Raw genomic sequence first — 57671 nt, 5'->3', positions numbered from 1 at the left:
GCTATTACCTGAATCAAGCACAGATGCGACGAGTATGGTGGCATCGGCCATGACTATCATTAATACCTTAAACAAAAAGGATTAGGTATGCTCGACTATCTGGCTCAAGGTTTTATTATCTTGGGGATTATTCTTATCACGGTTGAGGTTTTGGTATTAGGGCTCTCAACCTTTGTCTTGCTCTTTGCCGGTGTTGCTATGATTTTATCAGGTAGCTTAATGGTATTTGAGTTGATAGAAACGAGCTGGATCTGGGCGTTCTCATCTACTACCGCTTTTACTTTTTTGCTTTCTATTTTATTTTGGAAACCGCTTAAGGCGATGCAAGATAAAGTGGAAGTGAGTGAAAGTAAGACAGAGTTTAGTGATAAAGAGTTTGTATTAGAGCAAGATGTTGATATTAAGGGTGAGAGCCAATATCAATATTCGGGGATCATGTGGCAACTGAAAAGCCAAAATGAGATTAGCAAAGGCACCTTAGTAAAAGTAGACAAAATTGAGGTGGGTGTACTTTGGGTGAGTGAGGTGAAATAAAACGGCTCATTTAAGCTTCTCTAATAATGCTTAGTTAGAGAAGCTTATGAGATAGGGTCTAGTTTTTAAATAGAGTTCTATCTTGTGCTTCTTGACTAGTCGTCATACTCATTATCAGTAATAGGGCCGCGATGTTTTATCTGCAAGCCTTTCACAAATTGTCTTAAGATCTGATCTTTACAAGGGCGGAAATGTTGGTGAGTTGGCTTTCTAAAAAAAGCGCTCAACTCATGTTTACTCAATTTAAAATTGGCTAATGCCATCAATTCCATCACATCATCAGACGTCAGGCTAAAAGCAATTTTTAGCTTGGTAAATACCATGTTGTTATTCAATTTGCTTTCAACGGGTGGTTTAGGACCATCTCTTTGACCTCGTTTAAATACGATCAAACCGTTCAGAAAATAAGCTAATAACTTGTCATTACAGGCTTTAAAGTCTTTATCCGCATAATGCTTTAGCAGGCTACTCACTTCAGCACGATCTACCGTATGTTCAGCAAGTGCAAAAATTTTCATCATGCTGTTATCGTTAAGGTCAAGGATGTAGCGGATACGGCGAATTACGTCGTTATTTGTCATGAGGTTGTCTACTAAATAGTGATTAAAAGTGAGTGTTAATTATACGGGTATCTGTTCTATTGTCCTATTTTATCTTTGGTTCTCAAAATAGGACTTGAGGGTGTCAAAGTTCGTGTTTCTGCTTGCGGTTTAGATATTGCTCAAACCCTCTTATTAATAGTGAGAGTGTGATGGTAAGACAAAGATAAACAAAGGCCACCACGTTATAGGTTTCAAAGAACTGAAAGCTGGATGAACTATAAACTTTGCCTAGTTGAGTAATGTCTTGTACCCCCAATGCAGAAACGAGGGCTGAGTCCTTGATCATAGCGACAAAGTCATTACCTAAAGGTGGCAGGATTTTGCGAAATGCTTGAGGGAAGATAATAAAACGAAAACGTTGCCAGCCACTTAACCCTAGGGCCTTTGCCGCTTCAATTTGGCCTTTATCGACTTCTTGGATACCTGCACGAAAGACTTCAGCAATAAAGGCGCTATAGCTGATACATAAGGCTAAAATTGCGCGCCAAACCATATTAAAGTCACGTGTTCTGGCTTTATCGACCCATTGCCATTCAATCGGCTTTTGCATTAGCCAATTATAAAAGTCGACTAGTTCTGGGGCACCGACAAAGGCGATATAAAAAAGCAGTACGAGAACAGGTACACCACGAATCACTTCTACATAAAAACGCGCCACTTCTCTGATCAATCGATAACGTGAGAATCCTGCTAAGGCCATAATCAACCCGATAATACAGGCGATTAGAAAAGCGATTAGGGTGACAGTGACGGTTGTAGCGATACCTTGGCTTAGGGTGTTAAAGATTTTTTGGTAACCCGTATCGGCTGCAATATTCCAAGTCAGTAAGATGCCACTGACAATGATTGCAAGTAACCACCAAGGTAGACGGCTGAATGAGTATTTAGAGGTCATATAGAGAGATTTTATTGGCTAAATGAAGAGGCCTTAAACCTAAATAAGTAACGCCCCAATTTCTAAATGTATTTAGATAATGGGGCGTCAGTGAGGTTTTTTTAATTACTTATTCTTGTAATCAAAAAACCATTTTTTATTTAAAGCGTCTAATGTGCCATCGGCTTTCATGCTAGCAAGGGCGGCATTGATAGGGCCTTTTAACTCAGAGCCAGGTGTTAGAATAAAACCAAACTCTTCCGTCCCTAGTGGGCCGCCAATCACTTTAAACGTGCCTGGGTTAGCGCCCATATAACCTTGTGCTGACGTGGAATCCATTAAAACAGAATCAACATCACCTGTTTTTAGGGCTTGTACAGAAGGGCCAAAATTATCAAAAAGGACAATGCGAGGGTTAGCTTCGTTGCCATCTAATACATTGTATACCGCAACATAGAAGTTCGTTGTGCCTGGTTGCGCGCCAAATAAGAAATCATCATTTTTAGCAAACTCTTCTGCATTATTGAATCTGTCTTCATCAGCACGCACTAACATGTATTGTTGGGAGACTAGGTAAGCATCAGTAAAGTCTATTTGCTGCTCACGTTCTTCATTGATAGTGATGCCATCCATTCCCACATCAAACTGACCTTGTTTAACGGCTTGTATCATGGTGTCCCAGCTACTTAGCTGCCAATCTACTTTTGCATTTAAGCGCTGCGCAATTTCATTAAAAGCATCATATTCCCAGCCTATGCCCTTACCTGTTTCTGGGTCAGCAAAGTTAAGCGGCGTGTAGGCATTTTCAGTGACAGCCACTATGGTTTGACCATTCAAATCAGGCAAATCATTTGCCATCAAGACAGTCGGTACACAGGCGAGAGTAAGTGCTAAAAGACGTTTAAATGGCATAGTGATCATAATCTTCCTATCGACATTGTAAGAGGGTTCAATTTCGGTGAGGAATAATACGCTGAAACGCAAGATTCTGCACTTTTTACTGATAAAAATGTTGCAGACGTTTGTGAGAGAGATTAGTTAGAAAATGTAAGAAGGAGCATGCTTAGGAACATGCTCCAGAAATAGGTTAAATAGCTAAATTTGCATAAACCTTATGGCCTTCTTTAACTTTCCAGCTTCCAAACCCTTCTAAAGTTTGAACTTCAGCTTTCAGAGCCGCTAATTCTTCTACCGATAGAATATCAAAAGAGTGGCTTTGGTAACTTCTTTGTCCATCAGGTGCTGTTTCTCTTGTCAGTACAATGATAATCGGCAGAATAGTGATTTCTCCTGCTTTAGTATCAAAAGGAATTTGTTGATCTTTATCAAGTTGGTAAGAGCTTCCTGTACCTACCGCTTTAGTGCGGCCGCCGCTTACAGGATAGGATTTAACCCCAGTAATAACATATTCACCAGCTGGTAAGTCTTTTGTTACTGCAAAAGTATCATTAGCCTTTCTAGCATTAATTTTAACTAACAGGTCTTCATCATTATTTAGAATGTAAGCATAACCCCAAGCACCTTTTGATTTTGTTGCATTATCTGCAGCATAAGGAGCTAGCACTAAAGTAGAGTCAGAAGAGGTTGGGTTAGGTAAAATGGTTTTACAACCTGCAAGTGTTAATGCAATAACAGCCGTTAATGCAAGAGTTAAAAGCGATTTCATAAAAGGTATATCCTATACATTTAGTTGACATTATTTTGACTAGAGGACATTGCTAGAGAAAAGCGTGTAAGTCAAGGTAATTGTTATTAACTCATTAACCTGAAAGTAATTTAATTCTTTTTTAAGATGAGATAGCAAAAATAGGCGCCGCCTATGCCGCCAGAAAGAATGCCGATGGGCAACTCTTGTGGGGCGGTGAGGTTTCTGGCTAATAAATCCATGTAGAGTAAGAAGGTTGCTCCAGCTAAAAAGCTTAATGGAATCAATACACGGTTATTGCCGCCAATCCAGTGGCGTAAAATATGCGGTATAACGAGCCCGATAAAGCCAATTGATCCGGTTAAAGAGACGATGACACTAGTAAGTAAGCCTGTGCATAACAAGAAAATGATTTGGTAACGCTTTACTGGAATCCCTAGCGTATGGGCGCTTTGGCTGCCCATCATTAAGGTGTTAAGAACAGGGGCCTGCCAAATTAGCCAGAGGCAGGTGCATAACACTGTTATAGCAGGTAAGAAAAGGTTGCTCCATTGGGCACGGCCAAGGCCGCCTAACATCCAGAATAGAATAGAGTTAGCCGTACTTTGATCGCCTAAATAGATTAGAAAATTAGTGGCAGCCATGAGTAAAAATGAAATGGCGACACCGGCTAGAATGATTTTATCTGGGGACTGATTGGTCTTTTTACTTAGCAGAGCAAAGAGGAAGATAAGAGATAATAAACTGCCTAAGAAGCTTGCTATGGTGAGAGAATAAAGCCCTGCAAATAAACCTATGTGAGCAATGACAGCAACAGCCCCTAACGATGCCCCAGAAGAAGCCCCTAGCAAAAATGGGTCTGCTAAGGGGTTGCGAGTAACAGCCTGCAATACGGCACCCGCGACCGCTAAACCACCGCCAGCCAGTATGGCTAGTATGCTTCTAGGTAGTCTTAGTTGCCAAATAATACTGGTATGTATTGGGCTGACAGCAGAGGCAAGTTCAGGGTCTATTGGAATCTGAAGTAAGTGATACAGTTTGATTTTAAAAATATTCACAATATCAGTGAAGGTGATATTAGACACCCCTTCGCTGATATTGAAAAAAAGCCCAAGTAATAACACCCCTAGGAGTATTAAAGTAAGTAATTGCTTACTTTTTATAGCTTGCAGGTGAGGTTCTTGGGGCTGTATTAAGCTCAAATCAACTTACTCTTTGAACATGTGTTGAGAAAGCTTTTTAATGGCACCAATGTTTAATGGCCCAGGTGTGATTTCCCCATATTCAAGCGGTATAAAGCGCTCATTTTTAACCGCACTTAGTTGAGACAGTAATGGATGGTTTTGTAAGAAGTTCCAAGACTGCTTCCAACCTCCTTTGTCATAATCAACCAAAATTAAAAAGTCAGGATTAGTGTCCATAATGGCTTCAATACTCACCTTGCCCCAACTGGTATCTAGATGATCCATTACATTGATGCCACCTGCTGCACGGATTAAAGCCGTTGGCATGCCGAATCGACCTGAGGTAAAAACTTTATCTTCCCCTGAATCATACAAGAAGACTTTTACAGGTGACTTACCCTTGACTGATGCTTGAATGCCTTGGATCTCATCTTGCCAAGTGTTAATCAGTTTTTCTGCTTTTTCTTGTACACCAAAAACAGCACCTAAACGAATCATGTCATCGTATAACAGTGCCATTTTTGCATCTTCACCTTGTTTGTCTAAATGAACGCAAGACTCACTTAACTCTAAGGTTTTGATATTAAAGCGCTCAAGCCCTTGTGGTGTCACATCCTCGCCAATACGCATGCCATAATTCCAACCGGCAAAAAAAAGATCGGGGTTAGCCGATAAGATATTTTCTAGACTTGGATTCTTGCTGGCAAGTTCTGGAATACCTTGGCGGTCTTTATCAAAGCTAGGAGAGGTTTTATACCACCCCGTAATGCCTGTTAGGCCCACGATTTGATCTTGAAGGTCGAGTGCAAAGGCCATTTGTGACATGTTTTGATCATGAATAACGGCTCTTGTCGGTGCTTGTTCAAAGGTAATGCTTCTATCACAGCTGGTGACTGTGACAGGAAAGTTACTTGCGTTTACGTGAAAACTTGCTCCAAGACCTAGTGCGCCGAATGTTAGTGCTCCGAGTGTTAGAAAAGAGTGTTTAATTTGTTTTAAAGACGTCATGTTTTTCTCAAATTATGATCTTAGCCAGTGGCTAATAACTTGTTAATGGCTCTGTGTGAATGCTTAAACAGTCATGTTGATTGGTATAGGTTGTGGCTTTTACTTTAAAAACCTGTTCAAACAATGACTGGGTGAGTATGTCTTTAGCTGGACCTTGTTGTATTACCTTGCCTTGGCTCATTACGAGTAACTTGTCACAAAACCTTGCTGCTAATTGAATGTCGTGCAAGCTAATGATTAAGGTGATAGGTAAGGACTTAAGTAAATACATAAGCTCTATTTGATGCTGTATATCTAAATGATTGGCGGGCTCATCTAACACTAAAATCTGGGTATTTTGAGCAAGGGCGCGAGCGATTAAGACACGTTTCTTCTCACCACCTGAAAGAGTGTGAAAAACCTGATGTCTAAGCGAAGCCAATTTTAGTTTATCTATGGCGTAGTTTATCCATTTCTGAGCCTCATCATCGTGTCCCCAAAGCCAATGTCGATAGGGGGTTCGACCTGACTCAATCACTTCTTCAACTGATAAGTAAATATCATTAGGCATTTCTTGCATCACAGCGCTAATCAATTGTGCACGAGACTTTTCTTTAAAAGAAGTAAGCGCTTTTCCTTGGATACTGATTTGCCCGGTTGCATTAGAGTTAAGCCCAAGAAGGCAATGGATAAGTGAGGATTTACCCGCACCATTAGGGCCCACTATGCCTAGGGTTTGCTGCTTGGCAAGGTCAAAGCTGACATTAGATAAAAGGGTTTTACCATTATCTAAGGTCAAACTAATTTGCTCTGCTTGAATAAAGGACATAATCGTTTCACTAAGGTGAGTAAGGTGTAGGCAAAGCAAGTGGCAATGCCTACAAGTGGCTAGTCATTCATCAGGTATCTAAAAGACACTTAGTGACTAGTTTGCTTGATAAAGACGCTTATAAACCAAGCCAGTACCTTGCAAGCCGTTAATGGTTTTTGCCGTGGCTAGAATAGCGAGATCCACAAGCGGCTCAAGTAAAACAACCGTGAGATAAGCACCTGAGAAAGCGCCAACAGAGGCTAGGCTTTCGGCACTAAACCCTTGGCCGTAAAATGCCCAAAAAGCGACCCAAGCGACAATGCCTCCTTGATAAGTGAGAGACAGTTTGAATGCTTGGGAGTATTTGATATCCACATAAGCCGTATTGTCACTGATAATTTTGCGAGCAATCACAGACATAGCAAAGAGAGGTAAAAGTAATGTGGTCACATTCATACCAAATTGAGGAAGGTCGAATGGGGCAAAGAAGATACCTTGTGCTAATAAACCACCAATGAGACCAATGGCTGCGGCGGCTGGGCCTAGAATCAGAAATAGGGTTGAACCTAAAATCAAATGAACTTCTGAAACACCGACTGGATGGTGCGGGAAGACTTGGAAAAAGACGAAAACAGACAAAATGGCTAGCATGCTTCTGAATATAAGTGTGCTTAAGCCACTTTCTTTAATACTTTGATAAGCTGATTTAGCGACTAGGCCAAAGGACACTGTGGCGGTTGCGTAGCTAAGCAGAAGCTTGGCTCCTGTTACTATCTCTGGTTCGATATGCACTTTGCATCTCCAATTATTATGATCATACACACCCGTATGACGTTAAAAGGGTGGCGATAACCGCCTTGAGTACGTATAGGCCGGTCTCCGGACTTTATAAGATAAGTTCATTCCTTCCCAATTTAGATTAAATAGAAGCCATTTAATCTAGCTAGTGAAATTGAACAGTGCTACTTGCTCTTATATACCGTTGCGGGGGCAGTACGGGCTTTACTTCTTCCTGAAGTGCACCTGTTTCCCGTTTAACTTTGGTTTAAATCAGATAATGACAGCTCATTTTTAGATTCAAACTTAAAGCACCTAACGCGATAAACTCGTTTATTAGTTTAATTAGGCGAGAGAGTAACCATTTGCAATGGCCATCGCAACTTATCTAACTAGATAAATATTCACCTTAAAGAGAATATTACTTTATTCATTGTGTTAGATTTATATGACTTGAATTTTACTAATAAGTGCAATCAATCAACCCGCACTAGAATAAAAACAGACAGGCTATTCTTTTTTCGGGCAGGAAAAAGCTAGAGAAGGTGGAGTATTATGGCAGATAATAATTTAATCATTTTTGATACAACTTTGCGTGATGGTGAACAAAGCCCTGGCGCATCTATGACACAAGAAGAAAAGCTACGTATTGCGAAAACATTAGAAAAAATGCGAGTGGATGTAATAGAAGCAGGTTTTGCGATTGCAAGCCCTGGAGATTTCGCCTCTGTAAAGGCAATCGCAGATAATGTAAAAGATTCAACTATTTGCTCTTTGTCTCGTGCGCTAGATAAAGATATTGATCGCGCCGCTGAAGCGTTAAAAAATGCAAACTCAGGGCGAATTCATACCTTTATTGCAACTTCTCCCATTCATATGCAGTACAAGTTAAAAATGCAGCCAGAAGATGTGATTGCACAAGCGGTACATGCGGTAAAACGTGCACGCAATTTAGTCGCTGATGTTGAATTTTCGTGTGAAGATGCAGGGCGTTCTGAGCTTCCTTTTTTATGTCAGATAATTGAAGCGGCCATTGATGCGGGTGCATCCACCATTAATATTCCCGATACGGTTGGTTATGCCTTACCTCATGAGTTTGGCGATAAAATAAAATACCTACTTAATCATATCCCTAATGCAGATAAAGCCATCTTTTCTGTGCATTGCCATAATGATTTGGGCTTGGCTGTGGCGAACTCAATTGCGGCGGTTGCCAATGGGGCGCGCCAAGTTGAATGTACTATTAATGGTTTAGGTGAGAGAGCAGGTAACGCGTCACTTGAAGAAGTGGTTATGGCTCTTAAAACGCGTCATGATTTGCTAGAACTTGAGACTAATATTGATACAAGTTTTATCGTGCCAGCATCTCGCTTAGTCTCCAGTGTGACAGGCTTTCCGGTGCAACCAAACAAAGCCATTGTTGGCGCTAATGCGTTTGCCCATGAGTCAGGTATTCACCAAGACGGTATTTTAAAACATAGGGAAACCTATGAAATTATGCGCGCTGAAGATGTGGGTTGGAAAAATAACAAACTCATTATGGGTAAGCACTCTGGTCGTAATGCCTTTAAATCCAAGATGGAAGAGCTGGATATCACCTTTGAATCAGACGAGTCATTAAATACAGCCTTTGCTCGCTTTAAAGAGTTAGCAGATAAAAAGCATGATATTTATGATGAGGATTTAACCGCGCTTATGTCAGCGGAGCGAAGTTTTAGTGATAACGAAGATCACTTTAAGTTCGTGTCTATGACCTCTTCTTCTCAGACTGGCTCTTTACCCAAAGCGAGTATCGTTATGAATGTTGATGGGGTAGAGCATAGTGTTGAGTCAACCGGCGATGGCCAGGTTGATGCTCTCTTTAAGAGTATTGAGTCCTTGGCGCATTCTCATGCAAAACTGAGCTTGTATTCGGTGAATGCTGTTACCCAAGGGATAGAAGCGCAAGGGGAAGTGACCGTTCGATTAGAGCGTGATGGTCGCATTGTAAACGGTATGAGCGCCGATACGGATGTGATTGCAGCCTCCGCCAAAGCCTATATTAATGCCTTGAATCTGCTTTGGAATGAAGTAGATAAGGCCCATCCTCAACCGCACCATTTATGATAGACTTGCCTCTGTTTAGTGTTAAAGCACTTTAAACAGAGGCTTTTACTTCTTTATGTGGAATACGATTGAATGAAATCAGTTACAAACTTATCGTCAGAGCAAGCTTATTGCTTAGATCAGATGGGGATTTCGCGGTGGCAAACACCCGTAACTGAACAAACTTTTGTGGTTCATCGTCCGCTTAATCCTTGGCAAATCCCTAATCTCAAGGTTAACCCAGAAGAGACTCGTCAAAGAGAGAGCTTCTCTCAAGAAGTAGACCTTGCTCCTAGTTATGATGATGGTTTTGCGCCTGCTCAAGCAAAAGCCAAAGTTGATTCTGCCAGCCAGAATAAAACAGTTGCAGGCTTAAAGCAGGAGCTAGAAGCGGAAGCAGGTGTCATCGTTGAAGATTTACAGCCGATAGAAGAGCTATCTGTCGCCATAGAGCCAGCACCTATCATGGTGGAAGGCTTACCTCAGCAATTGCATTGTTTTAGTCTGCTCATCGAAAATAAGCTTTTGATTCTTTCTGATGTGCCTATGGGCTTTCATGATCACGCTGAGATTGAAAAGCTAGCGATGAAAATGGCACAGGCATTACTCAAGCATCCAGTAAATGAGTGGCAATCTACTAGCTTTAACTGGCCAGGTCAGTTGAGGAATCCTTTTTTTGCGGATAGAAGTGATTGGTTATTAGGGGCACTTGAAAGCCACATACAAGTGCGTTTAGGCGATAATCCTATCGATAAAGATGCCCCCGCTTGGATTGTGCTAGCAGGACAAAATATTCAGCAAGTGTTTGCTGAGATTTCTACTCAGCCTTTATTTGCTCATACTAAACAAGCCAATATTGCCAGCTTACCTCAGTTATATCGTATCCCAGAGTTAAAAGCAGACGCTTGGAAAAGCCTGCAAAGTTTACTCGTCTAGTTAATAAAAAGTTCTCACCTGCGAATGACTTGCTTAAGTATTTGAATCCTCAAATCTTTTCATTCTTTTTTAACTCGTAAATCAAGATATATCCAACAGATTACTTAAGTTATTCCTAATTTTTATATTGACAGTGTAAATTTTATATATACGATGTAAATATTCATCGCAAATAAACGATGTAAATGTGGTGAATAGACCTTGGCCTATTTTTGCTGTCACTGGGTTGCTACTAGGGTTGGCGCTTATGTCAATTGTGAGTAAGCCAATTCCTTATGATAACTCTAATGAAATGTACTTCTTACCCAATGACCCAAGTCTGTTGGCGTTCAATGAGTTAACGGATCTGTTTGGCGATTCGGAATACCTTTCCATTGGGGTAGAGGCGAGAGATCAGGACAAAGATGTCTTTAGTCAGGATACGATTCATTTAATCGATTCATTAACTCAAATGCTTGAAGAGCATGAAGTCGTTACTCAGGTAAGAAGTTTATCTAAATACCAATATACCCATAATGATGAGGGTATTTTGGCAACCGATGATCTATTTGAAGAGCCAGATGCGGTAACTCAGGCAGACTTGTTAAATGCCAGAGACATTATGGCGGGTGAGACCTTAGCGCTAAATACCTTGATAACCGAGGACTTTCAGCAAGCGAGGGTGTTAGCGCGCACCGAATATCGCGCTGGGGATAATTCCCATAAGGTAAAGATTGTTACTGATCTTATTCATTTTATTGAATCGCAAAATTTTGCTGAGCAAGGTTATCAGTTACGTTTAGCGGGAAACCCAGTGATAGGTGAGCGATTTGAAACCTTAACCAGAGAAGACATGGCTTGGATAAACCCAACCATGGCTTTGGTTATGTTGGTTATCCTTTTTATCACCTTCCGCTCTGTGACAGGCACATTAATTCCTTGGCTGGTTATTGGTTTTTCCATTGTCAGTATCACCGGCATACAAGCCTATTTTGCTTGGCCTTTTACGGCGGTTAACTCTGCCTTGGTTCCGACATTAATTATTATCGGGATGGGGGTGAGCGTTCATGTTTTGGTGGAGTTTTATCATTTTCGATCTAAAGGACTTGTGCCTAAAGAGGCGGCTTATGAAGCCATAGTTCACTTGTTTCAGCCGGTTTTATTTACCGCTTTAACCACCTCGATTGGTTTCGCTGCCTTGGCCATTACTGAGCTTTTACCTGTCAAACAATATGCCTATTTAGCGGCGATGGGGCCACTAACCATTTTCCTAGTGGCAATGACGACTTTACCTGCCTTATTAAGTTTTATCCCTTGGTTACCTAAAAGAACCCAGACGGCTTTTGAAAACGATCTAGTCGGGCGAATCACCCAAAGTATTCCAGAATTTACCTATCGTCGACGTCTACCTATCGTACTGTTTGGCGCACTTGCCTTACTCTTTAGTTTGTTCTTTGTTAGCAAGATCACAGTGGACTCCAACTTTATTACTTACTTTAAGAAGGACAGTTGGATTACCCAAGATATGCACTATTTCGATGAGCATTTTAAAGGGATTTCTAATCTAGAAATCATGATTGATTCAGGCATAGAAGATGGCGTAAAAGACCCTGCTTTTTTACGCCGAGTGGAATCATTACAAGAGTATTTAGAAGGCTTGCCAGTCGCGGGGGATGCCAACTCATTATTGGACTTTTTAAAACAGATTCGCCAAGCCGTTTCTGAAGATGATCCGGCGTTTTTTATTCTGCCGGACTCTGCACAAATGACGGCTCAACTTCTATTGCTCTATGAAAACTCTGGGCCAGATGAAGATTTATCTGATTTAAAAGACTTTGACCAAAGGCATCTAAGGTTAACCGTGCCAGTTATCAATATGTCAGCTAGTCAGATGACGCTTTTATTAACCCAAATCAATACGGAATTAGAAGCTGAATATCCAGACCTTAGGGTAGAAATCACGGGTCCTATGGTGATGTACAATGTGCAGGACAGATACATTAATGAAGGCATGTTTAACTCATTTAGCATAGCGCTAATTTTAATCGGCTTAAGTTTCTTTGTTCTCTTCCGCTCAGTTAAATATGGTTTGATTGCCCTTGTTCCTAGTGTGGTGCCGATTTTAATGGCGGGTGGTGTTGTCACCTTGATGGGAATCTCATTAGACCTTGGCACCATGATAGTGGGCGCTATGACCATGGGCATTGCAGTCGATGATGCCATTCATGTGGTGAGCCGTTATTTACTTGCACGCTCCCAAGGTGCGAATGTGAATCAAGCGATAGGGCGTGCTATGAATGAATCGGGTCGTGCCGTTGTCTTTACTTCTCTCATCTTAGTGATTGGCTTTAGTGTCATGTTGCTAGGTTCCTTCATCCCTTACATCAATACGGGTTTATTTTCCGCCATCATTATGGGGCTTGCTTTGGTGGGGGATCTTATCGTCTTACCTGCTTTGCTTTACATGATTGACGGTAAAAAAGATGCCCCTCTTTCTGCACAAACGTCAAACGCCGCCAGCTCAAACTCAATGGTTAAATAGGAGTAAATGAATATGACTTTCTTGAACAACAAAACGGCTCAGACAAGATCTCTTGTTAAATACTTAAGCATTGGACTCGTTGTGGCGGGGCTTATTAGTTCACCCGTTTTTGCTGCTGAGTTAACGGCGGCTCAGATTATGCAAAAAGTAGATGATAGGGATACAGGTGAAACTCTTGTGTCCGAAAGCGCTTTGATTTTGATTGATAAGAAAAAGCGTCAAAGGATAAGGCAACTTAAGCTTTTTTCCAAAGAGTACGATCAGGTGGATAAGAGCGTGTCTTTTTTTATGTCACCAGCCGATGTGAAAGATACCGCTTACATGTCGTTTGATTGGGATGATGATGCTAAAGAAGATGACTCTTGGCTTTATTTACCCGCTTTACAAAAGACCAATCGAATTGCTGCCAGCGATAAGTCGGGAGCCTTTATGGGCAGTGACTTTTCCTATGCAGATATTGACGGAGTGGATGTGGAAGATTTTACCTATCGCTTAGTAAAGGAAAGCGAAGAGGTAAATGGTCATGATTGCTGGGTGATTGAATCAATACCTAAGAGTAAAGCCATTATTAAAGAGACGGGTTATCTCAAATCGACCTCTTGGATACGCAAAGATATCTATATGCAGGTTAAGGCCATTATTAATGTTAAAAAAGGCAAGCGAGTTAAATATTTTCAAGCCAAAGATATAGAACAAATCCAAGGTATCTGGACCGCAAAAACCTTGCAAATGGTGACGACTAAGCGCAATAAACTCGAGCACTCTAGTGTATTAAAAATTAATTCCGTGGATTATCAAACCAAGGTTGATGACAAGATGTTTGAGAATACTCGCTTACAGCGAGGTTTATAAATGAAGAGGCTCCCATTAAACAAACAGGTCAGTAGGCATGCACTGACCTGTTTAACTTGCTTGATATTTTGCTCATCAAATCTTGTTTATGCCAATGATGATTTTTTTGCAGACATAGACGTTGAGTATGAGGATGAAGAGGCTTCCCTGACGGATGATTATCAGATTACAGGGCATTTTAAACAGGGCTTAAGCTATGGAGTACAAGACCCAACGACTTCGGGTTTTGATCGTGATAGTAAAGGCGTAGAAGAATTAGACTCTAGTCTTTATCTGGCGCTGGAAAAAGAGGTGTCTGATGAGGTTTTGCTAAAAGCCTCTTTTGACCTCTCCCTTGATTGGGCTAACTGGCAAGCGGGAGAGCTTAGTTATAATACTGATGATACTGGTTTTGTTTGGCGTGATTTATATCTAGATTGGGCCGAAGATGATTTATGGATAAGGGCGGGTAATCAGATTCTCGCTTGGGGTGAGTCGGATGTTTTGGCTATCACGGATGTGGTGAATCCAAGGGATTTGTCTCAGATAGGGCAGGCCGATTTGGAGGATATTCGATTACAGACGCCTGTTTTATTTGCCTCTCATCCCTGGTTGGGTATGCAGGCTGAACTTGCTCTTGTTTATGATGCGGATGCGAATGAAATCGCTGCATCAGGCGAAGCGTTTGACCCTTACATTAATTATACCAATGAGGGGTTAACGGTAAGTGAAAAAGACCCTGATCAATCCCTAGCATTCGTAGGGCGTTTATATAAAAGTTTTAATGGCGGAGACTTTGCTTTTACCTTGGCTGATGTGAATTGGGATGATGTCAGTGGCACAGCTTTTATTAATACGAATGAGTTAGTGTTTCAGTCTTCTAGAGTAAAGGTGTTGGGGGTATCTGGTAGTTGGGTAAAAGGGGATTATTTATTTAAATATGATCTTGCTCAGCATTGGGATAAAGCCTTATTGCCAGATAATGTGACTTCGGCCCCTTGGCAAGAATATGATCAAACTTTAGCTGCCTTGATTCTTGAGTACTCAGGGATTGATGAATGGGTGCTTACTTTTGAATTAGATTCAAATTATACCCATAGTTACTCAGATTCAATTGCCTCTAAAGAGCACACAACTGGCTACTTTGCGAGGGCAATGTGGACCACACTCAATGACCAGCTGACGAGTCAATTTAGTGTGTTAAACCTGTTGGGAGGCGAGGGCCAGATATATCGAATAAGTGCAGATTATGATATTCAAGATGGCATGAGTATTGGTTCAGAATATGTGGTTTATCGTGCCGATTCTGAGTCAGATGACTTATATGCTTATCGTGCGCAAGATGTGGTAAAATTGCGTTATTCATATCATTTTTAACTCAATTTAAGACATTACCCGCAGAAGGTAAGCAAGGAATACTGTGAACAAAAGAGTCGCCTATCATCATGGAAATTTGAAAGAGACCCTAGTGGTTGAAATGTTGTCCTTATTAGAAGAGCAAACATTGGAAGAAATTTCATTACGCAAGCTGGCTAAACATGTGGGTGTGACACCGACGGCTGTGTATAACCACTTTGCTGATAAGCACGCCTTGCTTGCCGCGGTGACGGTTGAGTGTCTAAAACATTTTGCTCGCTATTTAGAAGAGGGTTATGAAGAAGAGGCTAAACCTATAGATCAGTTGATTAGTTTAGGTAAGTCTTATTACTCTTTTGCTTGTGAATTTCCCCATATGGCAGGTGTCTTATTTGACTGTGTTATTCCGCCAGAATATGTGGGTGTTGAATTGATTGAAGCTGGGATGTTGGCAGAAGCAACGACCCGCAAAGTGATCTGTGATTTATTGCTTGAAAGAGGTATTCCTCTTTCTAAAGAAAGTGAAGCCCTAGGTACCTTTATGGCTTGGAGCTTAAGTCATGGTGTGACGGCGCTATCTACCAAGAAGATGAACCAATCCGCTTGTATCACTGAACGCTGGCCTATGGTGTTCTCGATGGAAAGTCAGGAATCGATTGATTATGTGTTTGATAATATGGGCTACATCTTGGTTGAAGGCTTAGTCGCTTGCTTGAAAAAAGACGCGCAATAGTGCCTCAGAATAGTAGCGTGGAATATGTTTATCGGCTAGCCACTAGAGATGATCTTGCGGATATTGTCCTACTTGATCAAATAGCGAACCCTCACCCTTGGGGGGAACGTTTAGTGACTCAGAGCTTCGACCAACCTCAAAAGCGCATTAATATTCTGGTATTGAATCAGGATCAAACGCTTTGTGGCTGGCTCACTGCCTCAAGGCTATTTGACGAATCAGAGCTCGAGCTCATTATGGTTGCGCCTCAAGCCAGACGACAAGGCTTAGCGCAAGGCTTGATACAAGCTTGGTTGGCGAGCATAAAGCCAATACCTGTCCATCTTTGTATGTTAGAAGTCAGAGAGTCCAATCAAGCCGCCTTAGCCCTATATCAAAAAATCGGCTTTGATCAAGTGGGCTTGCGTAAAAATTATTACGTCACAAAGAGCGGTAAAGAAGCCGCCATTCTAATGAATTTAAATTTAAGAAAGGATTAACTCATGCCAAGTGTATTAGTGCCCATTGCGAATGGTAGTGAAGATATCGAAGCCATTACCATTATTGACGTATTACGTCGTGGCGGTGTGGAAGTGGTTGTTGCCAGTGTGCATGACAGTCTACAAATAACCGCAGCAAGAGGCAGTAAGATAGAAGCCGATGTGCTTCTATCTGAATTGGAAACTTATGTCTTTGAAGATGGTAGTCACTATAGTGTCGGTGAAGCGTTAGATGAAAATGTCATGTTTGATGCCATTGCTTTACCTGGCGGTATACCGGGTGCTGAACATTTAAGAGATTCTGAGTTGCTGGTGGATATTTTAGAAAAGCATGATATCCATGATGCGATTTTAGCGGCTATTTGTGCGGCGCCTGCTTTAGTGCTGGGAACCCATGGTTTTGTGATGGATAAACAAGCCACCTGTTATCCTGGGTTTGAAGACGGCTTAACTGGCGCTCAGTATGTGGCAGATCAACCTGTGGTGATGGATGAGAACATTATGACTAGTCAAGGGCCAGCTACCGCTATGGTATTTTCATTGAGCTTATTAGCAAACCTGATTGGTTATGAAAAGACACAAGAGGTGGCGGCAGGACTTTTGTGTTAATCCATACTAATTGAAGGGGGATTTCTGGGTATTTGCCCTGTTCATTATTAAAACAATGGGGCTTATACTAATCTTGACCTTAAGGTCAATAGAATCTTAAAAAAAGAACTTAAATAACTGGCATTAAATCGGTTATTTGCTAGACGCTTGAGCCAGATAAGAGTAAAATTGTTCAGATTTTTGGGCAGTTTCTCATTGCGGAATTGTCCAATGAAACCGCTATTCAAAAAAGCGAGATGCACCTTATGGAGCGTCTCGCTTTTTTGCAACCAGACAGGCATAAAACGGGAGGCTCCTTTGGCAACATCAGCGATTCTAGCTCTAGAAGACGGCACTATATTTAAAGGCGTGTCGATCGGGGCAGATGGCTCCTCAACTGGCGAGGTGGTATTCAATACCTCTATGACCGGTTATCAAGAAATTCTTACAGATCCTTCCTACGCTCGACAAATCGTTACTTTAACTTATCCTCATATCGGTAATACCGGTGTGACTGAAGAAGATGAAGAATCAGATAGCATCTGGTGTAACGGCTTGATCATTCGTGACTTGCCACTTGTTGCAAGCAGCTGGCGTAAACAAGAAACTTTGGATGCTTACCTTACACGTAAAAACGTCGTGGGTATTGCTGATATAGATACACGTAAGCTAACGCGTATTTTGCGAGAAAAAGGTGCTCAAGCTGGCTGCATTATGGCGGGCGATGACGTTTTATCTGAAGAAGTTCAGGCTAAAGCCTTAGCTGCAGCACGTGCTTTCCCTGGACTTAAAGGCATGGATCTCGCCAAAGAAGTCACGGTTAAAGAAGAATGTGAATGGACAGAATCAACTTGGGACCTAGTAAAAGGTCATACAACACCAAGTGAATTTGACTTCCATGTGGTTGCTTATGATTTCGGTGTGAAGCGCAATATCTTGCGTATGTTGGTTGAGCGCGGTTGTAAAGTGACCGTGGTTCCTGCACAAACACCTGCCGCTGCTGTTTTAGCCATGAATCCTGATGGTGTATTCCTATCTAATGGACCTGGTGATCCAGAGCCATGTGATTATGCGATCACAGCAATAAAAGAAATTTTAACCACAGATATTCCTGTATTTGGTATTTGCCTAGGCCATCAGCTGTTGGCATTAGCAAGTGGTGCTAAAACTAAGAAAATGAAGTTTGGTCACCATGGTGCTAACCACCCAGTGCAAGACATTAAAGCGGGCACTGTGATGATTACCAGTCAAAACCACGGTTTCGCGGTTGATGAAGATAGCCTTCCTAGTAATCTAGAAGCGACACATAAATCATTGTTTGACGGTTCTTTGCAAGGTATCGCAAGAACAGATAAGCGTGCATTCAGCTTCCAAGGCCACCCAGAAGCTAGCCCTGGTCCACATGATGTTGCACCTTTGTTCGATCAATTCATTGACTCTATCAAAGCCTCTAAAGCCTAAGCAGGAAACAAATTATTATGCCAAAACGTACTGATATCAAAAGCGTTTTAATCTTAGGTGCTGGTCCGATCATCATCGGTCAGGCCTGTGAGTTTGACTATTCTGGTGCGCAAGCGTGTAAAGCGCTACGTGAAGAAGGTCTACGCGTTATTCTGGTTAACTCTAACCCAGCGACCATCATGACTGATCCAGCCATGGCTGACTCAACTTACATTGAGCCAATCGAATGGAAAACCGTTGCGAAAATTATCGAAAAAGAACGCCCAGATGCCGTATTGCCTACTATGGGTGGTCAAACTGCATTGAACTGTGCCCTTGATCTTGAGCGTCACGGTGTATTAGCTGAATTCGATGTGGAAATGATTGGTGCAACGGCTGATGCGATCGACAAAGCGGAAGACAGAAACCGCTTTGACCAAGCGATGAAAGCCATTGGTCTTGAATGTCCTCGTGCCGGCATTGCGCACAATATGGAAGAAGCATACGGCGTTCAGCGTGAAGTTGGCTTCCCTTGTATTATCCGTCCTTCTTTCACCATGGGTGGTACCGGTGGTGGTATCGCTTATAACACAGAAGAGTTTGAAGAAATCTGTACGCGTGGTTTGGATCTATCGCCAACCAACGAATTGCTAATCGATGAATCTTTGATCGGTTGGAAAGAATATGAGATGGAAGTGGTACGTGACAAAAAAGACAATTGTATTATTGTTTGTGCCATTGAAAACTTTGATGCCATGGGGGTTCACACTGGTGACTCTATCACGGTCGCACCTGCACAGACGCTGACTGATAAAGAATATCAAATCATGCGTAATGCCTCTTTGGCAGTATTGCGTGAGATTGGTGTTGAAACTGGTGGCTCTAACGTTCAGTTTGGTATGGACCCTAAAACAGGTCGTCTAGTTGTTATCGAGATGAACCCTCGTGTCTCTCGCTCTTCAGCACTAGCGTCTAAAGCGACCGGTTTCCCGATCGCAAAAATCGCCGCTAAATTGGCGATTGGCTATACCTTAGATGAGTTGCAAAACGACATCACAGGTGGTCGTACACCAGCAAGTTTCGAGCCTGCGATTGACTATGTTGTAACTAAGATTCCTCGTTTTACTTTCGAGAAGTTTCCAACAGCGAATGATCGTCTGACCACACAGATGAAATCTGTGGGTGAAGTAATGGCAATTGGCCGTACTTTCCAAGAGTCAGTACAAAAAGCATTGCGTGGCCTAGAAGTGGGCGCGGATGGTTTTAATCCTCAGCTAAACTTTGCCGAAGAAAACAGCAAAGACAAACTCATTCACGAACTTAAGTCGCCAGGTGCGGATCGTATTTGGTACATAGGTGATGCATTCCGTATGGGAATGTCTGTGGACGAATTGTACGAACTAACCGGTGTCGACCATTGGTTCCTAGTTCAAATCGAAGATCTCATCAAAGAAGAAACAGGTTTAGCGAAAGCAGGCTTAGCGGATCTTGATTACGATTACATCCGTCGTCTAAAACGCAAAGGTTTCTCTGATGCACGTTTAGCGCAATTAATGGATGTGACAGAAAAGTCTTTGCGTGAGCGCCGTTACCTGATGAATGTACACCCAGTGTATAAGCGTGTTGATACTTGTGCGGCTGAATTCGCAACAGATACAGCTTACCTTTACTCTACTTATGAAGATGAGTGTGAAGCTGAGCCAAGTAACAAAGATAAAGTGGTTATCTTAGGTGGTGGTCCAAACCGTATCGGTCAAGGTATCGAGTTTGATTACTGCTGTGTACATGCTGCGCTAGCATTACGTGATAACGGTTTTGAAACTATCATGGTTAACTGTAACCCTGAGACAGTCTCAACTGACTACGACACGTCTGATCGTTTGTACTTTGAGCCGGTAACGCTTGAAGATGTATTAGAAATCGTTCGTAAAGAAAAACCAAAAGGCGTTATCGTTCAGTTCGGTGGCCAAACACCACTTAAAATTGCCCGTGCTTTAGAAGCTGAAGGTGTGCCAATTATTGGTACCTCACCAGAAGCGATTGACCGTGCAGAAGATAGAGAACGTTTCCAAAGCATGATCCAGCGTCTAGGTTACAAACAGCCTAACAACGCAACCGTTCGTAGTACGGATCAAGCGCTTATCAAAGCCGCTGAAATTGGCTTCCCTCTGGTTGTACGTCCATCTTATGTACTCGGTGGCCGTGCGATGGAGATTGTTTATAACGAGTCAGAATTAACCCGTTATATGACAACAGCGGTAAAAGTATCTAACGATAGCCCAGTACTGTTAGACCACTTCTTGAATGCAGCGATCGAGATAGACATTGATTGTATCTCTGATGGTAAGCAAGTTGTGATTGGCGGCATTATGCAGCACATCGAACAAGCGGGTGTTCACTCTGGTGATTCAGCTTGCGCCTTGCCTCCTCACTCATTAACGCAAGCTCAGCAAGACGATATTCGTGAGATGATTGCGAAAATGGCCCTAGAGTTGGGTGTTATCGGTTTGATGAATACTCAGCTAGCGATTCAAGATGGTGAGATTTATGTGATTGAGGTTAACCCTCGTGCATCACGTACTGTACCTTTTGTTTCTAAGTGCATTGGCCGCTCTTTAGCTCAAGTTGCTGCTTTGGTTATGTCTGGTAAGACATTGGCTGAGCTTGAGTTTACTAAAGAAATTATCCCTTCTTATGTGAGCGTGAAAGAAGCTGTCTTCCCATTCAATAAGTTCCAAGGTGTTGATCCAATTCTTGGGCCTGAGATGAAGTCAACGGGTGAAGTCATGGGTGTGGGTGATACCTTCGCTGAAGCCTTTGGTAAAGCGGTTCTTGGTGGCGGTACTGTATTGCCAACAGGTGGAACAGCCTTTGTCAGTGTGCGTGATATGGATAAGCCTAAGCTAGTTTCTGTAGCACAACGCTTGATTGAAAATGGCTTCGAGCTGGTCGCTACAAGCGGTACTGCTAGCTTCTTAACCGAACAAGGTGTTGTTGTTCGTAAGATTAACAAGGTAAACGAAGGTCGCCCTCATATCGTTGATATGCTGAAAAACGGCGAAATCGATTACATTGTTAATACGACTGAAGGTACTCAAGCAATTGCCGATTCTTCCGTGATTCGACGTACAGCATTACAGCGTAAGGTTTGTTACACTACAACATTAACGGGCGCTGAAGCGACTAGCTATGCGCTGGGCTGGAATGAAGAAACGAAAGTTCGTAGATTACAAGATTTGCACCAGGGGAAATAATGAGAAAAGTACCAATGACGGTAGAAGGCGAAGCACGTTTACGTGAAGAGCTGGGTCACCTTAAATCTGTGGAGCGTCCACGTATCATCAATGATATTGCGATTGCACGTGAACATGGCGACTTGAAAGAGAACGCTGAATACCATGCCGCTCGTGAAGAACAAGGGTTTGCAGAAGGTCGTATTAAAGAGATTGAAGGTAAACTTTCAGACTCTCAGGTGATTGATGTTAAAGCCATTGCACACACTGGCAAGGTTATTTTTGGTAGTACAATTACCTTGTTTAATGTGGACACAGAAGAAACGGTGACTTATCGCATTGTGGGTGATGACGAAGCTGAAGTGAAAGATAAAAAAATCTCTTATGCTTCGCCAATTGCTAAAGCACTCATTGGTAAAAATGAAGGTGACGAAGTTGCCATCAAGATTCCAAGTGGTGAGGTCGTTTATGAAATAGAGAGTGTTGAACACCTTTAATTAACACTTTATAAACGCTTTAAAAAAACCAGCCTTAGATAGGCTGGTTTTTTTTGTGCTGAAATAAAGGCTTGATGTGTTATTTGTTAACATTTTTTAAAATGCGATGGAATGGCTTATCTAATTCGAACTCCTGACTATACTGTATTTGTAGTTCGGGTTAGATTAATCTTAGTTTGCAAGGCAAGGTCTTAAAAGGTGTTATTGACACTGCTTTATAGATGATTCAACGATTTAAAATACTTGATTAAGCGTGATGGCGACTGTATGGATAAAAGTATATTAGTGGTAGATGATGAACCTCAAATTTTAAATGCATTGAAACGTGCGCTCCGTAAACAAGACTACTCTGTTTTTTATGCTAATAATGGAGAAGAGGCAATAGAGATTCTAAAGCAACAAGAGGTTGCTTTAATCATGTCTGATTATATGATGCCTGGGCTCTCAGGCACCGAGCTTTTGACTGAAGCTGAGAAAATTCAGCCTAATACGATTCGCATCATCCTAAGTGGGCATTCAGATTTTCAAACAGTGCTGCAATCAATAAAGCATGGAGTGGTGCATAAATTTTTAGCGAAACCTTGGGTTAATGAGGTGCTCATAGAGCAAATAAATAAAGCATTAGAGTCAGGTGCTTACCCTGAAGAAAATGGTGATACCCCTGCAGCTTCTCTAATCAGCAAAGAGGAGAAGGCGGTACAAGATGATAATCAAGATGGTAATCAGGTCTATGAAATTCAAATTTCTGAAGATAATGAAATTATAGAAATATCCGAAGAGCTAGCGGGTTTTCTTGGTTATGACGCTGAAGAGTTAAGTGATGAAGGCTTGTCTATGTTATTTGCTGATCACTCCTATGAGCAACATTTAGGCTATGTTGAAGAGCTTAATGAAAATGCTGATTCGTGGGAGCTTCCTGTGAAAAAGCGAATAGCACAAACAAAAGATCTGCATTTTTTGCCTGTTGAGTTAAGTGTTTGCTACTCAAATGATAAGAATGTGTGTTTGATAAAATTTGTTGATGATCCAGTAAAGGGTAAGGGATTAGATTCGATTTTGAATAGTATTCATGGCCCTTATATCTTGATAGATAAAGCAGGCACAATTAAGCGCTTTAATCAGAAGTTGGTTGACCTTTATGGTGACTTTGAGTTTCCGGAGATGTGTGAGCCTTTGCAAGACTTTATAACGGGTTGTGTTGATAAGGGCGCTTTCCCAAGTGCGTTAGAGGATAAAGCGGACTGGTATGATAAGTTCAGCCAGTTTAATGAAGAAAACAGTGAGCATATGATAAAAGAAAATACTTGGATTAAGATTAAAGCAACCCATGCTCCAAAAGGTGCCAGAATATTGCTGCACTTCGATATTAGTCAAAAAAAGCAACAAGCCCTAAGTTAATAACTTATTTGAAATACCCTCGGCCTAGTGTGATTTTTTACGCTGGGCTTTTTATTTTTTAAGCGACATCATAGCTTGAAGTTGCAGACGTTCTTATCAGGTTTTAAAGTGATAAGCTAAGTATTTAGAATATATTGAAATGAGAAAAGGCCTCTAAGTGAATCTTAAGAGGCCTTTTTAATGGGGAGACTAATGGTAAATTGAGAGCCTTTGTCTGGCTCGCTGGCTATGTTTATATCGCCATTGTGGTCTTTTACTATCTTGTAGCTAATATAGAGGCCTAGCCCTGTTCCTTGCCCTACTGTTTTGGTGGTGAAGAAGGGGTCGAAAATCTTCTGATAGTTCTCTTTTTTAATGCCATAGCCAGTATCTGTTATTTGAATGAGGACATTGCCAGCTTGTTCTTTTGTTCCAATGGTGAGTAATTTGGTTGGTGTGTCTTCCATTGCATGAATGGCATTTTGTAATAGGTTTAAAAAGACTTGGTTGAGTTCGCCAAGATTGCACCAAACAAGCTCTTTGCAATTAAAATCGAGCTTAATGTCACAGAGAGAATTTTTAACCTGATGATTAATAATCTTCAAGGTGCTTTCTAAGCTGGCATTGATATCAACATAATCCCAGTCTTCATCATGAATACGGGAGAAGTGTTGCAAGTTTTGGACAATATTGGTCACTCTAATAAGGCCATCTTGCGTATCTTCAAAAAGTGTTTTGAAATCCTCTGAGATGTATTCTAAATCCTGTTCTTCAATAAGCTCTTTTAGTGCTGATTTTTGTTCATCTGATATGTCCGAACTATTGAGCAAGGGTTCTATTGCTTGATAAAGGCTGAACATAGCTTTCCAATAGCTGTCCAACATATCTAGATTGCTGTTCACAAAAGCAAGAGGGTTGTTGATTTCATGTGCAACCCCAGCTGATAAGAGGCCTATAGAGGCCAATTTTTCATTTTTTACAAGCGCACTTTGTTGGGTGACTAATTCCGTGTGATTCTTTTTTAACTCTTCATGGGCGTTAGAAAGCTGTTGGCTACTTAAATAAAGCTCGCGAGATTTATTTTCTAATAGCTGTTCAGCTTCCAAACGGGCCATTTTTTCGCGCTTGAATGCTCTTTTATAGGCATCTTCACTCATAAGTATTCAATCTCAAGATCGCAATGATCGGCACCTTTATGCATGCAGGTTTTGTGCTCGACATTGATTTTTTTACCAAAATGCACTGCCGCACCTCTAATAAGACCCTCTGCTAATGGGCATAACTTTCGAGGAGATCGGTAGCGCATAGTCATCTTCCCTGAGTCGTGGTCGAAACATTCTATGGTGGGTAAATTGGGGTCAACATATAGCTTGCCGACTTCAACGTGAATAATTGAGTCGATACTCTTGAGGAAGCCATCTAGCTCAGTCATGTTCTCCATCAACACTTTGTGCCTTTGGACCAGTCCATCAAACATGAATTCGCCAAATGCTTGAACAACAACGCCTGTGGGTTGCTCTAGCTTCTCGCAAATAATTTCTACAAACTTAAATAAGGTTTCATCGGCATAACTCTGCCCAGCGATGAAAATGCCTTCTGTTTGTTTGGCTTCATCTAGTATGTCATTCCAAACTTCCATACCGTAATTAGTTTCAACCATTTCTTCTAAGATATTAAAAACGACGCCTTTCATAGGATTATCCTTTTTCTTTAAAGATAGAGCTAAAATGCGGTTTTTGAGATAAGAATTATTGTGAAAAAATGTATTAGTATGTTGATCTTGATATGAAAAGACTGAGGGGCGCAGCGAATAAGTTATCCCGTCTCAGTGCATGAATAAGGTATTTAGATTGATGGCGAGACGCCCTGTGTCTTGGCTAAGCCCTTTTTGTGTTTTTCTTGATAAGGTGTATCTAAAGGAAGGAAGAGGAGGCGTTTGACGCCTCCTCTTATCAAGGTGCTAGTTCTGTTTTAGCTTAAAAGCTTTAATTAGTGCCTGGGTAGAGCTATCTAGCGTTTTGTTGTCTGCATCAGATACAAGGCGATTATAGATGTCAGTTCCAAGTACCTTGCCTAACTCAACACCCCATTGGTCAAAGGAGTTGATTCCCCAAATTGTGCCCTGAACAAAGGTTTTTTGTTCATACAGAGCAATCAAAGCGCCGACCGTTTTTGGCGTCATCTTATCGGTTAATAAGGTGTTGCTTGGGCGATTGCCTTGAATCACTTTGTGCGGTGCTATCTTGGCTATATCCGCATCACTATAACCAGACTCTTTTAACTCCTGCTCTGCTTGGCTAAGGCTTTTTCCTAGCATAAGGGCTTGGGATTGGCTTAAGCAATTGGCAAAGAGCTGTGCATGATGATCAGCCACTGGGTTGTGTGTTGTCAGAGGTGCAATGAAATCAACAGGGATAAGGCGTGTGCCTTGATGCAATAATTGATGATAAGCGTGTTGGCCGTTTGTGCCTGCGCCACCCCAAATAATTGGCCCTGTATTGATGTCTACTTGCTCGCCATTCAAGAAATTAGCTTTACCATTACTTTCCATATCTAGTTGCTGAATATGTGCAGGTAGCGCTCTTAGGTAGTGGTCATATGGAATCAGCGCATGGGATTGTGCATCATAAAAGTTGCTATACCAAACCCCGAGTAAGCCCATAAGAACGGGTAAGTTTTGTTCGTAAGGTGCGCTTTTAAAATGCTCGTCCATTTCATTGGCACCTTCAAGCAATTGCTCAAAGTTGTCTATGCCCACCGCGATAGCAATAGGTAAGCCGATTGCAGACCAAAGAGAGTAGCGACCGCCAACCCAATCCCACATAGGGAAGATATTTTCTTCTGCGATGCCAAAGGCAACGGCTTTTTCAACGTTAGAGCTGACTGCGGCAAAGTGGCGATGTACGTCAGTTTCTGGTCCACCGTTTTCTAAAAACCATGCTCTCGCTGCATTGGCATTGTAAAGCGTCTCTAAAGTGCCAAATGACTTAGATGAAATGAGAAATAGCGTTGTTGCTGGGTTTAGCTTGGCCAATTTTCCTGTGATATCCGAGCCATCAATGTTGGCAACAAAATGTACTTTCAGACCTGTGTTTGCATAAGGCGTTAATGCTTCGGTGACCACTTTAGGGCCCAAGTAAGAGCCACCAATACCGATAGAAACCACATCGGTAATCGCTTGGTCACTAAAGCCGCGCCATTGCTTAGAGGTGAGTTGGGCAACAAAATCTTTCATTTGGGCCAAAGTGGCGCGTACTTCATCAAGCACATTTGTGCCGTCTACAATAAGGCTTTTTTGATTGTGACTTGCGCGTAGAGCAGTATGAAGGACTGAGCGGTTTTCAGTATTATTGATTTTTGCACCGTTAAAAAGAGCGTCTGTTGCTTCTTTTAAACCCGCCTCTTGGGCTAGTTTTGTTAGCAGTGAAAGTGTTTCTTGGGTGGCTCTGTTTTTAGAAAAATCCAAGGTCCAGCCAGCGCCTTTAGCGCAATACTCTTTTGCCCTATTTGGATTTTCTTGAAACAAGTTTGACATATTAAGCTCTGTCAAACTCGCTTTATGATTTTTTAGTGCTTGCCATGCTGGCAAATGAACCGGTGACCCCATGCTAATCTCCTACTTTATAAGTGGATAAGCTATACCCAGTTATCCAGTGTTAATTTAATTTTGAAAACGCTATCAAGATTAAATATCAGCTAGATGACAAAAGTATTAGTTATCTAAGTCGATTTGAATATTGTCGATCAGGCGTGCGCTGCCTAAATAGGCGGCAACTAAGATGACCAACTTGCTTTCTTCCTCTGAGGGTGTCAATAAGTTCGCTCGTGAGCGGATTTCAAAATAGTCGCGCTTGAATCCTGCTTCTTCGAGCTTTTGCTGTGCTTGTTCACGAATATCTTCGACGGATATTTTGTTTTGTTTGAGAGCATCGGCTGCCCACAAAGCGGTTTGATACAAGACAGGTGCAATACGTCTTTCTTCTGTGGAAAGATAGCCATTGCGAGAGCTTAGTGCGAGACCATCATCGGCGCGGGCAATATCTTCGCCAATGATGCGTACGCTTGAGCTTAAATCACGCGTCATGTTTTCGATGACCATGAGTTGTTGAAAGTCTTTAGTGCCAAAAATAGCACAATCAGGGTGAACCATATTGAATAATTTAGTGACCACAGTTGCAACACCAACAAAGTGTCCAGGGCGGCTAGCACCACATAAAATATCGGAAATACCTGAAACTTCTATTTGGGTTTGGCTGCGGCGACCATCAGGGTACATTTCTAATGCATCGGGTGCGAAGAGAAAGTCACAGCCATTTGCCTCTAATAAAGCTTGGTCTTCTGTTAATGTTTTTGGGTATCTTTCTAAATCTTCGTTAGCAGAAAACTGCATAGGGTTAACAAAGATAGAAGATACCACCACATCTGCTTCTTTAGTCGCACGGCGAATTAGGCTCATATGGCCGTCATGCAAATTCCCCATAGTTGGCACAAAGGCAATTTTTTTATCGGCTAATCTAATGCTTTTTAATGCGATTCTAAGTTCGGCAACTGTGTGTATGGTTTTCATTATTCGAAGCTGTGCTCTTGGGCTGGAAAGGATTGGTCTTTGACTTCATCGACAAAGGCTTCAAAAGCCATTTGTATGGAGCGTTCACCAGTTAAAAAGTTTTTCACAAATCGAGGACGACGACCTAGATTGATGCCTAGCATGTCATGAAGTACTAATACTTGTCCGTCTGTATGTGGGCCTGCGCCAATACCAATGGTCGGTACATTTACTGAGTCAGTAATATCTTTTGCTAGTGCGGTAGGAATGCATTCATACAATAGAACATCTGCACCGGCTTCCACTAGCTCGATAGACTCTTGCTTGATTGTTTCTGCTGCGCTTTCGCCTCGGCCTTGAACCTTGTATCCGCCAAATTTATGAACTGATTGTGGCGTAAGGCCTAAATGAGCGCATACAGGGATGCCGCGTTGAGATAGAAGACGAACCGTGTCACATAGCCAACTTCCGCCTTCTAGTTTTACCATACTGGCACCAGCTTGCATCAGGCGAGCGGCATTATCCAGGGCCTGTTCTGGTTTACTGTAACTCATGAATGGCATGTCGCTTAGGATAAAGGCATTCGTATTGCCTCGTTTTACCGCCGCAATGTGATAGCACATATCATCCATAGTCACAGGTAGGGTGCTATCTTGTCCTTGTATCACCATACCAAGAGAATCACCCACTAGAATTGTTTCAACACCAGCTTCGTTCATCACGTGGGTGAAGGTGGCATCATAAGAGGTTAGGCAGCTAAACTTCTCGCCTGATTCTTTCATCTCCTGTAAACGGCTAAGTGTTACAGGGCGAGCGAGTGATTTTTTTGAGGTATCAGAATACATAAATGTTCTTCCTAATTAACATTTTATAGCAAGACGAGGTCTGAAGTATCGAGAGTGGATAAGTGCTGCATGACAGTGCTGCCATTCTCTAATATCAAGTCAGGCGCTAAATCTGCCATAGGTTTAATAACAAAGCCTCGTTCCAGCATAAAGCGATGAGGCACGATGAGTCTTTCCATGTCTATCTTTTCGTTATTGTATCTTAATAAATCCAGGTCTAGTGTCCTTGGTCCCCAGTGGCGCTCTCTTACTCTACGTTGGTTTTGCTCGATAGATTGAAGTAGATCCAAAAGGGGAATAGGCGCAAGGCTGGTTTTAATCTTGGCAACAGCATTAATAAAATCGGGTTGATCTTGAGGTCCAACAGGTTTGCTGCCATAAAAGCTTGATACAGCAAGCTCACTAATGTCTGAGTGCTGTTCGAGTTGAATAAGGGCTTGTTTGAGTTGTGCTAGCGGTGTTTCTAAGTTGCTACCTAAGCCAATAAATGCCTCATTCATTATCTGAGCCTATTTCTTTACGCGGCTTAGCGTTGTCCGTTTTGCTTTTTGAGCGACGTTTAGGGCGGCGTTTTCTCGGGCCTTTTTCATCAAACTTATTATCAGCTAGATTGATGAGGTCACGACGTTGCTTTTCGCTGGCATCTTGAAATGCTTGCCACCATTCACCTAAATTACCGCTTTCAAATCCACTTTCTTCTCGTATCAGTAAAAAATCAAAAGCGGCTCTAAAGCGTGCATGTTGCTCTAATATATAAGCGCGTTTGCCAAAGCGTTTTGACAGTCTAAATTGTAGATCCCATATTTCTCTCATAGGGGTTGAGAAACGGCGTGGAATTGAAGTTGCTGAAACTTGATTGTCTAGCACTAAAGAAGCGGCCTGATGAAGGGCTGGTGTTGCTGGCAATCCTTGAGCCATAAATTCTTCATGGCGATAAAGTACTTTTGGCCAAAGTAAAAAAGCGTATAAGAAATAAGGTGCAGTGGTTTTCCCTTCAGCAATACGTTTATCCGTATTGATTAACCCCTGAAGGATGAGAGCTTCTGGGTTGATGTCCGCTCTTTGCCAGTTACTTCTTAATAGTTCGTCTGTTTCTGGGAAAAGATAGCGAAACAGTCCATATTCACGTAAAAGTTTATAGGTGGTGACACCATTACCGCTGCCAAGCAGCTTTAATACTTCTTCGAAAAGGCGGGCAGGTGGGATATGGTCCAGAAGGTGGGCCATTTCTTTGATCGGCGCAGCCGTCTCAGCTTCAATATCAAAATCAAGTTTGGCTGCAAAGCGTATGGCTCTTAGCATACGTACAGGGTCTTCTTGATATCTTAATTTAGCGTCACCAATAATGCGCACTTTTTTAGCTGCAATATCTTCTAGCCCACCGCAATAATCATGGATACTAAAATCGCTGATATCATAATAAAGTGCGTTGAAGGTGAAATCGCGTCGTTCAGCATCTTGCTCAATATCACCAAAAATATTGTCTCTTAAAATCATGCCGTGTGCTGAGCGAGCAGAGTCTGAATGTTTATCGTCTTTTTTGCTGTCTTCGCTTTGCTGCGCAGTTGCTCTAAAGGTGGATACTTCTATGATTTCTCTACCAAAAGTAACATGCACTAAGCGAAAACGTCTGCCAATCAAACGAGAGTTTGAGAATAGATTGTGTACTTCTTCTGGTGTGGCATTGGTCACAACATCAAAGTCTTTAGGTGCTAAGTCTATTAGGTGGTCTCGAATGCAGCCGCCCACAAGAAATGCATCAAAACCTGCCTTGTTAAGTCGATAAAGGACTTTGACAGCATTAGGGCTAAGATTCTTTCGTGACAGAGTGTGATCTGAACGAGCGATGATTAAAGGATATTCTTGCGCACTTTTAGGGGTGAAAAGGTCAGTTGCTTTTCGAACCAGAGACTTAAAACTTGTCAGCATTAGAGTACAAATTATTCAATTAAAGAAAGTGAGTATTCTACACGGGAAAACGAAATTTTTACACAGGCTTGCTAGAGGGGATTTGTTAAAACAAAATAATTGCTTTGGATACATGAAGATACTAATTCCGAAAACAAAGTTGGTGCTGCTGCTGCAGTTCTACTCAAGTTTTATTTTTATTGTTGCAATGTTTTCATCGCCCGAAGGCTGTCATATCAAAAAAAATCAATTATCCAAAGCAATTTTTCTTTCCCTGACCTCAGGTTTTATTTTTATTTTGAGAGGTCAGAGTGTTCCAAGATTTTATTTTTATTTTAGGAACTTACACTCGATGATTAACTTATTATTATTATGGGTCAATCTTATTATCGTTGTGATCACTATAAGGCATTAGTTGTGCCAATTATTGTATCTTGTTGAAAAATATACATATTTATTTTAAAAGGGCAAAAAAGTGAAGTTTTAAAGTATTTTTAATGTTCCTTTTGGTATCACTTGTTACCTTAGGTGTTACTTTTTTTCTGTATGCCTAGCTTTTGCCTTCTTTCCCATAGACTTTTGCGAGAAATGCCGAGATTCGACGCAAGTTGGGTCTCTGTCATCTTATTTTGATGAAAAAGTACGAAGCTTTTTAAATAGTCATCCAGTGTGCTGCCTGCAGGTGTAAATGTCACATTTTGATCCAATGTTTTGTCTGATGTACCTGATTCTGTCCTTGGTTTTAAAGGGTCTGATGGTGTTTTGTGAATTTTAAGTGCGACAGGGTCTAATTCGTCATCGCTTAAAATGACAGCTCTTTCGATTGCGTTTTCTAATTCTCGTACATTGCCTGGCCAGTGGTGTGCAATGATAGCTTGATCGAACTCCTTGCTATAAATGAAGTTCTCTTTGTTGTGTTTTTTGCACACTTTTCCAACCAGGGATTGGCTAATTAAACTAATGTCTTTGCCCCTATCGCGAAGTGGTGGCAAAAGTACTTCCATCACGTAAAGGCGATAGTATAAATCTTCCCTGAAGAGGCCATCTGCTACCATTTGTCTTAGGTCTCTATGGGTGGCAGTAACGAGTCTTATGTTCACCTTGGATGATTGGGTAGCACCCACTCGTCTTATTTCGCCTTCTTGGAGTACTCGCAGTAAACGTGCTTGGGCTTCAATAGGCAGTTCGCCTATTTCATCAAGAAATAATGTGCCATTGTCCGCTGCAGCTATTAGGCCATCTCTGGTTGATGCTGCGCCAGTAAATGCGCCTTTTTCATGGCCAAACAATTCTGATTCAATCAGACTTTCAGGGATGGCGGCGCAGTTTACGCTCACCATGGCTTCGGAGTTGCGCTCGCTTAAATCATGAATCGCCTTGGCGACTAATTCCTTACCTGTGCCTGATTCGCCTCGAACTAAAACCGTAACGTCTGTGCAGGCTATTTTTTCTAGGTCTCGGAAGAGCTGTTTCATGGGCGCGCTATTGCCTATGAGACGACCAAATGGATCTGCGTGAGAGGTGTGTTTAGTTTTTGCTTTATTTGCTGGCGTTTCCTTGGTTATTTTGCTGGTTTGTTGAGTAAATTTGTTGATGGTCTCGAGCACCTTGTCTATCAAGGTTTCTGGGTCTGTTGGTAAAGGAAGGTAGTAATGGGCGCCAGCCGCCATTAATTCTACCGCTCTTGTTAAGCTAGGTTTGTCGTCAAGCGCAATAGTTGGGCATGAGTTTAGACTAAGTATCTTGGAGTACGAATCACTGTTCAGACAATCCTGTGTAATGAGGGCGGCGTCAAAACTAGAAACCTGATAATAACTATCTGCTTGTTCAATGGAGTTGGCTTCAGAAATAAGAAAGTCATTTCCTACTAGCCAGTTATTTATGTCATTAAAGTAAGGTGTATTGTTATGAATAAATAAAATGTGTTTCATCAGGTATCACCAGAAATTTCTAATGTCACCATTATACACATAAGCGGGCATTGAGCTATTTACAGAAACTGACGGCCTTTTGTTTTTATACTCTTGCTAAAGACCAGTTTTTTATGGCGAAATCTAATGTGGTTTGAATCGTTTGTTGAGGGCCAATCTTTTGGTTTAACAATGTTAACGCATGCTTAAGGGTTTCTAGGTTAGCTTTTGGGATAGCAGGGGCATGATTTTGTTTGCTGAGCTTTAGCTGGTTGTCATCTGTAACGAGAGGGATGTGACAATATTGGGGAACATTCCATTCAAAGGTATTAAATAAGTTGATTTGTGCTGCCGTGGTATCGAGTAGGTCACAGCCTCTTACAACATGGGTAATGCTTTGAAAATGGTCATCAGCGACGACCGCAAGTAAGTAGGCATAATCTAAATCTTTTCGCTTAATTATACTGTGGCCAATTTGCTGCAAAGGATTTTGTGTTTGCATACCTTGGCGTTTATCTAAAAAAGAGATGTCTTTATTGTGGGAAATCAGTCGCCATGCATGGGGTTTTTTGATGTCGCTTGAGCAAATATGCGTGTGAGGGCCGTTAAGATGCTTGAGTTCCTGTCTGGTGCATTGACAAGGAAATACAAGATTTTGGCGGATTAGTTCATCAATAAGAGATTGATAGCGTTCGGTTTGCTGGCTTTGATAAAGTACAGGGGCGTCGCTAGTTAGCTGATAGCTCGCTAGGGTGTCTAGAATATCTATGCTGTGCGCGGGTTTACAGCGTTGGCTGTCGACATCTTCAATGCGTATTAACCACTTACCACCATGATGCTTGGCGTCAAGAAAGCTAGCGAGCGCACTGACCAGTGAGCCTAGATGTAGTGGACCGGATGGCGAAGGTGCAAACCGGCCTACATACGAAGGGTGCATAATCAAATAAGATATTCAGCAGGTAGAGGTTAGCTACCTGTTTGCTTTTCTTTGATCTCAGCTAAGGTTTTGCAATCGATACAAAGTGTCGCAGTGGGTCTTGCTTCTAAGCGGCGAATACCTATTTCAATACCGCAGTGGTTGCAAAAACCATAATCATCTTCATCAATTAACTCGATAGTCTGATTGATTTTCTTTACCAGTTTACGCTCGCGATCACGGGTGCGTAATTCAAGACTGAACTCTTCTTCTTGGCTGGCTCTGTCATTAGGATCCGCATAGTTAACCGCTTCTTCTTTTAGATGGCTAACGGTGCGATCTACTTCTTCCATTAAATTTTGCTTCCAGTTGAGCAGAATATTTCTAAAATGCTCTAACTGTTGCTCGTTCATGTACTCTTCACCTTCCTTCGCTTCGTAAGGGGTGAAGTCTTTCATTAACGACTCAGAACTCATATCTGGCATATGCAGCGCCTCACTTCGCAGGTAATCCGTGTGGTAACCTGTACATATATTATTCGGGTGGTGTTTATTGCGGCCGGAAACTTACCAAATTATTTGTAATGAAACCACTAATTTAATGGCTTTTTTAGTAAGTGAATGCAATAAAGCAAACCACGTTAAGTTTATTTATTATGTTAAGAGAGTATAGATGAGTCAATTGGCGAACCGTGTTGAGCAAATTTCTCCCTTTCAAGTCATGGCTATATTGGGACGTGCAAAAGAAATTCAAGCCCAAGGGGTTGATGTAATTCACTTAGAAGTGGGAGAACCCGACTTTGTCGCGTCTGAGGCGGTAAAAAATGCCGGTGTTGATGCCATTGAGCAAGGTCTTACTGGTTATACTTCAGCGACAGGCTTACCTCAGTTAAAACAGAAAATTGCCGCTCATTATCAAGATAAATATCAAGTAGAGGTCGATCCTAATCGAATTATTGTTACTCCTGGAGCGTCTGGGGCATTGCAGTTGCTGGCAAGTTTAATGGTAGATGCGGGTAAAAATGTACTCATGCCTGACCCTTGTTACCCCTGTAATCGCCACTTTCTTATTCAGGTTGGGGCAAATGCAAACTTGGTTGCGACCTCTGCAGCAGACAATTTTGAAATTCCCATTGAGAAAATTGATACGCTTTGGAATGAGAGTACGACGGGAATGTGGTTAGCATCTCCTGCTAATCCAACGGGCGCTGTATTGTCTAAGGCTTATATTCAATCCGCATTGGATAAGGTGACTCATTTGGGTGGCCACTTGATGATTGATGAAATTTATCAAGGCTTGGTTTATGAGGGGGAAGATTTTACTGCGCTTTCTCTATCGGATGATATTTTTGTGATTAATAGCTTTTCTAAATATTTTGCGATGACAGGTTGGCGTTTAGGTTGGATAGTTGTACCTGAGTGGGCGATAGAAGCGGCAACTAAACTAGCTCAGAACTTTTTTATTTCAGCGCCAACCATCTCTCAATATGCAGCATTAGAGGCTTTCAGCGAGTCTTCCATGGGTGAGTTTGAACAAAGGCGGCTAGTGCTTGATGAAAGGCGCAAGCTACTCGTGTCTGGATTGGAGGGTATGGGGCTAAAACCTGTGGTACCAGCCCAAGGTGCATTTTATATTTATGTAGATGTGTCTTCTATTACGGATGATGCCATGTCCTGGTGTTTAGACTTGTTAGAGGCCGAAGCGGTTGCGCTGACGCCAGGTGCCGATTTTGGTAAGGAGCAGGCGCATAAATATGTTCGCTTTGCGTATACCTGTGATACTTCGCGTCTACAGCAGGCATTAGCTCGAATTAAGACATTTATCGAGGCTAGATCATAATTTCTTAGAGTAAACTTTATTTGGATGAAAAATGCTTGTGTCTCCTTGGGGCTTACAGGCATTATTGCCGCGTCTTGAAATATGCAATTTAAAAAGAAGGTATAAAAGTTAATGGACTCGATTCAAGTGGCATTATGGCGCCGTCTTGCAGCAGCTGTTTATGACAGTATCATTTTATTGGCACTTTATTTTGTCGCGGCGTTACTGGCGGTTGTCATTAATGATGGTGAGGCAGTTGAGACGCCTTTGTTTTTTTTGGCATTGCTGTTTATTACTTGGGCGTTTTTTGTGAAGTTCTGGTGTTCACCTGGACAAACTTTAGGGATGCAAGTGTGGAAGGTGAAGGTCGTTAATGAGAGGGGTGGACCACTTACCTCCAAACAAGCCAGTGCTCGTCTAGTATGCTCTTTATTATCTTGGGGTGTGTTAGGGCTAGGTTTTATCTGGGCATTATTCGATAAAGAAGGCCTCACTTGGCATGACAAGTTAAGCCAGAGTCGACTTGTTTTTATTGACCATAAAAAACAACAGGCAGAAAAATAGTTTGCGACTTTAAGACTAAAAGCTTGATGACTATAGACCTCATTGCTAAGGGCTACTTAATTAAAGTAGCCCTTTTTTTATTTGGCGCGTTTAAGTTGCAAAGTACCAATGGCTAAACAAATTGCAATGGGAATTAATACCCCTAGAAGAGGTGAAAAATCAGCGGCTAAGCTCATTCTGCCAAATAGATTTAAGCCATTTTGAAAAATAATTCCAATCATGACGCCAGAAAAAATCCGGCTCCCCATAGTGGACGACCTTAGGGGGCCAAATACACTGGATAAAGCAATAAGCACCAAGGCGATAGACGCCACCGGACGTAATGCCTTGGTCCAGAATTCTAGCTCATAGCGAGAGGTGTTAAGGTCTTGCCCTTCTAGATAGTTTTGATAAGAAATCGATTGGCTCAAAGAAAGTGCTTCAGGCTCTTGTGTTGCAAGGTATAGGTGCTCAGGCTTGAAAGTCATGGTTAAACTTTCAAAGTTTGTGTTATTTGATTCAATTTTATCTGCAAGAAATTGAGTGTTGGTAACTTGGTTTAGAGTCCATTCATCCGCTGTTTTGTATTGTGCTGTTTTAGCAATCTGAGTGCTTTGCAAGGTTTGGTTTTTCGAATTAAAGACTTTTACATTATAAAGGGTGCCCTTTTGATCAGCAGCACCAATAAAAATATACTTCTCTTCTGATCGAATCCAAACGCCACCTGAAATAATGTTGTCAGAGGTTTGCTGCTTTTTTAAATTCTCAATGAGGTTTGCTCTTTGGTCTGCATTAGGGGCAATAAATTCCGAGATGCCAACGCCAATTAAAGAGATAATTAAAATGGGTTTGATTGCCGACCAACCAATGCGCCAAATAGGAATGCCTGCAGCGCGAATCACTGTCAGTTCTGAGGTTGAGGCAAGTGCACCTAGTCCTACTAGGGTACCAATTAATGACGCAATCGGAATATATTCCGCAAACTTGCTAGGTAGTCTTAACAGCAAGACTTCTAATAAGTTTGAAATAGTATAAAACTCACTGATGCGCTTTACTTGTTCAATAAATGTTAGGACATAGTCTAAGCCTAACAAAATAAATACAACGGCAAAGAAGGCCCAAACCACGCCTTTTCCTATGTAAGAATCTAGTTGCTTCATGAAGGCTGTCCATCTGAGGTTGAGGTGCTTTGCTTATCTGCTTTTATGGGCTTTTTTATCAAGCGTATTTCGTTAAAAAGAGAGAATAAAAAAGCAGCAATGAGCCCAAATAGAATGTGAACCCACCATAGCCCGAAGCTGCTAGGGATTCTGCCTTTTTCTAATGAGGTGCGCCCCCAGATAAGTAAACCTAGGTATAAAATCATGAGTAAGATGGCGGGTAGCATTTTAAAAAAGCGGCCTTGTCTAGGGTTTACTTGGCTGAGTGAGGTGCCAATAATCGCTAGAATAGGGATCATGATGACTAGGCTTATGCGCCATTGCCACTCAGCTTGCTCATTAAGGTCGTCACTTCGCCAAATTTCAGAAGAAGGCTTAGTGCTTGGGTCTTCAATGCTTAATTCACCTTTTTCATCTAAAAGAACGGCATAGGTATCGAATTGAGTGATTCTATAGTCCAACTGTCCCGGAACGCCTTCAAAGCGCGTACCATTTTTAAACACTAGGTAAGTATCTCCGCCTTCTAGCTGGATTTGCTCAGCGTGTGAGGCAAGGGTTTGAGTGGGGATGTTTTTACCCTCAACCTTGGAGGTGTTAGAAATGAACACATCTTTCATCCAACCTTCTTCAGGGGTAATTTCTGCCACATAAGTGGTGTTAAAACCCTTTCCTTGAAATCGACCTGGTTGTAAAAAATCGAAGACAGTAAGTTGGTCCTGTTCTGCTTTAGCTAGCTGAGATTGATATTCGCTAGTGGGAGCTAACCAAAGACTAATGCTTGCATTGACTAAAGTGGCAATTAAGGCGATGCCCAAGGTGTAAAATGTGAGTTTCACCTTACTGATGCCGCAGGCAAATAATATCGACATCTCGTTTTCGATATAAAGTCGACCATAAGCAAGCAGCAAAGCGAGAAAAAAGGATAAAGGAATAATAATTTGTAAAAAGCTCGGAATATGGAACCCAAGAATGATGAAAAGAAATTCAAATGTCATTTTTCCTTCTGCAGCACGGCCTAAATAGCTGACAAAACGACCACTGGCAATGATTAATAAAAGAATAAAACTGACGGCCATGGTTGACACCAACACTTCTTTCGCCAAGTATCTGAATAATTTCAAATGTACCTCTTAAAGTATTTTGTATAGTGCTTGGGGTTGATTATTGAAGCTTTGAACCCATTATCCCTTGGTAATAAGGGCTTTATCCAGTTTTTTATAATAATTTTTTAAAGGAAACACTCATGAATACAGCGTTATTCGATCGCCTATCTGCGGTCCAAGCTGATTTGGTCGTTACCCTAGTGCCAAGTGACGCAGCGTTACCCCAATCAACCAGTTGGGTCGATGAAAATACTGCGGGACTTATTTCGCAATTGCGTGAGTCAAAGGTGTTTTCCGGTAAATTAGCTGAAACTCTATTGTTACCTGTTGCCGGTCAAGATTATGCACAAGCGGTTTTGCTTGTCGGAATAGGTAAAGACGAAACTTTATCAGATGCCAGCGCCCGTAAAGTCATGGCTGCTGTTGCTGCTAAAGTAAAAAGCCTGCCTTATGCCAGCATTGCATTTGCAGGTGCTGAGCTAGCAGTTGCAGAGCATTCTCAAGCTCAAGTCCTTAGCCTTACATCACAGTGGTTGCATGAAGGTTTTTATCAGTTTACAGGCTTTAAGCAAGACGATCAGGTGCTAACGATTGAAAATATCTTGTTTGAAGGAACCGATCAAGGTGCACTTGATGTGGGTGTCGCAACGGCTGCGGGTTCTGCTATGGCGCGTCGTTTAGGTGACCTACCAGGCAACGTTTGTACACCTAGTTATCTAGCTTCAAAAGCACAAACCCTCGGTGAAGATTACGGTATCGAGGTAGAGCTAGTTGACGAAAGTCGCATGTCTGAGTTGGGTATGGATTGCCTATTGTCTGTTGGTCGCGGTAGTGATCAACCAAGTTATTTAATCGTCATGTCTTATAAAGGCGGCGATGAAGGTGATGCACCTTATGTCATGCTGGGTAAAGGTATTACCTTTGATACAGGTGGTATTTCGTTAAAACCAGGTCCTGGCATGGATGAAATGAAATATGACATGTGTGGTGCTGCCAGTGTATTCGGCACTATGAAAGCAATTTGTGAGCTTAAGCCTAAGGTAAACTTTACCGCTGTGGTTGCCGCTGCTGAGAATATGCCAAATGGTAATGCCTCAAAACCGGGTGATGTGGTTAAAACAATGTCAGGTCAAACTGTTGAGATATTGAATACAGATGCTGAAGGGCGTTTGGTTTTATGTGATGCGCTGACTTACATTGAGCGTTTTGAGCCTAAATCTGTGGTTGATGTTGCAACGCTAACAGGCGCTTGTGTGGTTGCTTTAGGTGGCGTTAACTCTGCTATGTATACCAATAATGACGCCTTGCATGACGATCTTCGTGGTGCGAGTAAAGTGTCAGCAGATAAAGTATGGCCAATGCCACTTGATGATGAATATCAGCAGCAGTTAGACAGCAACTTTGCTGATATTGCTAACATAGGCGGAAAAGAAGCGGGTTCTGTTACTGCAGCATGTTTCTTGTCTCGTTTTACTAAGTCGTACCCTTGGGCGCATTTGGATATTGCTGGAACGGCATGGACAGGTGGCGCTAAGAAAGGCGCAAGTGGACGTCCTGTTGCTTTATTAACTCAGTACTTGTTGTCTAAGGCAAACTAGTCACTGTTAATGCTAATTTAATATAGATTAGCAGGCTCTCTATCAAAAAGGTCGCATTGATTGCGGCCTTTTTGCTTTTTAGACACTTATGGAAACTGAATCTTTGTTATTTTTAACAAATATCGTATTTTCATTTTCTTGACCTAGACATTTCCCTGTACCAATGCGAAAGTATTGATTCTATCTGCATAACTTGATAATAATTTTTTATTAGCGTTTTTGGGTGCTTTTATGTCAAACCACACAAGAGAAGAAGAGTTTATTCCTGAGCCGGATGAGAGTGTTCTCATTTCAGCACTTAGGAATCAAGACGATATTCCTATCTTGATGGACGTGGTTGGTGAAGGGTTAGCGCCAAAAGTTAGCCAAGAAGGGCACCTATCTCAAGTTTTAGCCCAAGGTACAGATACCGAGCTAGACGACCCCCAAGAGAAGGAGGAACTCATTGCAGCATCTTCAACTGCAGCAGAGAGTGTCATCGAACCTAAATCTCCCTCTGATGAACCACTAAATATCGATCCGGTTAAATTGCAGCAGGCCATTGAAAAAGCCTTTGCTAAAGTGCTGCCAAGCTTGATTGAAGAAGTGGTTAACGAATTAGAGCTTTCAACGACTCCTAAGAAACCATAAGTCCGAATAAATTCGTTAATTTATTGGTAACAGTGAACATCGATTAGCCGTGGATATTCTTTATCAACGTCTGTCGCGTTATACTAGTCGGCAATTAAGTTTCATATCAAATTCACGCAATTTAAAAAAGTTTAAGACATCACAATGGAAAAGACCTACCAACCGCAAAGCATTGAACAGCCAATTTACCAACGCTGGGAAGAAAATGGCTATTTCACACCTCAGGGCGAGGGTGACCCTTTCTCTATTATGATTCCGCCACCAAATGTGACGGGTACCTTGCACATGGGTCATGCCTTCCAGCATACCTTAATGGATGCCATGATTCGTCGTGAAAGAATGCAAGGTAAGCGTACCTTGTGGCAGCCAGGTACTGACCATGCGGGTATTGCAACGCAAATGGTTGTAGAAAGACAGCTAGCTGCAGACAACATCACACGCCATGATCTAGGGCGTGAAAAATTCCTTGAAAAAGTATGGGATTGGAAAGCGCAGTCTGGCGGTACCATTTCTGATCAAATGCGTGTCATGGGTGATTCGGTTGCGTGGGATAAAGAACGTTTTACCATGGACCCTGGCATGTCTGCTGCGGTGCAAGAAGTGTTTGTTCGCTTATTTGACGAAGGTATTATTTACCGTGGCCAGCGTTTGGTTAACTGGGATCCAGTATTACACACAGCGATCTCTGATCTGGAAGTTATTTCTGAAGAAGAGAATGGCTTCATGTGGTATTTCCGCTACCCACTGGCTGATGGCGCTAAAACCGCTGATGGTAAAGATTACATAGTCGTTGCCACAACACGTCCAGAAACCATGATAGGTGATGAAGCGGTTGCCGTTGATCCTGACGATGAGCGTTACATTGACCTAGTTGGCAAGGAAATCATGTTGCCTTTGGTTGATCGTCGTATTCCAATTATTGCTGACTCTTATGTGGATAAAGACTTTGGTACAGGTTGTGTAAAAATTACCCCTGCCCATGACTTTAACGATAATGAAGTGGGTAAGCGTCATGACCTGCCTTTAACGAATGTTTTTACTGATGATGCCGCGCTTAATGATATTGCACCTGAGAAATACCGTGGCATGGATAGATTCGAAGCCCGTAAGGTGATTGTTGCAGATTTTGATGCGCTTGGACTGTTAGAGAAAGTTGATGACCATAAGCTAAAAGTACCTCGTGGTGAACGTGGTAATGCGGTAATCGAACCTTATTTAACAAACCAATGGTATGTTGCGGTTGAGACACTCGCTAAACCTGCGATAGAGGCGGTTGAAAACGGCGATATTCAATTCGTTCCTAAGCAATGGGAAAACACCTATTTCTCTTGGATGCGTGACCTACAAGATTGGTGTATTTCTCGACAACTTTGGTGGGGCCACCAAATTCCGGCTTGGTATGATGCCGAAGGCAAAGTCTATGTTGCCAACACCGAAGACGAAGTACGTGCTAAATATGGTTTAGCGGCTGATGTTACTTTGAATCGTGATAACGATGTACTAGATACTTGGTTCTCTTCAGCGCTTTGGACGTTTGCAACACAAGGTTGGCCTGAAGAAACGGAAGACTTTAAAGCCTTCAGTGAATCAGATGTGTTGGTAACCGGCTTCGATATTATTTTCTTCTGGGTTGCCAGAATGATCATGATGACCTTGAAGTTTACTAACAAGGTACCTTTTAAAACCGTTTATATTACCGGGCTTATTCGTGATGAACGCGGTGATAAGATGTCTAAGTCCAAGGGTAATGTGATTGACCCGTTGGATTTGATTGGCGGAATTGATCTTGAAAGCCTAGTGAGTAAACGTACCTCAGGTATGATGCAGCCTCGTCTTGCCGCTAAGGTTGAAAAAGCCACTCGTGAAACTTACCCAGAGGGTATTCAAGCTTATGGTACGGATGCTTTGCGCTTTACCTTGTGTTCGCTTGCGTCTGGTGGTCGTGATATTAAGTTCGACCTGAACCGTTTGGAAGGTTACCGTAATTTCTGTAATAAGATTTGGAACGCAACGCGTTATGTTCTGATGAATACAGAAGAACATGATTGTGGCCAAAATGGTGGTGATGCAGAGCTGTCTTTAGCGGATAAATGGATCATTTCTCGTTTACAAAAAGCAGAAACCGCTGTTAACCAAGCTTTTGATACCCATAGATATGACCTTGCTTCACAGGCGCTTTATGAGTTTATGTGGCATGAATACTGTGATTGGTACCTAGAACTTTCTAAACCAGTACTTTGGGATGAAAATGCAACACCAGCACAGCTTCTAGGTACACGTCGTACCTTGGTTCGCGTACTTGAGTCATTCTTACGTTTAGCACACCCTATGATGCCTTTCTTGACCGAAGAAATTTGGCAGAAGATTGCGCCTATGGCGGGTGTTGAAGGTGATACCGTGATGATGGCGGCTTACCCACAAGCGGAAGCGGCTAAGCAAGATGAATCTGCAGAAGCGGATGTTGAGTGGATCAAAAGTGTCATCGTTGGTATTCGTAACATTCGTGGCGAAATGGACATAGCACCATCGAAAGCCCTGAATGTACTGATGCGTAATGGTAGCGAACAAGATAAATCACGTTTGCAAAGCAATATGAACTTCTTGCAAAAACTAGCCAAACTAGAAAGCGTGACTTGGCTAAATGAAGGTGATGACGTGCCTATGTCTGCAACCGCACTGGTTGGTGATATGGAAGTGCTTGTGCCTATGGCGGGTTTGATCGACAAAGATGCTGAGCTTGCCCGTTTGCAAAAAGAAATTGATAAAGCCAGCAAAGATCTACAACGTATCCAAGGTAAACTTGGCAATGAAAGTTTTGTTGCGAAAGCACCTGCAGCAGTGGTTGAAAAAGAGCAAGCTAAGCTTGCTGATTTGACACTGACGGTTGCAAAACTAAACGAACAAAAAGCGAGTATCGAATCTCTATAAGAGGTTAGTCTATCGTTTTAGCTGGTTAAAAAGTCAAAGCCCCTTACTTATCATGTATGAGTAAGGGGCTTTTTTTGTTTAAGAGGTTTCAGTTTTGACAAGTTTAAGTAAATAAATGATAATCGTTCTCAAATGAATCTTATTATTTTTTTATCATGACTTATTCAACCGTTTCATCATCGCCTGCCAGATTGACTCGAATCGAGACTGTCCTTGATTATATCCATTGCCATCTTGATGAGCCCTTGAGTGTGGTGAGTTTAGCTGAAAAAAGCTGTTGGTCCCGCTGGCAATTACAGCGGATTTTCGGTGAAGAAACCGGCCTCACTGTCGCGCAATATGTTCGTGAGCTTAGGTTGAGTCAGGCTGCAGAGAACCTAGTCTCGACGAATCAAAGACACCTTGATATTGCACTAGAGTGCGGTTTTGATTCTGAAATAAGTTTTAGCCGAGCTTTCAAACAAATGTTTACTTGTTCTCCAAGAGAATACCGTAACCGTGGTAAGCGCCAAGGCTTGCGTACACCGCTTCAATATCGAGAGCATGCTTATACTCTCCCGGAAAATGCTAAAAGCTTTATGCAAATTCGTATTGAAAGCAAAGAGGCGTTTGCCTTGTCTGGGGTATTTGATTGGATTAATGGCCCTTTTTCAGCGGCACCTAACTTTCTAGAACGAGTCCCTAATCTTTGGCGAACACTTGAGCTGCCTTTGGAGTGTGATGCATCTAAAACTAATCCAATTGGTGTGATCAATACCCATGGTCATGCTCAAAACCCAGGGCAATTACAATACTGGGCAGGGTATCAAGGCCTTAATCTAGGTGATCATGCTTCAGTACAGGTGCCAGCACAGGAGTATGCAGTGATTCCGGTGCAAGGTAAGGTGAGCTCTTTGCAAACGGCTGTTGATTGGTTTATCCGTCATTGGTTGCCTGAATCAAACTACAATGGCATCACAGGCTATGAGTTAGAAATGTACTCACCCCAATACGATCCTTATTCTCCTTCAAGCTATATGGAATTTTGGCTACCCATTGCGCCACGTTAATATTTCTATAGCGATTAAAGATGCACCAAAAGGTTAAGTTTAAAAAAGAATTAATTAGTAAAATGAGAATCATTATCAATGTTTTCTTTTATTCTTTGGAGCTTTAATGAAAACCTCTGCGTGTTTTGCCCCCACATTAATCGCTATCTCTGTGGCCTTAGAATCCGCTCATTTGTCGGCAAATGAAGTGCAGGCAGTCGAATCGGATGTCTATGAAATGGAACCTTTAGTGATTAAAGGGCAGGCCTATCGTAATACGGCAACTAAGACTCAATTAGAGTTTGCGGAAACCCCACAGGCAATTTCACATATCACAGAAGAAGAGCTGGACGTACGGGGTACTGAAAGTGTGGCAGAGGCGGTGCGCTATGTGTCAGGGATTAATACTGAACTGCGTGGCGGTGCCGTAACCCGTTTGGATCTTTTTAATATACGTGGTTTTACCAACTACCAAAATTATTACGACGGCTTGCAGTTATTGTTTAATGATTGGAACTTGCAGCCACAAATTGATGCCATTGCAATTGATCAGGTGGAAGTCTTTAAGGGGCCAACATCGACCTTATATGGCGCTATGCCACCTGGTGGTATGGTCAATGTCATTGGTAAAGCACCACAAGCAGAGAGCGCCCATAGTGTTGAAGTGTCTGTTGGTAGTAATAGTAAAAAAGAGATCGAATTTGAAAGTCGTGGGGCGCTGAGTGACTCTTTGGATTATAGCCTTGTTGGGCTAGTTAGAAGCAAAGATGGTCAAGCGGTTACCTCAGAAGAAGAACGTATTGTTATTGCACCATCGTTAGATTGGAAGGTTAGTGAAGACACACTTATAAATTTTAATATGTATTACCAAAAAGATCCAAGCATGGGGGTTTATAGCTCGCTGCCCTCTAAAGGAACTGTCTATAGCAATATAAATGGTGCTCTAGATACGGATGCGTATGCCGGTGATGCTAACTGGGAAACTTTTGAAAAAGAAGTCTTGTTATTGGGTTATAAATTCGATCATAGATTTAATGATACTTGGAGCTTTTTACAAAATGTTCGCCTTATGGATGCTTCTGCTTATCAAGAAAATACCTATTCAACAAGTTTGGATGCTGATGAGAGAACGCTAAATCGACGGGCTTATTTAACTGATGAAGAAAGCCAAGGTATTACCTTAGATAACCAATTTTCTGGTGCTTTTGATATAGGTGATGTTGAACACAATGTATTGGTTGATATTGATTACTTAAAACTGAAATCAGATATTAAGTATGAAGATGCGGTAGCGCCAAGTATCGATCTTTATGACCCAGATTATTATCAAATTACAGCATCTAGCTTGGACTTTGCAGCGTCTGGTTATAGCAGTGACTTTGATATTGAAAAAGAGCAAACAGGCGTTTATTTGCAAGATCAAATGCGTATCGATCAATGGGTGGTGATTGCCGGTGCTCGTTACGATGATTATCGCTCCCATGAAGATGGGATTAAGTATGGCTCGACGACGGATGTCAGAATAGATCAAGAACAACTAACGGGTCGAGTGGGCGCTCTTTATGAAATGGAAAATGGCTTTTCGCCTTTTGTTAGTTATGCCCAAAGTTTTGAGCCTGTGTCAGGCAGTGATAAAGATGGCAATGCCTATGATACCTCCACTGCCAATCAGTTTGAGCTTGGGCTTAAGTATGAAGGTAATGGTACCCAGGCGAGCTTAACGACTTACCAAATTGTAAAAGAAAACGTGCTCACCCGAGATCCAAATGGTAGTGCCTATGACAAGATTCAGGTGGGTGAGGTTCGTTCTCGTGGGGTTGAGTTAGATCTGCATAAAGCCTTATCAGAGCAAATGGATGTGCGTGTAGCAGTGACTGTACAAGACGTAGAAGTGACTAAAGATAACAGTGGCATCCAAGGTAATACGCCAATTTGGGTGCCAGAGCAGCAAGTGTCTACTTGGTTAAATTATCAGCTGACTCAGGGCGTAATGCAGGGCGCGCAAGTCGGTGCAGGTGTGCGTTACATTGGTGAGATGCAATTAGATGCGGCTAACTCAGATACGGTACCCAGCGCGACCTTAGTCGATTTATCTATGGCCTATGATCTAGAAAATGCTTCAGCCACCTTAGCAGGTGCGAGTGTGCGCTTTGCTGTCTCTAATGCGTTGAATGAAATCTATTACAGCTGCTACGACTCAAGCAATTGCTGGTTTGGCGATGAAAGAGCGTTTGAGCTAAGTGGGCGTTATGAGTTTTAGGTGTTTGCTAGCTGAGGTGGAAACTTTGAGAGGCTGGTATGGTTAGGCTAGTGGACCGCCTGTTTCTCAGTGCCAGTCAATGTATCCCCGCATTGGCTGGTAAAGAAGCAAGAGTAAACACACAGGTGCAAGGAGAAGCTAATGCTGATAAGGCATTGGCTTTAACTTTATCGGTGCAGAGTTTGGAAGCATTGCATGGGGAGCTAACTCGTCGATTTCCAGAGGCGGGCTCATCCTATTGGCGCATTAGAAGCTGGGGGCTTGTAAACTGGCAGCCTATCTATCTTGCTCTCATTTGTGTGTATCAACTGCATTGTGTGCCAACAAGCTTAGGACGGATGAAACAAACTCGAACGCAGGATTATGTCGCAGGGTACGAGTTAGAAGATGATGCTTGGCAAGCAGGGAATCGCGATCAACTCATTTACCTAGCTGGGTGCCAGTTGAATCAAATCTTTTCGTCATCAAAAGAGACATTCATAGATTTATTCGGTGGTAAGCCTGTGATGTATCAGGCGTTGCTGGCGGATCAGTTTATTGAGTCTCTTGTGCAGGCAACACACTTCTCTTTGCTCTGTCGTGAGCAGCTTGTTAATGATCTACCTTTGTGGGCAAAAATACTCAACCTTCCCTTAGTAGCGATGCGCGGACTTAAGTGTGAGCGAAATGAAGTGCGCTTTATTCGACATACCTGCTGTTTGCACTATCAAAGAGAGGGTGGCGATTTATGTCTTACCTGTCCTCGTCATAAATCAAAAAAGAAGAACTCATGTTCGAATTAAACAATATTAAAGTTGAGCGGGCATCACGCACCATTCTCTCAATCCCTCACCTGAGTTTACCCAGTGACCAAGTGTGCGTCGTATTGGGCCACAATGGGTCCGGTAAAACGACCTTGATTCAAAGTTTAGCGAATCAACTCGTGCCGGATCAGGGTGAGGTGCGACTCAATAAACAAAATATACAGGCTTTATCGCAACGACAACTGGCACAAAAAATAGGTTATTTGCCGCAGGGCTTGCCCAGTGCAGCGGGTTTAAGTGTGAGAGAGCTAATTTGCATGGGGCGATACCCATGGCATGGGGCATTTGGTCGCTTTACGAAGCAGGATAACGACATAGCCGACAAGGCGATTGAGCAGGTCGGGATCGCCCATTATGCCCATCAGCTGATTGATGATTTGTCTGGCGGAGAGCGTCAGCGTGCCTGGGTTGCTATGTTGCTTACTCAGCAATCCCCTGTTCTTTTATTAGATGAGCCAACGTCGGCGCTGGATATCTCTCATCAATATGAATTAATGCGTTTGTTGCAGCAATTAAATCGTGAAACCGGTCAAGGCATGATTATCGTTTTACATGATATCAACTTGGCGTCACGTTTTGCGGATCACATATTAGCCATGCGGCAAGGGCAATGTTTCTTTCAGGGCACGCCCGCCCAATTTATGCAATCAGAGCGTTTAGAGGCCATGTACGGCGTGCCTATGTCTTTGATTGATCACCCCTCAAACCATAGTAAAGTGGCTCTTATATGTTAATGAATAATCTCGTATCGAGTTGGCTCAAGATGAGCCTTAGTTGTTTTGCCCTAGTACTTTCGGTTTCAGTGTTGGCAGAGGTTAAAATTCAAGATAGTCAGGGTCAACAGGTATTTTCTCAAACACCTGTTCGTATTGCTGCACTGAGTTGGGAGCTGGTTGAAGATGTAATTGAGTTGGGCCTTGAGCCTGTGGCGATTCCAGAGCGAGAAGCTTATCAGGAATGGGTAGCAAAACCTGCCTTGCCTGATTCAAGTGTTGATATAGGAAGTCGAGCTGAACCTAACCTTGAAAAACTCGCTCAGCTTAAACCTGATGTGATCTTGATTGGGGCAGCACTTAAGGATATTCGATCTAAACTGGAGAGAATTGCCCCCGTTGTCTTTTTTGATACTTATCAGCGCGATCATAATAATCAGGAACAAGCAGATCAAGTCTTTCTAACCTTGGCAAAACTCTTGGATAAAGAGGCCCATGCCCAAGCCAAACTGGCCGCGAGGCAGCAGGTATTTGAGCAGCTAAGAAGCCAGCTTAATGCTGCTTTTCCAGCAGGCTTGCCTAAAGTCACCAGCTTGCGTTTTGCCAGCACCACTTCTGCCTATGTATATGGCGATAATGCCATGCCGCAATATGCCCTTGAGCGTTTAGGCTTGCAAACGGCTATGCCTTTAGCAAGTACCCAATGGGGCGTGACTCAAAAGCGCCTTAAATCTCTTCGGGGGATTAAAGAGGGAGTTGTCCTTTACTTTAAGCCATTCCATTTCGAGAAAAAGCTCGCTAAGTCGCCACTTTGGCGCAGTATGCCTTTTGTAAAGCAAGGGAAGGTGGCATCGATTGCCTCTACTTGGACTTATGGCGGCGCTATGTCTTTACAATACTTAGCTCAAGCCATGACAGACTCATTGTTAGAGGTTGCTAAACAGCAATGATGCGTTTTTTGCTTTTGTTCGTAAGCTTGCCGTTTATCTGTGTTTTGTCTTTGCAAATTGATAGTGACCTTTCCTTATGGCAGCAATGGCAGATGCTGATTAGCCAAGAGCTGGATCAAAGTTATGAGCAAATAGATTGGGCCTATTCGCGTTTGCCTCGGCTGGTTATGGCCTTATTAGTTGGTGCTTGTATGGGGTTAATCGGCAGTGTTATTCAACAGCTGACCCGCAACCCCTTGTTATCTCCTGCCACACTTGGCTCTTCCAGTGGCGCTTGGCTGGGCTTAATTATACTTGCTGTGGTTTGGCCAGAAGGGCAGAGCCAATATCAAGTATTTGCCGCCATGTTAGGTGCCTGTATCGCTTTGGTCTTGGTATTGGTTATTTGTGGAGTGCGAAACCTGACCGGTTTATCTGTGGTGCTATCAGGTATGGCGGTTAACTTGTTATTTGGCGCTATCGCCATCGCTTTGATTTTGATGAATGATCAATATGCTAAAAACCTCTTTATTTGGGGGGCGGGTGATCTAAGTCAAAATGGTTGGGAGAAGGTTCGTTGGTTATGGCCGCATTGCCTACTTGGGTTAGCAATACTGGGTTTTGCAGGTAAACCGTTAGACCTTTTAAAAATGGGTCAAAGTGCCGCCTCTGGTCGAGGCTTGAATGTCGCTGGTTTGTTTTTACTGCTCATGCTTGTTGGTCTCTGGATGCTTTCGGCAGCGATCACCATGGTTGGGATTGTGGGTTTTCTGGGCTTAGTTGCGCCTAATCTTGCTAGGTTAATAGGGGCAAGAGCCGCAAGTGCAGAGCTGTATATTTCGACCTTATTGGGCGCCATACTGCTTGTTGTTGCCGATAGTCTCGCCTTATTTCTCAATACGATTACGTTTGAAGTGGTACCGACTGGGTTAACTACCGCCTTTTTAGGTGCACCTCTATTGATTTGGTTAATTCAAAGACGCCTTTCTCAGCAGGATAAAATTACCTATCAGGTTCACTATACTAAGGCGACTTTTACCCAGACTAAGTTAGTGATGGCTAGTCTTGTGTTAGTTGTTATTGTGCTACTGGCTTTGCTGACGCATATGGATGATGGATTAAATTTTCGTTGGCCAAATGAATTTGCTTGGCCGATTCGTTGGCCAAGAATAGTCGCAAGCCTTGCAGCAGGCGCTGGTATGGCTGTCTCAGGTGTGATTATGCAGCGCTTAATTCATAACCCATTGGCAAGTCCAGATTTGTTGGGAGTATCTGCTGGCGCGGTTTTAGCCCTTGTTACAACCAGTGGTTTCTTAGGATGGCGTATTGGTGAATTAGGCCCCTTGGTTGCTTTCTCTGGCAGCTTCTTAATCTTACTTATTTTGCTTGTGTTGGGTTCGCGTTTTCGTTTTGCGCCTGCTCCTATGATTTTAACGGGTGTGGCTTTGTCTGCTTTCATAGAAACGCTTGTGCAAGGTGTTTTGATGAAAGGGACGGAAGAGGTTTATGACATCTTACGTTGGTTAGCGGGCTCCACTTATCGTGTTAAACCAGATCAAGCATGGGTTTTAATGCTGGGTGTCAGTGCACTTATTATGATTAGCCTGAGTTTGCATCGATGGCTGACGCTAATGTCCATGGGGCGCGAGGTTGCGGCGGCGCGTGGTGTGAATGTAAAGCGTGCCTTTATTTTATTATTGATACTGTCAGTGAGCTTGTGTTCATTGGTTACTTCTATTCTCGGGCCCATTGCTTTTGTCAGTATTGTTGCACCTCATTTAGCAAGCTTGTTAGGTGCCCGACAAGTTTCTGTTCAAATATTGTTATCAGCGCTTTTAGGGGCGGGTTTCCTTCAACTTGCAGATTGGCTGGGTCAAATGGTAATTTATCCTAATCAACTTGCTGCTGGCACCATGGCCGCCATCATAGGTGGGGTGTTTTTTATGCTGCTGTTATTGCGAAACAGAAGTGTATTTTAAAGTGCAAGGTGACAGCTAAGCTTGCCAGCTAAGGCTGGTGGCTCGAATTGATTGAGAATAATAAAAAGAGGCGATCAATGACAGATAAATTAAAGGGTACAGTAAAGTGGTTTAATGACTCTAAAGGCGTTGGTTTTATTCAAAGAGACAATGAAGCTGATGTGTTTGTACATTATAAATCGATTGTCAGTGAAGGGCATAAAACCTTGAAAAAAGGCCAAGCCGTGTCTTTTTTTATTACTGAAAATGATTTTGGACGGCAAGCGAGTGAAGTGGCGTTATACGTCAAAAAGGTTGCAACCCCTGTGACCGAATAACCTTGATAATAAAAAGGCCTGACTTATCAATACGAGTCAGGCCTTTTTGGTTAGACTATTTCTCTTTTTTCTCGCTCAATAGATTGCGTGCTAACTTCACAAAATCTATTGGTGTTAAAATGCCAACTAATCTGCCTTGATCGACAACAGGTAGGCAGCCATATTTGTTTTCTACAAAAAATTCGGCGGCAGTATCTAGATGAGTATCTTGCTCTATGGTTAGCATATCTGTGTTCATTGCCTTGCTAACTGGCGTCTGCATTTCTTTTTTGCTCAACATACCAGTACCGAATTGGCTCACAAGGTAAAAAGCATGTTTTAAATATTCTCGTTGAGTTAACATGCCGATGCATTTTCCGTCATCATCAATAATTGGCAAGTTTCGAATATTCTTGTCTTGCATGATTTTTTTAGCATCAGCAAGGGAGGCGGTCTCAGCCAAAGTGACTAAGTTGGTAACCATAAGATCTGAAACGGTCTGCACAGGGTGAACTCCTTCCATAAAAATTCTGTATAAGCCTAACTTATAGTTAGTTTATACCTGTAAACAATCAAGTTTTTCGTGAGGTAAGTCAATGTTCAGTGACGAATACTGGATGGAACGCGCTTTAGTTTTGGCTGATAAGGCGGCAACTGAGGGTGAGGTGCCTGTTGGTGCTATCTTGGTATTAGATAATGAAATTATTGGTGAAGGCTATAATTCGCCTATTTCGACCTGTGACCCTACCGCCCATGCTGAAATTCAAGCCATTCGAGATGCCTGTAAAAATGTTGCCAATTACCGTCTGCCAAAGGCGACACTTTACGTTACCTTGGAGCCTTGTTCCATGTGTGCAGGTGCCATTGTACACGCCAGAATAGCGCGTGTTGTTTATGCGGCAACTGAGCCAAAAAGTGGTGTGGTTGAGTCTCAGAATCAATTTTTTGAGCAGGATTTTCTTAACCATTCAGTCAAGGTTGAGGCGGGGGTTTTAGGGCCTTTTGCCTCGCAAAAGTTGAGCGATTTTTTTCAATATCGACGAGATCAAAAGAAAAAGATCAGAACCGCTTCTAAATTAGCTCAAGAACAAAAAAAGTTGTCATAAATCTGTTAAAAAAGCACGACTTTTATAGCTTAGGTTTGCTGGCTTGATTTAGAATACGCCCCATCACTTCAAACCACAAATCGAGGCAATAAACGTCATGCTTACCTTGCTAGGTTCTTCGGCGCTATCCGCGTTTCGTAAGACAAAGTTACTGGCCAATGTTCAAAAGTCAGTACCAGCCGTAATTGATATTGATGCGCAATATTTGCATTTCGTCGAACTTCTAGATGCTCAAACACTTTCTGCTGAGCAAGAAACTGTATTGAGCAAAGCACTTACTTATGGTGCTAAGTCAGAAGCTGTGAATACATCTTCACAAAGTGTGCTTGTGGTTCCACGTTTAGGCACTATTTCTCCTTGGTCATCGAAAGCAACGGATATCCTACACAATTGTGGTTTGCAAGATATCGCTCGTGTTGAACGTGGCGTAGAGTATTTTATTCATAGTGATGCGCCTTTGAGCCAAGCTGAATTAGCGCTTGTGATCCCAGCGCTATATGACCGCATGACAGAGAGTGTCTTGTCGGGTGAAGCACAAGCTCAGCAACTTTTTGCACAAGCAACACCAGCGCCTTTATCACAGGTTGATATTTTAGCGGGTGGTCGTGCCGCACTTGAAGAGGCTAACCAATCTTTAGGTTTAGCCCTTGCAGATGATGAAATTGATTACTTGGTAACTGCCTTTGTTGAATTGGGTCGTAACCCAAATGACATTGAGCTGATGATGTTTGCTCAAGCAAACTCTGAACATTGTCGTCATAAGATCTTTAACGCGTCATGGACATTAGACGGCGAAGATCAAGAACGCTCTTTGTTCAAAATGATTAAGAATACCCATGAGCATAATCCTGACGGCACCTTGTCTGCTTACGTAGATAACGCTGCAGTCATGGAAGGCCATGAAGCAGGGCGTTTTTACCCTGATTCAGCATCGAAAGAATATGGTTTTAACCAACAGCCTATTGATATTTTGATGAAGGTTGAGACGCATAACCACCCCACTGCGATTGCGCCTTTCTCAGGTGCGGCAACAGGTTCTGGTGGTGAGATTCGTGACGAAGGTGCAACCGGTGTTGGTGCTAAACCAAAAGCAGGTTTATCTGGTTATACGGTTTCTGATTTGAAAATCCCAGGTTTTGTACAGCCTTGGGAAAGCCAATATGGCAAGCCAAGCCGTATTGTGACACCGCTTGATATCATGATCGAAGGCCCAATTGGTGGCGCGGCATTTAATAACGAGTTTGGTCGTCCTAACCTATTAGGTTATTTCCGTACTTACGAGCAAAAAATCACGTCAAGCCAAGGTGAAGAGGTACGTGGTTACCATAAGCCGATTATGCTGGCTGGTGGTTTAGGTAATATTCGTCGTGATCATGTGGAAAAAGATGAGATTCATGTGGGCGCGTCACTAATCGTATTAGGTGGACCTGCCATGCTAATTGGTTTAGGTGGTGGTGCGGCTTCATCTATGGCCTCTGCTGATGGTAATGAAGACCTTGATTTTGCGTCAGTACAAAGGGGTAACCCTGAAATGGAGCGTCGTTGCCAAGAAGTTATTGACCGTTGCTGGCAGCTAGGCGAAAACAACCCAATTAGCTTTATCCATGATGTGGGTGCAGGTGGTTTGTCTAATGCCTTACCTGAGCTTGTGAAAGATGGCGATCGTGGTGGTAAATTCGAACTACGTAATGTGCTAAATGACGAGCCAGGTATGTCGCCGCTTGAGATCTGGTGTAACGAATCTCAAGAGCGCTATGTGATGGCTGTTCCGCCTGAGCGTGTTGCTGAGTTTGCTGAAATTTGTGAACGTGAGCGTTGCCCATTTGCTGTGGTTGGTGAAGCGACTGAAGAGCTACATTTAGAAGTGGCTGATAAAATCTTTGCCAATGAGCCAGTTGATCTTCCTATGTCTGTCTTGTTTGGTAAACCACCAAAAATGCACCGTGAAGCGGTTAAAGCAGATATCCAAGGTGATGACTTTAATGGTGCTCAAATTGATCTTGTTGAAGCAACTCAAAGAGTATTGAGTCATCCGACTGTGGCAAGTAAGAGTTTCTTGATCACTATTGGTGATAGAAGTATTACCGGTATGGTTGCTCGCGACCAAATGGTGGGTCCTTGGCAGGTGCCTGTTGCGGATGTTGCTGTGACGACATCATCACTTGATAGTTATACCGGTGAAGCCATGACTATGGGTGAAAGAACACCTTTAGCCTTGTTGGATGCACCTGCATCAGGCCGTATGGCAGTGGGTGAAGCGCTAACTAACTTAGCCGCAGCGCAAATCACTAAACGTAATCATATTAAACTTTCTGCTAACTGGATGGCTGCTGCAGGTCATGCGGGTGAAGATGAGAAGCTTTATAAAACCGTAGAAGCGGTTGGCATGGAGTTATGTCCTGCTCTGGATATTGCGATTCCAGTCGGTAAAGATTCCATGTCTATGAAGACTGTTTGGAAAGAAGAAGGCGAAGAAAAATCCGTTACTTCTCCTCTATCTTTGGTTATTACCGCCTTCGCTCCCGTTGCAGATGCGCGTAAAACATTGACACCAGAACTACAGGATACGGACAGTAAGCTTGTATTGTTGGACTTGGGTAATAAGCAGAACCGTTTAGCAGGCTCTATTTTATCTCAGGTTTATAACAAACTGGGTGAGCAAGTGCCTGATGTTGATGATGCTGCCGTATTAGCTGGTTTCTTTGATACAACACAAGCGCTAAATGCAGAAGGTAAACTACTGGCTTATCATGATAGATCTGATGGTGGTTTATTAGCGACATTGGCTGAAATGTCTTTCGCCAGCCATAAGGGCTTAAATGTTGATGTTTCTCAGCTAGCTCAAAATACGGATGGTGTGGCTGCCGCACTCTTCAATGAAGAGCTAGGTGCTGTCATTCAAGTTGCAACGTCAGATCTTGCTGACGTTAAAGCAGCTTACGCGAAAGCGGGTGTTACTGCTGTTGAAGTGGCTGAACTAAATACTAGCGATGAAATCAAGGTTTCTTTCAATGGCAAAGAGATTGTTGCTGGTAAGCGTATTGATTGGCAACGTACTTGGTCGCAAACCAGTTATGAAATTCAAGCACTAAGAGATAATCCAAATACCTCTGCTCAAGAATTTGATAATTTATTAGATGCGACTGACCCAGGTTTATCCGCATCACTGACCTTTGATCTTGAAGAAGATGTGTTAGCTGGTATTGATCTTTCGAACCGACCTAAAATTGCCGTTTTGCGTGAGCAGGGTGTGAATGGGCAAGTTGAAATGGCAGCCGCTTTCCATCAAGCAGGTTTTGCACCTTTTGATGTGCATATGAGCGATATTTTATCGGGTCGTACTAAACTATCTGAATTCAAAGGTTTAGTGGCTTGCGGTGGTTTCTCTTACGGTGACGTATTAGGTGCTGGTGAAGGCTGGGCGAAATCGATTCTATTTAACCCAGTAGCGCGTCAAGAATTTGAAGCATTCTTCAACCGTGAAGATACCTTTGCGCTTGGTGTGTGTAACGGTTGTCAGATGTTATCTAACCTAAGTGAATTGATTCCTGGTACTGATCACTGGCCTAAATTTGTACGTAACGAATCGGCTCAATTTGAAGCTCGTTTAGTTCAGGTTAAAGTGCAAGAATCTAACTCCATCTTGTTTGCTGGAATGCAAGGTTCAACCATGCCGATTGTTGTGGCACACGGAGAAGGTCAAACCGAGTACAAGCAAGCTGAAGATCTAGATCAGCTGGTTGAAAAGGCTCAGTTAGCATTGCGTTATGTGAATAACAAAGGGGAAGCAACAGAACGTTATCCTTTCAATCCGAACGGTTCGGCTGCGGGTGTGACGGGGCTGACTTCTGAGAATGGTCGAGTGACCATTATGATGCCTCACCCTGAGCGTGTTTATCGTACCGTTCAGCATAGCTGGCACCCAAGTGAGTGGAATGAACAAGCACCTTGGTTGCGTTTGTTCCAAAACGCTCGTAAGTGGGTTGGTTAGTAAGAGTTAGTAAGAACGAGATAAGGTGATTATCCTGTCTTTTAAAAGGCCTTGATGCGTTAGCATCAAGGCCTTTTTCTTGCTTCGCACTTGGTATGCTAGAAAGATAAGTGAAATTTTGCATAAGTGACTATCAGCTGAATCAAAAGGATAAAATATTTTAAATAAATGAAAAAAGCGCTTGCCATAAAATCTGAGATGTATATTATACGCATCCACTGACACGGGGTAGCAAACAAGACTACACTGACAAGTTACCAAGTAACTCACTATCTAATACAGATAAGTCAGACGCTCTTTAAAATAGTTAATCAGATAATTTGTGTGGGCACTCGCTAGAGACTTCAGCAAGTTATTCGAGTTGTTAATTGCTTTGTAATTGATGTTCGAATAACTACAAAAAATTTAGAAGTCTTACGAGAGTCGATACTAAAACGCTTTATGTTTGATTCATTAGTTTGGATCGAGTTTTAAAGTCAGCAGTAAAGATTTGAGTGAGCAATGATTTTAAACTGAAGAGTTTGATCATGGCTCAGATTGAACGCTGGCGGTAGGCTTAACACATGCAAGTCGAGCGGAAACGATGTAGCTTGCTACAGGCGTCGAGCGGCGGACGGGTGAGTAACGCGTAGGAATCTGCCTAGTAGTGGGGGACAACCTGTGGAAACGCAGGCTAATACCGCATAAGCCCTGAGGGGGAAAGGAGGGGATCTTCGGACCTTTCGCTATTAGATGAGCCTGCGTGAGATTAGCTAGTTGGTGAGGTAAAGGCTCACCAAGGCGACGATCTCTAGCTGGTCTGAGAGGATGATCAGCCACACTGGGACTGAGACACGGCCCAGACTCCTACGGGAGGCAGCAGTGGGGAATATTGGACAATGGGCGCAAGCCTGATCCAGCCATACCGCGTGTGTGAAGAAGGCCCTAGGGTTGTAAAGCACTTTCAGAAGGGAGGAAAGGGTGTTGCTTAATACGTAATATCTGTGACGTTACCTTCAGAAGAAGCACCGGCTAACTCTGTGCCAGCAGCCGCGGTAATACAGAGGGTGCAAGCGTTAATCGGAATTACTGGGCGTAAAGCGCGCGTAGGTGGTTTGTTAAGTCGGATGTGAAAGCCCAGGGCTCAACCTTGGAATTGCACCCGATACTGGCAGGCTAGAGTACGATAGAG

49 protein-coding genes, 1 riboswitch and 1 other annotated feature (1 of these 51 running past the window's edge) are annotated in these 57671 nt (G+C 42.5%); of the genes, 28 read left to right on the top strand and 21 right to left on the bottom strand.

What is annotated here, in order from left to right; translation table 11 throughout:
* Both MED121_RS07500 and MED121_RS07495 read left to right on the top strand, forming a co-directional pair.
* Positions 1-85: the 3' portion of a slipin family protein gene (locus MED121_RS07500; RefSeq protein WP_009833045.1), read on the top strand. 848 nt of this gene lie to the left of the window's left edge; only the last 85 of its 933 coding nucleotides appear in the window; its start codon lies beyond the left edge, outside the window; its stop codon occupies positions 83-85.
* Positions 86-87: 2 nt separating this feature from the next.
* Complete coding sequence (locus MED121_RS07495) at positions 88-534, top strand: NfeD family protein (protein ID WP_009833044.1); 447 nt, start codon at positions 88-90, stop codon at positions 532-534.
* 95 nt (positions 535-629) lie between these two features.
* Here the strand turns inward: MED121_RS07495 and MED121_RS07490 are convergent, their stop codons facing one another.
* The 8 genes from MED121_RS07490 to MED121_RS07455 all read right to left on the bottom strand — a co-directional run bounded on the left by MED121_RS07490 (position 630) and on the right by MED121_RS07455 (position 7429).
* Positions 630-1115 carry a DUF1456 family protein gene (locus MED121_RS07490; protein WP_036178947.1) on the bottom strand — a complete coding sequence of 162 codons (486 nt, stop codon included), beginning with the start codon at positions 1113-1115 and terminating at the stop codon, positions 630-632.
* A gap of 103 nt (positions 1116-1218) precedes the next feature.
* Positions 1219-2031 (bottom strand): amino acid ABC transporter permease, encoded by an 813-nt coding sequence (locus MED121_RS07485; protein WP_009833042.1) that lies wholly within the window; start codon positions 2029-2031, stop codon positions 1219-1221.
* 105 nt (positions 2032-2136) lie between these two features.
* Entirely contained in the window at positions 2137-2931 is a 795-nt protein-coding gene (locus tag MED121_RS07480) for a transporter substrate-binding domain-containing protein (RefSeq protein WP_009833041.1), read from the bottom strand.
* Positions 2932-3097: 166 nt separating this feature from the next.
* Positions 3098-3676 (bottom strand): hypothetical protein, encoded by a 579-nt coding sequence (locus MED121_RS07475; protein ID WP_009833040.1) that lies wholly within the window; start codon positions 3674-3676, stop codon positions 3098-3100.
* A gap of 110 nt (positions 3677-3786) precedes the next feature.
* Positions 3787-4857 (bottom strand): iron ABC transporter permease, encoded by a 1071-nt coding sequence (locus MED121_RS07470; protein ID WP_009833039.1) that lies wholly within the window; start codon positions 4855-4857, stop codon positions 3787-3789.
* 6 nt (positions 4858-4863) lie between these two features.
* Positions 4864-5847: an ABC transporter substrate-binding protein gene (locus tag MED121_RS07465; RefSeq protein WP_009833038.1), complete on the bottom strand. Its 984-nt coding sequence runs from the start codon at positions 5845-5847 to the stop codon at positions 4864-4866.
* Between the two features lie 31 nt (positions 5848-5878).
* Entirely contained in the window at positions 5879-6655 is a 777-nt protein-coding gene (locus MED121_RS07460) for an ABC transporter ATP-binding protein (RefSeq protein ID WP_009833037.1), read from the bottom strand.
* Between the two features lie 96 nt (positions 6656-6751).
* On the bottom strand, positions 6752-7429 hold the full coding sequence (locus MED121_RS07455; protein ID WP_009833036.1) for an energy-coupling factor ABC transporter permease: 678 nt from the start codon (positions 7427-7429) through the stop codon (positions 6752-6754).
* A 60-nt stretch (positions 7430-7489) separates the two neighbouring features.
* Positions 7490-7721, bottom strand: a riboswitch (cobalamin riboswitch).
* Positions 7722-7969: 248 nt separating this feature from the next.
* On the opposite strand from MED121_RS07455, the gene MED121_RS07450 reads away from it, so the two are divergent.
* The 12 genes from MED121_RS07450 (at position 7970) to MED121_RS23645 (ending at position 23511) form a co-directional block, all read left to right on the top strand.
* Positions 7970-9520 carry a 2-isopropylmalate synthase gene (locus MED121_RS07450; RefSeq protein ID WP_009833035.1) on the top strand — a complete coding sequence of 517 codons (1551 nt, stop codon included), beginning with the start codon at positions 7970-7972 and terminating at the stop codon, positions 9518-9520.
* A 72-nt stretch (positions 9521-9592) separates the two neighbouring features.
* Positions 9593-10435 (top strand): hypothetical protein, encoded by an 843-nt coding sequence (locus tag MED121_RS07445; RefSeq protein ID WP_009833034.1) that lies wholly within the window; start codon positions 9593-9595, stop codon positions 10433-10435.
* Between the two features lie 247 nt (positions 10436-10682).
* A complete protein-coding gene (locus MED121_RS07440) occupies positions 10683-12956 on the top strand; it encodes an MMPL family transporter (RefSeq protein WP_116371567.1) in 2274 nt (757 codons plus the stop codon).
* Positions 12957-12968: 12 nt separating this feature from the next.
* The gene (locus MED121_RS07435; RefSeq protein ID WP_116371566.1) at positions 12969-13808 is read left to right on the top strand and encodes an outer membrane lipoprotein-sorting protein; all 840 of its coding nucleotides are present in this window, start codon (positions 12969-12971) and stop codon (positions 13806-13808) included.
* A complete protein-coding gene (locus tag MED121_RS07430; protein WP_009833031.1) occupies positions 13809-15164 on the top strand; it encodes a DUF1302 family protein in 1356 nt (451 codons plus the stop codon).
* A 43-nt stretch (positions 15165-15207) separates the two neighbouring features.
* The gene (locus tag MED121_RS23650; RefSeq protein WP_009833030.1) at positions 15208-15876 is read left to right on the top strand and encodes a TetR/AcrR family transcriptional regulator; all 669 of its coding nucleotides are present in this window, start codon (positions 15208-15210) and stop codon (positions 15874-15876) included.
* The gene (gene rimI, locus MED121_RS07420) at positions 15876-16355 is read left to right on the top strand and encodes a ribosomal protein S18-alanine N-acetyltransferase (RefSeq protein ID WP_009833029.1); all 480 of its coding nucleotides are present in this window, start codon (positions 15876-15878) and stop codon (positions 16353-16355) included. The genes MED121_RS23650 and rimI overlap by 1 nt, the downstream gene beginning before the upstream one ends.
* A 3-nt stretch (positions 16356-16358) precedes the next feature.
* A complete protein-coding gene (locus MED121_RS07415) occupies positions 16359-16964 on the top strand; it encodes a DJ-1/PfpI family protein (protein WP_009833028.1) in 606 nt (201 codons plus the stop codon).
* Between the two features lie 297 nt (positions 16965-17261).
* Positions 17262-18404 (top strand): glutamine-hydrolyzing carbamoyl-phosphate synthase small subunit, encoded by a 1143-nt coding sequence (gene carA / locus MED121_RS07405; RefSeq protein ID WP_009833027.1) that lies wholly within the window; start codon positions 17262-17264, stop codon positions 18402-18404.
* 17 nt (positions 18405-18421) lie between these two features.
* Positions 18422-21637: a carbamoyl-phosphate synthase large subunit gene (gene carB / locus MED121_RS07400; RefSeq protein WP_009833026.1), complete on the top strand. Its 3216-nt coding sequence runs from the start codon at positions 18422-18424 to the stop codon at positions 21635-21637.
* Positions 21637-22113: a transcription elongation factor GreA gene (gene greA / locus MED121_RS07395; protein WP_009833025.1), complete on the top strand. Its 477-nt coding sequence runs from the start codon at positions 21637-21639 to the stop codon at positions 22111-22113. Before carB ends, greA begins: the two co-directional genes overlap by 1 nt.
* A gap of 267 nt (positions 22114-22380) precedes the next feature.
* A complete protein-coding gene (locus MED121_RS23645) occupies positions 22381-23511 on the top strand; it encodes a response regulator (protein WP_009833024.1) in 1131 nt (376 codons plus the stop codon).
* 164 nt (positions 23512-23675) lie between these two features.
* On the opposite strand, the gene MED121_RS07385 is transcribed toward MED121_RS23645, so the two are convergent.
* The 10 genes from MED121_RS07385 to dksA form a co-directional block, all read right to left on the bottom strand.
* Positions 23676-24647, bottom strand: a complete 972-nt coding sequence (locus MED121_RS07385) for an ATP-binding protein (protein WP_009833023.1) — start codon at positions 24645-24647, stop codon at positions 23676-23678.
* Complete coding sequence (locus MED121_RS07380) at positions 24644-25183, bottom strand: heme NO-binding domain-containing protein (RefSeq protein WP_009833022.1); 540 nt, start codon at positions 25181-25183, stop codon at positions 24644-24646. Before MED121_RS07380 ends, MED121_RS07385 begins: the two co-directional genes overlap by 4 nt.
* 267 nt (positions 25184-25450) lie before the next feature.
* Positions 25451-27097 carry a glucose-6-phosphate isomerase gene (gene pgi, locus MED121_RS07375; RefSeq protein WP_009833021.1) on the bottom strand — a complete coding sequence of 549 codons (1647 nt, stop codon included), beginning with the start codon at positions 27095-27097 and terminating at the stop codon, positions 25451-25453.
* Positions 27098-27202: 105 nt separating this feature from the next.
* A complete protein-coding gene (gene panC / locus MED121_RS07370; RefSeq protein WP_009833020.1) occupies positions 27203-28057 on the bottom strand; it encodes a pantoate--beta-alanine ligase in 855 nt (284 codons plus the stop codon).
* Entirely contained in the window at positions 28057-28881 is an 825-nt protein-coding gene (gene panB / locus MED121_RS07365; RefSeq protein ID WP_009833019.1) for a 3-methyl-2-oxobutanoate hydroxymethyltransferase, read from the bottom strand. Before panB ends, panC begins: the two co-directional genes overlap by 1 nt.
* Positions 28882-28904: 23 nt before the next feature.
* A complete protein-coding gene (folK, locus tag MED121_RS07360) occupies positions 28905-29381 on the bottom strand; it encodes a 2-amino-4-hydroxy-6-hydroxymethyldihydropteridine diphosphokinase (protein WP_009833018.1) in 477 nt (158 codons plus the stop codon).
* A complete protein-coding gene (pcnB, locus tag MED121_RS07355; protein ID WP_009833017.1) occupies positions 29374-30810 on the bottom strand; it encodes a polynucleotide adenylyltransferase PcnB in 1437 nt (478 codons plus the stop codon). The genes folK and pcnB overlap by 8 nt, the downstream gene beginning before the upstream one ends.
* Before the next feature lie 503 nt (positions 30811-31313).
* Positions 31314-32720, bottom strand: a complete 1407-nt coding sequence (locus tag MED121_RS07350; protein ID WP_009833016.1) for a sigma-54 dependent transcriptional regulator — start codon at positions 32718-32720, stop codon at positions 31314-31316.
* An 85-nt stretch (positions 32721-32805) separates the two neighbouring features.
* Positions 32806-33636, bottom strand: coding sequence for a tRNA glutamyl-Q(34) synthetase GluQRS (gene gluQRS, locus MED121_RS07345; RefSeq protein ID WP_009833015.1), 831 nt, complete (start codon positions 33634-33636; stop codon positions 32806-32808).
* A 29-nt stretch (positions 33637-33665) separates the two neighbouring features.
* Complete coding sequence (dksA, locus tag MED121_RS07340) at positions 33666-34106, bottom strand: RNA polymerase-binding protein DksA (protein WP_036178939.1); 441 nt, start codon at positions 34104-34106, stop codon at positions 33666-33668.
* Between the two features lie 181 nt (positions 34107-34287).
* Here dksA and MED121_RS07335 point away from each other — a divergent pair, with 181 nt between their 5' ends.
* The gene (locus MED121_RS07335; RefSeq protein ID WP_009833013.1) at positions 34288-35454 is read left to right on the top strand and encodes an aminotransferase class I/II-fold pyridoxal phosphate-dependent enzyme; all 1167 of its coding nucleotides are present in this window, start codon (positions 34288-34290) and stop codon (positions 35452-35454) included.
* Between the two features lie 111 nt (positions 35455-35565).
* Positions 35566-35997, top strand: coding sequence for an RDD family protein (locus tag MED121_RS07330; protein WP_009833012.1), 432 nt, complete (start codon positions 35566-35568; stop codon positions 35995-35997).
* Between the two features lie 77 nt (positions 35998-36074).
* Here MED121_RS07330 and lptG read toward each other — a convergent pair whose 3' ends face one another.
* On the bottom strand, positions 36075-37136 hold the full coding sequence (gene lptG, locus MED121_RS07325) for an LPS export ABC transporter permease LptG (protein WP_009833011.1): 1062 nt from the start codon (positions 37134-37136) through the stop codon (positions 36075-36077).
* Positions 37133-38257 carry an LPS export ABC transporter permease LptF gene (gene lptF, locus MED121_RS07320; protein ID WP_036178938.1) on the bottom strand — a complete coding sequence of 375 codons (1125 nt, stop codon included), beginning with the start codon at positions 38255-38257 and terminating at the stop codon, positions 37133-37135. The genes lptG and lptF overlap by 4 nt, the downstream gene beginning before the upstream one ends.
* A gap of 122 nt (positions 38258-38379) precedes the next feature.
* On the opposite strand from lptF, the gene MED121_RS07315 reads away from it, so the two are divergent.
* The 10 genes from MED121_RS07315 (at position 38380) to MED121_RS07270 (ending at position 51424) form a co-directional block, all read left to right on the top strand.
* Positions 38380-39837 (top strand): leucyl aminopeptidase, encoded by a 1458-nt coding sequence (locus MED121_RS07315; RefSeq protein ID WP_009833009.1) that lies wholly within the window; start codon positions 38380-38382, stop codon positions 39835-39837.
* Positions 39838-40068: 231 nt separating this feature from the next.
* Positions 40069-40467: a hypothetical protein gene (locus MED121_RS07310; RefSeq protein WP_009833008.1), complete on the top strand. Its 399-nt coding sequence runs from the start codon at positions 40069-40071 to the stop codon at positions 40465-40467.
* A 144-nt stretch (positions 40468-40611) separates the two neighbouring features.
* Entirely contained in the window at positions 40612-43395 is a 2784-nt protein-coding gene (locus MED121_RS07305) for a valine--tRNA ligase (protein ID WP_009833007.1), read from the top strand.
* 155 nt (positions 43396-43550) lie between these two features.
* On the top strand, positions 43551-44444 hold the full coding sequence (locus tag MED121_RS07300; protein WP_009833006.1) for an AraC family transcriptional regulator: 894 nt from the start codon (positions 43551-43553) through the stop codon (positions 44442-44444).
* A gap of 106 nt (positions 44445-44550) precedes the next feature.
* Entirely contained in the window at positions 44551-46683 is a 2133-nt protein-coding gene (locus MED121_RS07295; RefSeq protein WP_009833005.1) for a TonB-dependent siderophore receptor, read from the top strand.
* A 38-nt stretch (positions 46684-46721) separates the two neighbouring features.
* The gene (locus tag MED121_RS07290; protein ID WP_009833004.1) at positions 46722-47465 is read left to right on the top strand and encodes a siderophore ferric iron reductase; all 744 of its coding nucleotides are present in this window, start codon (positions 46722-46724) and stop codon (positions 47463-47465) included.
* Positions 47453-48220 carry an ABC transporter ATP-binding protein gene (locus tag MED121_RS07285; protein WP_009833003.1) on the top strand — a complete coding sequence of 256 codons (768 nt, stop codon included), beginning with the start codon at positions 47453-47455 and terminating at the stop codon, positions 48218-48220. Before MED121_RS07290 ends, MED121_RS07285 begins: the two co-directional genes overlap by 13 nt.
* A complete protein-coding gene (locus tag MED121_RS07280) occupies positions 48214-49149 on the top strand; it encodes an iron-siderophore ABC transporter substrate-binding protein (RefSeq protein WP_009833002.1) in 936 nt (311 codons plus the stop codon). The genes MED121_RS07285 and MED121_RS07280 overlap by 7 nt, the downstream gene beginning before the upstream one ends.
* Entirely contained in the window at positions 49146-51107 is a 1962-nt protein-coding gene (fhuB, locus tag MED121_RS07275) for a Fe(3+)-hydroxamate ABC transporter permease FhuB (RefSeq protein WP_009833001.1), read from the top strand. Before MED121_RS07280 ends, fhuB begins: the two co-directional genes overlap by 4 nt.
* 77 nt (positions 51108-51184) lie before the next feature.
* Entirely contained in the window at positions 51185-51424 is a 240-nt protein-coding gene (locus MED121_RS07270; protein ID WP_009833000.1) for a cold shock domain-containing protein, read from the top strand.
* Positions 51425-51479: 55 nt separating this feature from the next.
* On the opposite strand, the gene MED121_RS07265 is transcribed toward MED121_RS07270, so the two are convergent.
* Positions 51480-51908, bottom strand: coding sequence for a CBS domain-containing protein (locus MED121_RS07265; protein WP_050764538.1), 429 nt, complete (start codon positions 51906-51908; stop codon positions 51480-51482).
* Between the two features lie 91 nt (positions 51909-51999).
* Here MED121_RS07265 and tadA point away from each other — a divergent pair, with 91 nt between their 5' ends.
* A complete protein-coding gene (tadA, locus tag MED121_RS07260; protein WP_036178937.1) occupies positions 52000-52509 on the top strand; it encodes a tRNA adenosine(34) deaminase TadA in 510 nt (169 codons plus the stop codon).
* A 97-nt stretch (positions 52510-52606) separates the two neighbouring features.
* Complete coding sequence (purL, locus tag MED121_RS07255) at positions 52607-56500, top strand: phosphoribosylformylglycinamidine synthase (protein WP_009832997.1); 3894 nt, start codon at positions 52607-52609, stop codon at positions 56498-56500.
* Between the two features lie 517 nt (positions 56501-57017).
* Positions 57018-57561, top strand: a sequence feature (16S ribosomal RNA rRNA prediction is too short).
* Positions 57562-57671: the final 110 nt, after the last annotated feature.

Origin of the sequence: Marinomonas sp. MED121, assembly GCF_000153025.1 — a bacterium.
GTDB lineage: Bacteria > Pseudomonadota > Gammaproteobacteria > Pseudomonadales > Marinomonadaceae > Marinomonas.
Note: the sequence above shows the minus strand (reverse complement) of the source record. Positions and strands in the feature narration are given on the sequence as shown.

Coding starts and splice junctions, on each gene's coding strand:
- MED121_RS07495 (WP_009833044.1), top strand. CDS start 88: ATGCTCGACTATCTGGCTCAAGGTTTTATTATCTTGGGGATTATTCTT.
- MED121_RS07490 (WP_036178947.1), bottom strand. CDS start 1,115: ATGACAAATAACGACGTAATTCGCCGTATCCGCTACATCCTTGACCTT.
- MED121_RS07485 (WP_009833042.1), bottom strand. CDS start 2,031: ATGACCTCTAAATACTCATTCAGCCGTCTACCTTGGTGGTTACTTGCA.
- MED121_RS07480 (WP_009833041.1), bottom strand. CDS start 2,931: ATGATCACTATGCCATTTAAACGTCTTTTAGCACTTACTCTCGCCTGT.
- MED121_RS07475 (WP_009833040.1), bottom strand. CDS start 3,676: ATGAAATCGCTTTTAACTCTTGCATTAACGGCTGTTATTGCATTAACA.
- MED121_RS07465 (WP_009833038.1), bottom strand. CDS start 5,847: ATGACGTCTTTAAAACAAATTAAACACTCTTTTCTAACACTCGGAGCA.
- MED121_RS07460 (WP_009833037.1), bottom strand. CDS start 6,655: ATGTCCTTTATTCAAGCAGAGCAAATTAGTTTGACCTTAGATAATGGT.
- MED121_RS07450 (WP_009833035.1), top strand. CDS start 7,970: ATGGCAGATAATAATTTAATCATTTTTGATACAACTTTGCGTGATGGT.
- MED121_RS07445 (WP_009833034.1), top strand. CDS start 9,593: ATGAAATCAGTTACAAACTTATCGTCAGAGCAAGCTTATTGCTTAGAT.
- MED121_RS07440 (WP_116371567.1), top strand. CDS start 10,683: ATGTCAATTGTGAGTAAGCCAATTCCTTATGATAACTCTAATGAAATG.
- MED121_RS07435 (WP_116371566.1), top strand. CDS start 12,969: ATGACTTTCTTGAACAACAAAACGGCTCAGACAAGATCTCTTGTTAAA.
- MED121_RS07430 (WP_009833031.1), top strand. CDS start 13,809: ATGAAGAGGCTCCCATTAAACAAACAGGTCAGTAGGCATGCACTGACC.
- MED121_RS07415 (WP_009833028.1), top strand. CDS start 16,359: ATGCCAAGTGTATTAGTGCCCATTGCGAATGGTAGTGAAGATATCGAA.
- carB (WP_009833026.1), top strand. CDS start 18,422: ATGCCAAAACGTACTGATATCAAAAGCGTTTTAATCTTAGGTGCTGGT.
- greA (WP_009833025.1), top strand. CDS start 21,637: ATGAGAAAAGTACCAATGACGGTAGAAGGCGAAGCACGTTTACGTGAA.
- MED121_RS23645 (WP_009833024.1), top strand. CDS start 22,381: ATGGATAAAAGTATATTAGTGGTAGATGATGAACCTCAAATTTTAAAT.
- MED121_RS07385 (WP_009833023.1), bottom strand. CDS start 24,647: ATGAGTGAAGATGCCTATAAAAGAGCATTCAAGCGCGAAAAAATGGCC.
- MED121_RS07380 (WP_009833022.1), bottom strand. CDS start 25,183: ATGAAAGGCGTCGTTTTTAATATCTTAGAAGAAATGGTTGAAACTAAT.
- pgi (WP_009833021.1), bottom strand. CDS start 27,097: ATGGGGTCACCGGTTCATTTGCCAGCATGGCAAGCACTAAAAAATCAT.
- panC (WP_009833020.1), bottom strand. CDS start 28,057: ATGAAAACCATACACACAGTTGCCGAACTTAGAATCGCATTAAAAAGC.
- panB (WP_009833019.1), bottom strand. CDS start 28,881: ATGTATTCTGATACCTCAAAAAAATCACTCGCTCGCCCTGTAACACTT.
- folK (WP_009833018.1), bottom strand. CDS start 29,381: ATGAATGAGGCATTTATTGGCTTAGGTAGCAACTTAGAAACACCGCTA.
- pcnB (WP_009833017.1), bottom strand. CDS start 30,810: ATGCTGACAAGTTTTAAGTCTCTGGTTCGAAAAGCAACTGACCTTTTC.
- MED121_RS07350 (WP_009833016.1), bottom strand. CDS start 32,720: ATGAAACACATTTTATTTATTCATAACAATACACCTTACTTTAATGAC.
- gluQRS (WP_009833015.1), bottom strand. CDS start 33,636: ATGCACCCTTCGTATGTAGGCCGGTTTGCACCTTCGCCATCCGGTCCA.
- MED121_RS07335 (WP_009833013.1), top strand. CDS start 34,288: ATGAGTCAATTGGCGAACCGTGTTGAGCAAATTTCTCCCTTTCAAGTC.
- MED121_RS07330 (WP_009833012.1), top strand. CDS start 35,566: ATGGACTCGATTCAAGTGGCATTATGGCGCCGTCTTGCAGCAGCTGTT.
- lptG (WP_009833011.1), bottom strand. CDS start 37,136: ATGAAGCAACTAGATTCTTACATAGGAAAAGGCGTGGTTTGGGCCTTC.
- MED121_RS07315 (WP_009833009.1), top strand. CDS start 38,380: ATGAATACAGCGTTATTCGATCGCCTATCTGCGGTCCAAGCTGATTTG.
- MED121_RS07310 (WP_009833008.1), top strand. CDS start 40,069: ATGTCAAACCACACAAGAGAAGAAGAGTTTATTCCTGAGCCGGATGAG.
- MED121_RS07305 (WP_009833007.1), top strand. CDS start 40,612: ATGGAAAAGACCTACCAACCGCAAAGCATTGAACAGCCAATTTACCAA.
- MED121_RS07300 (WP_009833006.1), top strand. CDS start 43,551: ATGACTTATTCAACCGTTTCATCATCGCCTGCCAGATTGACTCGAATC.
- MED121_RS07295 (WP_009833005.1), top strand. CDS start 44,551: ATGAAAACCTCTGCGTGTTTTGCCCCCACATTAATCGCTATCTCTGTG.
- MED121_RS07290 (WP_009833004.1), top strand. CDS start 46,722: ATGGTTAGGCTAGTGGACCGCCTGTTTCTCAGTGCCAGTCAATGTATC.
- MED121_RS07285 (WP_009833003.1), top strand. CDS start 47,453: ATGTTCGAATTAAACAATATTAAAGTTGAGCGGGCATCACGCACCATT.
- MED121_RS07280 (WP_009833002.1), top strand. CDS start 48,214: ATGTTAATGAATAATCTCGTATCGAGTTGGCTCAAGATGAGCCTTAGT.
- fhuB (WP_009833001.1), top strand. CDS start 49,146: ATGATGCGTTTTTTGCTTTTGTTCGTAAGCTTGCCGTTTATCTGTGTT.
- MED121_RS07270 (WP_009833000.1), top strand. CDS start 51,185: ATGACAGATAAATTAAAGGGTACAGTAAAGTGGTTTAATGACTCTAAA.
- tadA (WP_036178937.1), top strand. CDS start 52,000: ATGTTCAGTGACGAATACTGGATGGAACGCGCTTTAGTTTTGGCTGAT.
- purL (WP_009832997.1), top strand. CDS start 52,607: ATGCTTACCTTGCTAGGTTCTTCGGCGCTATCCGCGTTTCGTAAGACA.